This window comes from Diaphorobacter sp. JS3050, from assembly GCF_013154915.1.
In the GTDB taxonomy this organism is placed as follows: domain Bacteria; phylum Pseudomonadota; class Gammaproteobacteria; order Burkholderiales; family Burkholderiaceae_C; genus Diaphorobacter; species Diaphorobacter nitroreducens.
This window is the reverse complement of the sequence record NZ_CP053553.1, coordinates 113,096-170,222: the sequence shown is the minus strand read 5'-3', so window position 1 is coordinate 170,222 and position 57,127 is coordinate 113,096. Positions and strand designations below refer to the sequence as shown.

51 protein-coding genes (2 of these 51 cut by a window edge) are annotated in these 57,127 nt (G+C 67.3%); 30 read left to right on the top strand and 21 right to left on the bottom strand.

From position 1 onward, the window contains the following. Nucleotides 1-181, bottom strand: the beginning of a protein-coding gene (locus HND92_RS00735; RefSeq protein WP_005801445.1) for an IS630 family transposase. 899 nt of this gene lie to the left of the window's left edge; the window shows 181 of its 1,080 coding nt (coding positions 1-181); its start codon is at nt 179-181; its stop codon lies off the left edge, out of view. 377 nt (nt 182-558) lie between these two features. Here HND92_RS00735 and HND92_RS00730 point away from each other — a divergent pair, with 377 nt between their 5' ends. The 5 genes from HND92_RS00730 (at nt 559) to HND92_RS00710 (ending at nt 5,681) form a co-directional block, all read left to right on the top strand. Continuing rightward, nucleotides 559-1,923 carry an MmgE/PrpD family protein gene (locus tag HND92_RS00730; protein WP_172205225.1) on the top strand — a complete coding sequence of 455 codons (1,365 nt, stop codon included), beginning with the start codon at nt 559-561 and terminating at the stop codon, nt 1,921-1,923. 88 nt (nt 1,924-2,011) lie between these two features. After that, nucleotides 2,012-3,019, top strand: a complete 1,008-nt coding sequence (locus HND92_RS00725; protein ID WP_172205222.1) for a tripartite tricarboxylate transporter substrate-binding protein — start codon at nt 2,012-2,014, stop codon at nt 3,017-3,019. Nucleotides 3,020-3,082: 63 nt separating this feature from the next. Next, nucleotides 3,083-3,460, top strand: a complete 378-nt coding sequence (locus tag HND92_RS00720; protein ID WP_172205219.1) for a VOC family protein — start codon at nt 3,083-3,085, stop codon at nt 3,458-3,460. Between the two features lie 45 nt (nt 3,461-3,505). After that, the gene (locus HND92_RS00715; protein WP_172205214.1) at nt 3,506-4,375 is read left to right on the top strand and encodes a CoA ester lyase; all 870 of its coding nucleotides are present in this window, start codon (nt 3,506-3,508) and stop codon (nt 4,373-4,375) included. Nucleotides 4,376-4,457: 82 nt separating this feature from the next. After that, on the top strand, nt 4,458-5,681 hold the full coding sequence (locus HND92_RS00710; RefSeq protein WP_172205211.1) for an MFS transporter: 1,224 nt from the start codon (nt 4,458-4,460) through the stop codon (nt 5,679-5,681). Nucleotides 5,682-5,717: 36 nt separating this feature from the next. On the opposite strand, the gene HND92_RS00705 is transcribed toward HND92_RS00710, so the two are convergent. The 8 genes from HND92_RS00705 to HND92_RS00670 form a co-directional block, all read right to left on the bottom strand. Next, nucleotides 5,718-6,830 carry a CaiB/BaiF CoA-transferase family protein gene (locus HND92_RS00705; protein WP_172205208.1) on the bottom strand — a complete coding sequence of 371 codons (1,113 nt, stop codon included), beginning with the start codon at nt 6,828-6,830 and terminating at the stop codon, nt 5,718-5,720. Nucleotides 6,831-6,873: 43 nt separating this feature from the next. Continuing rightward, on the bottom strand, nt 6,874-7,662 hold the full coding sequence (locus tag HND92_RS00700; protein WP_371814828.1) for an IclR family transcriptional regulator: 789 nt from the start codon (nt 7,660-7,662) through the stop codon (nt 6,874-6,876). A gap of 40 nt (nt 7,663-7,702) precedes the next feature. Next, entirely contained in the window at nt 7,703-8,497 is a 795-nt protein-coding gene (locus tag HND92_RS00695) for an enoyl-CoA hydratase/isomerase family protein (protein ID WP_172205202.1), read from the bottom strand. Further along, the gene (locus HND92_RS00690; RefSeq protein ID WP_011803578.1) at nt 8,494-9,300 is read right to left on the bottom strand and encodes an SDR family oxidoreductase; all 807 of its coding nucleotides are present in this window, start codon (nt 9,298-9,300) and stop codon (nt 8,494-8,496) included. The genes HND92_RS00695 and HND92_RS00690 overlap by 4 nt, the downstream gene beginning before the upstream one ends. A 12-nt stretch (nt 9,301-9,312) precedes the next feature. Then, a complete protein-coding gene (locus HND92_RS00685; RefSeq protein WP_172205199.1) occupies nt 9,313-10,311 on the bottom strand; it encodes a tripartite tricarboxylate transporter substrate binding protein in 999 nt (332 codons plus the stop codon). A gap of 99 nt (nt 10,312-10,410) precedes the next feature. Further along, complete coding sequence (locus HND92_RS00680) at nt 10,411-11,175, bottom strand: crotonase/enoyl-CoA hydratase family protein (RefSeq protein WP_172205196.1); 765 nt, start codon at nt 11,173-11,175, stop codon at nt 10,411-10,413. Nucleotides 11,176-11,361: 186 nt separating this feature from the next. Then, nucleotides 11,362-12,129, bottom strand: coding sequence for an SDR family NAD(P)-dependent oxidoreductase (locus HND92_RS00675; protein WP_172205193.1), 768 nt, complete (start codon nt 12,127-12,129; stop codon nt 11,362-11,364). 65 nt (nt 12,130-12,194) lie between these two features. After that, a complete protein-coding gene (locus HND92_RS00670) occupies nt 12,195-13,373 on the bottom strand; it encodes a thiolase family protein (RefSeq protein ID WP_172205190.1) in 1,179 nt (392 codons plus the stop codon). 209 nt (nt 13,374-13,582) lie between these two features. On the opposite strand from HND92_RS00670, the gene HND92_RS00665 reads away from it, so the two are divergent. The 4 genes from HND92_RS00665 (at nt 13,583) to HND92_RS00650 (ending at nt 18,668) form a co-directional block, all read left to right on the top strand. Continuing rightward, nucleotides 13,583-15,157 carry an AMP-binding protein gene (locus HND92_RS00665; RefSeq protein ID WP_172209114.1) on the top strand — a complete coding sequence of 525 codons (1,575 nt, stop codon included), beginning with the start codon at nt 13,583-13,585 and terminating at the stop codon, nt 15,155-15,157. A gap of 72 nt (nt 15,158-15,229) precedes the next feature. Then, nucleotides 15,230-16,384, top strand: coding sequence for an acyl-CoA dehydrogenase family protein (locus HND92_RS00660; RefSeq protein ID WP_172205187.1), 1,155 nt, complete (start codon nt 15,230-15,232; stop codon nt 16,382-16,384). A 44-nt stretch (nt 16,385-16,428) separates the two neighbouring features. After that, a complete protein-coding gene (locus HND92_RS00655) occupies nt 16,429-17,415 on the top strand; it encodes a tripartite tricarboxylate transporter substrate binding protein (protein WP_012655225.1) in 987 nt (328 codons plus the stop codon). A 233-nt stretch (nt 17,416-17,648) separates the two neighbouring features. Continuing rightward, a complete protein-coding gene (locus HND92_RS00650) occupies nt 17,649-18,668 on the top strand; it encodes a tripartite tricarboxylate transporter substrate binding protein (RefSeq protein ID WP_172205184.1) in 1,020 nt (339 codons plus the stop codon). A 16-nt stretch (nt 18,669-18,684) separates the two neighbouring features. Here HND92_RS00650 and HND92_RS00645 read toward each other — a convergent pair whose 3' ends face one another. Continuing rightward, complete coding sequence (locus HND92_RS00645; RefSeq protein ID WP_172205181.1) at nt 18,685-19,149, bottom strand: PaaI family thioesterase; 465 nt, start codon at nt 19,147-19,149, stop codon at nt 18,685-18,687. A 439-nt stretch (nt 19,150-19,588) separates the two neighbouring features. On the opposite strand from HND92_RS00645, the gene HND92_RS00640 reads away from it, so the two are divergent. The 7 genes from HND92_RS00640 to HND92_RS00610 all read left to right on the top strand — a co-directional run bounded on the left by HND92_RS00640 (nt 19,589) and on the right by HND92_RS00610 (nt 24,409). Then, entirely contained in the window at nt 19,589-20,278 is a 690-nt protein-coding gene (locus HND92_RS00640; RefSeq protein WP_172205178.1) for a 3-oxoacid CoA-transferase subunit A, read from the top strand. Next, on the top strand, nt 20,275-20,943 hold the full coding sequence (locus HND92_RS00635; protein ID WP_172205175.1) for a 3-oxoacid CoA-transferase subunit B: 669 nt from the start codon (nt 20,275-20,277) through the stop codon (nt 20,941-20,943). Before HND92_RS00640 ends, HND92_RS00635 begins: the two co-directional genes overlap by 4 nt. Before the next feature lie 23 nt (nt 20,944-20,966). Beyond that, nucleotides 20,967-21,953, top strand: coding sequence for a tripartite tricarboxylate transporter substrate binding protein (locus HND92_RS00630; RefSeq protein WP_172205172.1), 987 nt, complete (start codon nt 20,967-20,969; stop codon nt 21,951-21,953). A gap of 247 nt (nt 21,954-22,200) precedes the next feature. Continuing rightward, nucleotides 22,201-22,338, top strand: a complete 138-nt coding sequence (locus HND92_RS00625; protein WP_172205169.1) for a hypothetical protein — start codon at nt 22,201-22,203, stop codon at nt 22,336-22,338. Next, complete coding sequence (locus HND92_RS00620) at nt 22,325-23,185, top strand: alpha/beta fold hydrolase (RefSeq protein WP_172205166.1); 861 nt, start codon at nt 22,325-22,327, stop codon at nt 23,183-23,185. Before HND92_RS00625 ends, HND92_RS00620 begins: the two co-directional genes overlap by 14 nt. A 39-nt stretch (nt 23,186-23,224) precedes the next feature. Next, on the top strand, nt 23,225-23,503 hold the full coding sequence (gene catC, locus HND92_RS00615) for a muconolactone Delta-isomerase (RefSeq protein ID WP_172209112.1): 279 nt from the start codon (nt 23,225-23,227) through the stop codon (nt 23,501-23,503). A gap of 18 nt (nt 23,504-23,521) precedes the next feature. Beyond that, nucleotides 23,522-24,409: an MBL fold metallo-hydrolase gene (locus HND92_RS00610; RefSeq protein WP_172205163.1), complete on the top strand. Its 888-nt coding sequence runs from the start codon at nt 23,522-23,524 to the stop codon at nt 24,407-24,409. A 13-nt stretch (nt 24,410-24,422) separates the two neighbouring features. On the opposite strand, the gene HND92_RS00605 is transcribed toward HND92_RS00610, so the two are convergent. The 9 genes from HND92_RS00605 to norR all read right to left on the bottom strand — a co-directional run bounded on the left by HND92_RS00605 (nt 24,423) and on the right by norR (nt 35,133). Beyond that, nucleotides 24,423-25,316, bottom strand: a complete 894-nt coding sequence (locus HND92_RS00605; protein ID WP_172205160.1) for a LysR family transcriptional regulator — start codon at nt 25,314-25,316, stop codon at nt 24,423-24,425. Nucleotides 25,317-25,830: 514 nt separating this feature from the next. Beyond that, nucleotides 25,831-26,826: a tripartite tricarboxylate transporter substrate binding protein gene (locus HND92_RS00600; RefSeq protein WP_172205157.1), complete on the bottom strand. Its 996-nt coding sequence runs from the start codon at nt 26,824-26,826 to the stop codon at nt 25,831-25,833. 27 nt (nt 26,827-26,853) lie between these two features. Then, nucleotides 26,854-28,422, bottom strand: a complete 1,569-nt coding sequence (locus HND92_RS00595) for a class I adenylate-forming enzyme family protein (RefSeq protein WP_172205154.1) — start codon at nt 28,420-28,422, stop codon at nt 26,854-26,856. Between the two features lie 46 nt (nt 28,423-28,468). Beyond that, entirely contained in the window at nt 28,469-29,419 is a 951-nt protein-coding gene (locus HND92_RS00590; protein WP_172205151.1) for a tripartite tricarboxylate transporter substrate binding protein, read from the bottom strand. A 179-nt stretch (nt 29,420-29,598) separates the two neighbouring features. After that, complete coding sequence (locus tag HND92_RS00585) at nt 29,599-30,807, bottom strand: pyridoxal phosphate-dependent aminotransferase (RefSeq protein WP_012655219.1); 1,209 nt, start codon at nt 30,805-30,807, stop codon at nt 29,599-29,601. Between the two features lie 60 nt (nt 30,808-30,867). Then, nucleotides 30,868-32,256, bottom strand: coding sequence for an L-serine ammonia-lyase (locus HND92_RS00580; RefSeq protein WP_172205148.1), 1,389 nt, complete (start codon nt 32,254-32,256; stop codon nt 30,868-30,870). A gap of 82 nt (nt 32,257-32,338) precedes the next feature. Next, nucleotides 32,339-33,184, bottom strand: a complete 846-nt coding sequence (locus HND92_RS00575; RefSeq protein ID WP_253940079.1) for a hypothetical protein — start codon at nt 33,182-33,184, stop codon at nt 32,339-32,341. Continuing rightward, nucleotides 33,151-33,387, bottom strand: a complete 237-nt coding sequence (locus HND92_RS19220; protein ID WP_253940078.1) for a hypothetical protein — start codon at nt 33,385-33,387, stop codon at nt 33,151-33,153. The genes HND92_RS00575 and HND92_RS19220 overlap by 34 nt, the downstream gene beginning before the upstream one ends. Nucleotides 33,388-33,531: 144 nt before the next feature. Next, a complete protein-coding gene (gene norR / locus HND92_RS00570; RefSeq protein ID WP_253940077.1) occupies nt 33,532-35,133 on the bottom strand; it encodes a nitric oxide reductase transcriptional regulator NorR in 1,602 nt (533 codons plus the stop codon). Nucleotides 35,134-35,291: 158 nt separating this feature from the next. On the opposite strand from norR, the gene HND92_RS00565 reads away from it, so the two are divergent. The 6 genes from HND92_RS00565 (at nt 35,292) to HND92_RS00540 (ending at nt 44,982) form a co-directional block, all read left to right on the top strand. After that, nucleotides 35,292-37,598: a nitric-oxide reductase large subunit gene (locus tag HND92_RS00565; protein ID WP_172205123.1), complete on the top strand. Its 2,307-nt coding sequence runs from the start codon at nt 35,292-35,294 to the stop codon at nt 37,596-37,598. A gap of 74 nt (nt 37,599-37,672) precedes the next feature. Further along, on the top strand, nt 37,673-38,098 hold the full coding sequence (locus HND92_RS00560; RefSeq protein ID WP_011803560.1) for a hemerythrin domain-containing protein: 426 nt from the start codon (nt 37,673-37,675) through the stop codon (nt 38,096-38,098). A gap of 275 nt (nt 38,099-38,373) precedes the next feature. Continuing rightward, complete coding sequence (locus HND92_RS00555) at nt 38,374-41,703, top strand: EAL domain-containing protein (protein WP_172205120.1); 3,330 nt, start codon at nt 38,374-38,376, stop codon at nt 41,701-41,703. Nucleotides 41,704-41,996: 293 nt separating this feature from the next. Next, nucleotides 41,997-44,024 (top strand): ribonucleoside triphosphate reductase, encoded by a 2,028-nt coding sequence (locus HND92_RS00550; protein ID WP_123675377.1) that lies wholly within the window; start codon nt 41,997-41,999, stop codon nt 44,022-44,024. A 90-nt stretch (nt 44,025-44,114) separates the two neighbouring features. Beyond that, nucleotides 44,115-44,306, top strand: coding sequence for an anaerobic ribonucleoside-triphosphate reductase (nrdD, locus tag HND92_RS00545; RefSeq protein ID WP_172205117.1), 192 nt, complete (start codon nt 44,115-44,117; stop codon nt 44,304-44,306). Next, nucleotides 44,296-44,982 carry an anaerobic ribonucleoside-triphosphate reductase activating protein gene (locus HND92_RS00540; protein ID WP_172205114.1) on the top strand — a complete coding sequence of 229 codons (687 nt, stop codon included), beginning with the start codon at nt 44,296-44,298 and terminating at the stop codon, nt 44,980-44,982. The genes nrdD and HND92_RS00540 overlap by 11 nt, the downstream gene beginning before the upstream one ends. Here the strand turns inward: HND92_RS00540 and recQ are convergent, their stop codons facing one another. Then, nucleotides 44,983-46,854, bottom strand: coding sequence for a DNA helicase RecQ (gene recQ / locus HND92_RS00535; RefSeq protein WP_172205111.1), 1,872 nt, complete (start codon nt 46,852-46,854; stop codon nt 44,983-44,985). Nucleotides 46,855-47,188: 334 nt separating this feature from the next. Here recQ and HND92_RS00530 point away from each other — a divergent pair, with 334 nt between their 5' ends. From HND92_RS00530 to HND92_RS00500, 7 genes are all read left to right on the top strand, one after another. After that, entirely contained in the window at nt 47,189-48,442 is a 1,254-nt protein-coding gene (locus HND92_RS00530) for a hypothetical protein (RefSeq protein ID WP_172205108.1), read from the top strand. A gap of 45 nt (nt 48,443-48,487) precedes the next feature. Continuing rightward, on the top strand, nt 48,488-49,522 hold the full coding sequence (locus HND92_RS00525; RefSeq protein ID WP_172205105.1) for a homocysteine S-methyltransferase family protein: 1,035 nt from the start codon (nt 48,488-48,490) through the stop codon (nt 49,520-49,522). A 47-nt stretch (nt 49,523-49,569) separates the two neighbouring features. After that, nucleotides 49,570-50,232: a glycine zipper family protein gene (locus tag HND92_RS00520; RefSeq protein WP_172205083.1), complete on the top strand. Its 663-nt coding sequence runs from the start codon at nt 49,570-49,572 to the stop codon at nt 50,230-50,232. 152 nt (nt 50,233-50,384) lie between these two features. Beyond that, on the top strand, nt 50,385-52,040 hold the full coding sequence (locus HND92_RS00515) for an isovaleryl-CoA dehydrogenase (RefSeq protein ID WP_172205080.1): 1,656 nt from the start codon (nt 50,385-50,387) through the stop codon (nt 52,038-52,040). Between the two features lie 111 nt (nt 52,041-52,151). Next, nucleotides 52,152-53,351: a threonine ammonia-lyase gene (locus HND92_RS00510; RefSeq protein WP_011803550.1), complete on the top strand. Its 1,200-nt coding sequence runs from the start codon at nt 52,152-52,154 to the stop codon at nt 53,349-53,351. A 107-nt stretch (nt 53,352-53,458) separates the two neighbouring features. Continuing rightward, nucleotides 53,459-53,620: a hypothetical protein gene (locus HND92_RS00505; protein ID WP_012655207.1), complete on the top strand. Its 162-nt coding sequence runs from the start codon at nt 53,459-53,461 to the stop codon at nt 53,618-53,620. A gap of 335 nt (nt 53,621-53,955) precedes the next feature. Beyond that, nucleotides 53,956-55,827 (top strand): phosphoenolpyruvate carboxykinase (GTP), encoded by a 1,872-nt coding sequence (locus HND92_RS00500; RefSeq protein ID WP_011803548.1) that lies wholly within the window; start codon nt 53,956-53,958, stop codon nt 55,825-55,827. A gap of 177 nt (nt 55,828-56,004) precedes the next feature. Here the strand turns inward: HND92_RS00500 and HND92_RS00495 are convergent, their stop codons facing one another. Beyond that, entirely contained in the window at nt 56,005-56,445 is a 441-nt protein-coding gene (locus HND92_RS00495) for a hypothetical protein (RefSeq protein WP_088887960.1), read from the bottom strand. 123 nt (nt 56,446-56,568) lie between these two features. On the opposite strand from HND92_RS00495, the gene HND92_RS00490 reads away from it, so the two are divergent. Further along, a protein-coding gene (locus HND92_RS00490) for a LysR family transcriptional regulator (RefSeq protein WP_172205077.1) crosses the window boundary here: on the top strand, nt 56,569-57,127 show its 5' portion. 413 nt of this gene lie beyond the right edge of the window; 559 of the gene's 972 nt are visible here — the first part of the coding sequence; its start codon is at nt 56,569-56,571; its stop codon lies beyond the right edge, outside the window.

Sequence of the window (57,127 nt, the reverse complement as noted above, 5' to 3'; positions counted from 1 at the left end):
CCGTCGTGCCCAAGCGTTGGGCAATCATGGTGCCCGACTCCCCATCTGCGCAGCCCAGCACGATTCGCATGCGCAGCTTCTCGTCCTCGGGCGCTTTGCGTACGCGCAGTCGCGCATGCAGCTCTGCGCGCTCGGCATCGGTGATCTGCAGCTTCGTGGCGGGGCGTCCAGGGTGGGCCATCAGCGTAGTCTCCTATAAGGAAGCTGATTCGACCAACACCGGTCAAAATAGTTCTATCTATTTTTGAGACACCACACTAGGGCCTGTTCACACTATTTTTGCCAGATGCGTTGCGATCAAAAAGGGCCAGGCGCAAGGCGCCAAACGAAGCTGGGGTGCTACCCCAGCGAGGCTTGGCAACGCCGCGAATGGCCCTTTTTGATCGCAACCCGGAGGGAACGGAGTGAAAACCGCGCCATTCGTCGTTGCCCTCCTAGCCAAGGCCCCGGCCTTGGCGTCGTCACGCGCCTAGATTGGCGCGGTTTTCACGCCATTCGCACTGGCAAAAATAGTGTGAACAGGCCCTAGCGCTTGATACGCCTGCCCGGGAGCCCGAAATGAAGCAAGAAACCCAAGTCACCATCCATCCCCTGGCCCAGTTTGCCGCCACGCTGCAGTGGAGCGACGTGCCCGCACCCGTGCAGCGCCGCACCGAAGACCTGTGGGTGGACTGGTTCGGCTCCGTGCTGGCCGGCTGCCGCGCCCGGCCCGTGGCCAGCATCACGCGCTTTGCCCTGTCGCAAGGCCCTGCCAGCGGCCCGGCCGAGGTTGTCGGCCACGGCGCCACCAGCAGCCCCATGATGGCCGCGCTGGCCAATGCCGCGGCCAGCCATGTGGCCGAGCAGGACGATGTGCACAACGGCTCGGTGTTCCACCCGGCGGCCGTGGTCTTTCCGCCCGCGCTGGCCGTGGCGCAAAGCATCGGCGCCAGCGGCGCGCAGCTCATGGCGGCCTGCGTGGCGGGCTATGAGGTCGGCATCCGCGTGGGCGAATTCTTGGGCCGCAGCCATTACAAGGTGTTCCACACCACGGCCACGGCCGGCACGCTGGCGGCAGCCGCTGCCGTGGGGCGCCTGCTGGAGCTCACGCCCGCGCAGATGCAGCACGCCTTTGGCTCGGCCGGCACGCAGTCGGCGGGGCTGTGGGAATTTTTGCGCACCGCGGCCGACAGCAAGCAGCTGCACACGGCCCACGCCGCCGCGGCCGGCCTGATGGCCGCCTACCTGGCCCAGGACGGCTTCACCGGCGCGCAGGACATCTTCACCGGGCCGCAGGGCCTGGCCGCGGGCATGTCCAGCGATGCCAACCCGGCCAAGCTCACCGAGGGCCTGGGCACCCGCTGGGCCACGGCCGAGACATCGTTCAAGTGGCATGCCTCGTGCCGCCATACGCACCCTGCCGCCGACGCGCTGCAGCAGGTGATGCGCGAGCACGGCCTGGCGCCCGCCGACATCGCACAGGTGACCTGCCATGTGCACCAGGGTGCCATCGACGTGCTGGGGCCGGTGGTCTCGCCCACCACGGTGCACCAGTCCAAGTTCTCCATGGGCACGGTGCTGGCACTGGCCGCACGCTTTGGCCATGCGGGTTTGACCGAATTCGACGAGCAGTTCCTGGCCCCGGACACTGTGACCTTGCGCGAGAAGGTGCGCATGGTGCTGGACCCGGAGGTGGACGCTGCTTACCCGCAGCGCTGGATCGGCAAGGTCACCGTGCAGACGACCGACGGCCGCACGCTGGCCGGGCGCGTGGAAGAGCCCAAGGGCGACCCCGGCAACACCCTCTCGCGCGAGGAACTCACGGCCAAGGCCCTGCGCCTGGCCGCCTACGGCGGCGCGGTGTCCGATGCGCAGGCTCGGGCGGCCGTGCAGCGCCTGTGGCAAGTACAGGAGTGGCCGCGCACGCAGCATCTGCTGGGCTGACCGGCGGTCCCGCCTGCGCCGCGGCCCATGATCCCCCCAGGGGCGCAGAAGACGCCCCCTTCACCACCACCGACAAGGAGACACACGCATGACCGCACGCTTCATCCCGATTTCCCGGCGCACCCCCTTCGGCGCCATCGCCGCGGCCTGCGCGGCGATGGCCTTGGGCGGCCCTGCCGCCGCCAACACCTGGCCTGAAAAGAGTGTCACCCTGGTCGTGCCCTACAGCGCAGGCGGGCCCACCGACGTGGTGGCGCGCCTGCTGGCCGTACCCATGGGCCAGTCGCTGGGCCAGACGGTGGTGGTGGAGAACACCGTGGGCGCGGGCGGCACGCTGGCGCCCGCGCGCATCGTGCGCTCCAAGCCCGACGGCTACACCATCCTGATCCATCACATGGGCATGGCCACGGCCCCGGCGCTGTACAAGAAGCTGCCCTATGACCCCCTCAAGGACTTCGAGTACATCGGCCAGGTGCTGGACGTGCCCATGACGCTGCTGTCGCGCAAGGACTTCCCCGCCAACACCTTCCCCGAGCTGCTGGACTACGTGAAGAAGAACCAGGACAAGGTGTCGCTGGCAAACGCAGGCGTGGGTGCCGTGTCGCAGCTGTGCGGCATGCTGTTCATGCACCAGGTGGGCGTGAAGCTGACCACCGTGCCCTACAAGGGCGCCGGCCCGGCCATGAACGACCTGATGGGCGGCCAGGTGGACCTGCTGTGCGACCAGACCACGCAGACCGCCCCGGTGATCCAGGATGGCAAGCGCGCCAAGGTGTTCGGCGTGACCACGCCGCAGCGCCTGGCATCCATGCCCAACATTCCCACGCTGGACGAGCAGGGCCTCAAGGGCTTCGACGTGAAGGTGTGGCACGGCATGTACGCCCCCAAGGGCACGCCCAAGGACGTGATCGAGAAGCTCAACAAGGCGCTGAACGTGGCGATCAAGGACGAGAACGTGAAAAAGCGCATCGCCGAGTTGAGCTCCGACCTGGTCTCGCCCGACAAGGCCACGCCCGAAGGCCTGCGCAAGCACCTGGCGGCCGAGGTGGCGCGCTGGGACAAGGTCATCAAGGCCGCCGGCGTGAGCGCCGAGTAATCTCGCCCGTTTTGCCCCGGCTGGCTCGCTGCCGGCCGGGGCGCTTGCACCACAAGGCACCCCATGATCGACCGGCTGGACCACCTCGTGCTCACCACCGCCCATGAGGCGCAGTGCGTGCACTTCTACAGCACCGTGCTGGGCATGGCGCTGCAGACCTTTGGCGAAGGCCGCAAGGCCTTTGTGTTCAACGGGCAGAAGATCAACCTGCACATCCAGGGCCGCGAGTTCGAGCCCAAGGCCCAGCACCCCCTGCCGGGCGCGCTGGACCTGTGCTTCATTGCGTCCATCCCGCTGGCGCAGGTGCAGCAGCGCCTGGCCGAGCACGGCATTGCCATCGAGTGCGGCCCGGTGCAGCGCACCGGCGCGCGCGGCCCCATCCGCTCGGTCTACGTGCGCGACCCGGACCACAACCTGATCGAAATCTCCGAATACGCCTGACCCGCGCTGTTCCCGCCTTCCTGCTTCCCTGCTTCCCTGCTTCCCATGACCGACTCCGTGCGCCACGCCTGCTCCTTCCTCTTCGTTCCCGCCACCCAGCCCGAGCGGCTGCCCAAGGCCCTGGCCAGCGGCGCCGACCTGGTGATTGCCGACTGGGAGGACGCCGTGGCCCCCGCAGACAAGGAACGCGCCCGCACCGCCCTGGCCGATGCGCTGACCGCCCTGCCGGCCCCGCAGCGCGCACGGCTGCTGGTGCGCATCAACAGCGAGGCAACCCCCTGGTTTGCGGCCGATCTGCAGGCGTTGGCACGACTCACCGCCCAGGGCCTGGCCGGCGCCGTGGTGCCCAAGGCCGAGCGCGCGCAGACCCTGCAGGCCGTGGCCCGGGCCGCCGGGCCGCAGGCTGCGCTGGTGCCGCTGGTGGAAAGCGTGGCGGGCCTGGCGGCCGCCGACGCGCTGGCTGCCGCGCCCCAGGTAGCGCGGCTGGCCTTCGGGCATCTCGACTTCCAGGTGGACGCAGGCATGGCCTGCGCCGAAGACGAGCAGGAGTTGCTGCCCGTGCGCATGGCCCTGGTGCTGGCCTCGCGCCGCGCGGGGCTGGCCGCGCCCATCGACGGCGTGACGGTGGACACGCGCAATCCCGAGCGCATGGGCCGCGATGCCGAGCGCGCGCGGCGCATGGGCTTTGGCGGCAAGCTGTGCATCCACCCGGCGCAGGTGCCAGTGCTGCATGCCGCGTTCGACCCCGATGAGGCCGCCGTGACCCATGCGCAGCGCGTGCGGCAGGCGCTGGAGCAGGCGGGCGGCGGCGTGTGCGTGCTGGACGGCCGCATGGTCGATGCACCGGTGCTGGCGCAGGCCGAGCAGACCTTGCTGCGCCACGCGCGGGCGCTGCAGCGCCTGGCGAGGGTCTGAAGGCCCGCTCCGGTTTCGTGCCTGCAGCTGTGCCGCGCGCCGGCACAATCACCGGCGTGCCCCTACCGTCATTCCTCCCTCGATGAGACTCTCCCGTACACAACCGCTGTGGGTCATGCTGCTCACGCTGCTGTCGGGCTTTGCGCTGAGCCAGGCTTACCGCACCACCACCGCCATCGTGGCCCAGGGCCTGCAGGCAGATTTCGGCCTGCAGGCTTCCTCGTTGGGGGCGTTTGCCGGACTGTTTGGTTTGTCGTTCGGCATTGCGCAACTGCTGATGGGCATCGCACTGGACCGCTACGGCCTGCGCCGCACGGTGCTGGTGGCTGCGCCCCTGGGCATCGCTGGTGCGGCCCTGTCTGCGCTGGCGCCCAGCTATGGCTGGCTGATGGTCGGTCAGGTGCTGATCGGGGTGGGCTATTCACCCGCCTTCGTGGCCTGCACGCTGTTCATTGCGCGCTATTTCGCGGCCGACCGGTTTGCCTTTTTCTCGGGCCTGAGCATGGGCCTGGGCGGGCTGGGGTTGCTGTTCACCGGCACACCGCTGGCCTGGGTGGTGCAGCACTGGGGCTGGCGTGCCGGCTTTGGCCTGCTGGCAGGCCTGAGCCTGCTGTCGTGGCTGTTGATTTATGCGCTGGTGCATGAACCGGCACGTGCCGATACCGCACACCGTCCAGCCAGCAGCTGGGGGGAAGCGCTGACGGGCATGGGACGGCTCTTTACCGTGCCACACACCTGGGGCATCGTGATCCTCGGCATGTCGTGCTATGCGGCCTTTTTGTCGCTGCGCGGTCTGTGGCTGGGGCCTCTGCTGATCGACCGCTACGGTTTTTCGCTGGTGGACAGTGGCAACGTGGCGCTGGTGTTGTCGCTGATTGCGCTGTTCACCCCCGCCGCTTTCGGCCGCATGGACCCGGGCCCCGCCCGGCGCCGCACCTGGGTGGGCCGCGCTTCGCTGTCGATGGCCGGCCTGTTCGCCATCATGGCCTGGGTCAACAACGCCCAGGCCACGGTGGCGCTGATGATCGCGATGGGACTGCTGTCAGGCTACAGCATCTTGCAATATGCCGACGTGCGCTCGTCCTACCCCAACGAACAGACGGGGCGCGCCCTGTCTCTCTACACCATGGCCATGTTTCTGGGGGTGGCGCTGATGCAATCGCTGACCGGCGCCGTGGCCGCCTGGGCCACCAGCGCCGGGCTGGAGCCCTACCGCGCGGTGTTGCTGTGCATCGCCGCCTGGCTGGCGCTGGCTTCGCTGGCCTTCAGGCTGCTGCCAGCGTCCGCGCTGCTCCAGCAACGGTAACCAGGGCCGCGCGGGAGACTGCCCCGCGCAACGTGCTCAGCGCTGGCGCCACACGGCCCGCGCGCCGGACTGGCCCAGTCCTTCCATGACCGACTGCGTATGCGCGCCGGGCGCGCAGGCCTCGCCCGGCTCGTAGGCTGCGCCATCAAAGCGGGGCGCGGGTGCCGCCTGTAGCACCCCCTGGCGTTCGGAATACACACCCCGCGCACGCATGTGCGGGTGCTGCGCCGCCTCGACGGGGCTGAGCACGACGCCAAAACAGGCGTCGGTGGGCTCCAGCAGCGCCTGCCAGTGCGCACGCGGCCGCGCCAGGAACAGCGCGGCCAGCCGCGCGCGGCGCACCGGCCAGGCGGCCTTGTCCCATTGCGACCCGGTGAAATCGGGGTCCTCGGCCAGCCCCAGCACCTGCAGCAGCAGGGTGTAGAACTGCGGCTCGATAGCGCCCACGGTGACGTAATGGCCGTCGGCGCAGACATAGGTGTCGTAGAAGGGCGCGCTGTCGTGGATGCTCTGGCCGCGCACATCGGCCACCAGGCCGCTCTGGCGCGCACTCAGCATCAGGTTCAGCATATGGGCCGAGCCGTCCACGATGGCTGCGTCCACCACCGTGCCGCGGCCCGTGGCGCGCGCCTGCACGATGCCCGACAGCAGCCCCGTCATCAGGTACATGGCACCGCCGCCGATGTCGCCAAGCACGGCGAAAGGCGAGACGGGCCGCGCGCCCGCCGGACTGCAGCCCCACAGCGCGCCGCTGACGGCGGCATAGTTCGTGTCGTGCCCCGCACGCGGTGCCAACGGTCCGCTCTGGCCCCAGCCCGTCATGCGCCCGTACACCAGGCGCGGGTTGACCGCCATGCACTCCTCGGGGCCCAGACCCAGGCGCTCCATCACGCCAGGGCGCATGCCCTCGATGAGCGCATCGGCCTCGGCCACCAGGGCCAGCACCAGCTGGCGCCCCTCCTCGGTCTTGAGGTCGGCAAACACCGAGCGCTTGCCGCGATTGAGCAAGGCGCCGGTCGTCTCGCGGCCCTTCGTCTCGCGCACTACGGAAATGACGTCCGCACCCAGGTCGGCCAGGTGCATCGCACAAAACGGCCCCGGCCCCAGGCCGCCAATCTCCAGTACGCGCACGCTGTCCAGAACCTTCACGATGTCTCCTTGGTAGATGTTGTATGGGTGGCGGGCGCGGGTATCAGGTGAGGCCGGAGGCCCCGAGCACGCTCTCCACCGAGCGCACCAGCGTGCGCAGGCGCGGGCCCAGGTCTGTCTCCAGCCGGGCGTACATGGGGCTGAACACCGGGACCGAGACGGCGAACACCCAGAGTTCCCCGTCCTGCGGCTGCGACATGGGCACGGCGATGGATTCGATCTCGCGGTGCAGGTCGCCGTGGCTGCGGCAAAAACCGTGGCGCGCAAAGTCGTCGCGCGCGTCCGTCAGGCGCTGCTCCAGCCACGCGGCGCGCTGCGGGTCGTTGCGCTGCAGGTCCTGCAGGTAGGCCTTGCGCTCATCCTCGGCCATGCCCAACAGATAGGCGCGGCCCGTGGCCGTGCGCGACAGCGAGATGGGCACGCCGATTTCCTGGCGGAACACGGTGTTGCCCATGCCGTTGGCCAGCTCCACCATGCACAACCGGCGCTTGTGGCCCACGGCCAGCTGCACCTGCCCCTCGGTCAGGTCGGCCAGCGCCTGCATGTGCGGCCGGGCGAACTGGCGCAGGGCCATGCGCGTGAGCACGGGCGAGGACAACTGCAGCAGGCCCAGGCCGGGCACGTATTTGGACAGCCGCTCCGAATAGCGCAGCAGGCCCAGCTCGCACAGCGTGTCCGTCAGGCGAAACAGCGTGGGCTTGGGCAGGCGGGTCAGGTCCATCAGCTCCTTGGCGCTGAGTTCCTGGCACTTGCTGGAGAAGCACCGCAATATGGAAACGCCACGCACCAGGGCGCTGACCAGTTTGCCGTCCGGATCTGCGTTCACGTTCACATTGACCTCAAAAAGCTTGAGATTTTCACCTGTTTCAAAGTCAGGTCTGCGGCCACTGGAAGGGCATCGGCCTTTTCTCCAGGAAGCAGCGCACGGCCTCGCGGTGCTCGGGCGTGCCCATGGCCAGGGCCTGGGCGTTGGCCTCCTGCTCCAGCAACGACGGCAGGTCGCTCGCGGCCAGCGCGAGCGAGCGTTTGATCAGGCTCAGCGCCACGGGCGACGCGCCCACGAAGCTGCGCGCAATCGCCTGGGCGCGGACCTGCAGCGCATCGGGCTCTACCAGTTCGGTGGCAATGCCCAGGCGCAGCGCCTCGTCGGCCTGCACCTCGCGGCCCGATAGCATGAACTCTCGCGCACGCTGCACGCCCACCACGCGCGGCAGGGTGTAGAACGCCGCGCAGTCCGGCACCACGCCCACGCGGATGAACGACATGGCAAAGCGCGCGCGGGTGCTGGCGATGATGAAGTCCGCCGCCAGCGCCAGGCTGAAGCCCGCGCCATAGGCCGCGCCATCGACGGCAGCAATCACCGGCTTGTCCAGCAGCATCAGGTCCTTGAGCCAGTCGTGCAGGCAGCTCAGGCGCTGGCGCCAGCCGCCGTTGTCCAGCCCGCTGGCGGCGATGTTGGAGAGGTCGCCGCCCGAGCAGAAATGCGCGCCCGCGCCCGTCAGCACCAGCGCGCGGATGGCCGGGTCGGCCTGCACCTGGCGCACCACCGCGGCCATCTCCACGCGCATGGCGGGGTCGAAGGCGTTGCGCTTGGTGGGGTTGCTCAGGGTCAGCGTGGCCACGCCGTCCTGCACCTCGAAAACGATGCGCTCGTATACCTGGCTCATGCCGCGCTCCGCGGCACGTACGACGCGCGCATGTCGCGCCCGCCGCGCAGCGACGATCCGCCGTCCACCGGGATGACGGCGCCCGTCACGTAGCCCGCCTGCGGCGACGAGAGGAACAGCGCCATGTTCGCAATGTCATCGAGCGTGCCCATGCGCTGCAGCGGCACGGTGGCCACGGCATTCGCCAGCGCCTCGGGCGTGGGCGCCAGGCGCCGCATGCCCTCGGTGTCACCGATCGGACCGGGCGCGATGGCGTTCACGCGCACGCCCACCTCGCCCCATTCCATGGCCAGCACGCGCGTCATCATGTCGATGCCGGCCTTGGCGGCGCAGGCGTGCACCTGGTACATGGTGGGGTTCACGCCCTGCGGCGCCGAGATGTTGATGACGCTGGCGCCCGGTTTCTTGAGCATCGGGTACGCCAGGCGCAGCACGTGGAAGCTGCCGTTCAGGTCGATGTCGATCACGGTCTTGAAGCCGTTGGGCGACAGGTCGGCCGCGGGCGCGATGAAGTTGCCCGCTGCGCCGGAGATCAGCACGTCGATGTCACCGAACTGCGCATGCGCCTGGCGCAGCGCGGCGTCCACCGCAGCGGGGTCGCGCACGTCGGCACTGATGCCCAGCGCCTGCGCCCCCAGCGCGCGCAGGCCTTCGGCCGCCTGCTGCACCTTGTCGGGCGAGCGGCTCATGACCACCACGTGGGCGCCCGCGCGTGCAAACGCCTGGGCGATGCCGAGGTTGATGCCGCTGGTGCCGCCGGCCACGAAGACGTGGCGGCCAGCGAAGGAGGAGGACTCAGCCATGGCGCCCTCCTTTCAGTCCAGCTGCAGCTTCTGGCTGCGGATCAAGTCGCCCCAGTCCTGCCGGTCGCGCTCCACGATCTTCGAGAACTGCTCGCTCGCCATGCCCCCGGGGCGGCCGCCCAGCTCGCGGTAGCGTTGGACCACGGCCGGGTCCTGCAGCACGGCGACGAGGTTGTCGGTGAGCTTCTTCACGACGGCCGGCGGCGTCTTGGCGGGCACGAAGAAGCCCATCCAGCCCACCTTGTCGAAGTCCTTCATGCCCAGCTCGGTCATGGTGGGCACGTCGGGCAGCTCGGGCTCGCGCGTGGAGCCGGTCACGGCCAGCGCGCGCAGCTTGCCATCCTTCACATGGCCCAGCGACCCCGTGAGGTTGTCGAACATGAACTGGGTCTCGCCGGCCACGATGGCCATGGTGGCAGGCGCCGACCCCTTGTAGGGCACATGCACCACGTCCACCCCCGCACTCTGGCGCAGCAGCTCGCCCATCAGGTGCGTGGTCTGGCCCACGCCCGCTGACGAAAAGGCCAGCTTGCCCGGCTCGCGCTTGGCAGTAGCGACAAGCTCCTTCAGGCTCTTGATGGGCGACTTCACCGGCACGACCAGCACGTTGGCGAACGAGATCATGTCGGTCAGCGCCACGAAGTCCTCGGCCTTGTAGGGGAGCTTCTGATAGGCGGTGTAGTTGATGGCGTTGGAGCCGGTGTTGCCCACCAGCACGGTGTAACCGTCGGCCGGCGCGCGCGCCACGAGGCTGCTGCCCAGCGAGCCGCCCGCGCCGGGCTTGTTGTCCACCACGATGGGCTGGCCCAACCGCTCGCTGAGCTTTTGCGCCATGAAGCGCACGGGCGTGTCGGTGGTGCCGCCGGCCGCGCCGGGCACGACGAAGGTGATAGGGCGTGTGGGCCAGGCGGCGTCGGCCCGCGCGGGGTGCGACGCCGTCAGGGCGGCCAGGCCCAGCAGGGCGCTGGCGCCCGCCAGGCGCAGCGCTTGGCGGTGATGGTGGAAAGGCATGTTTTGTCTCCTTCGGTCCTGGTAGTGTTGGGCTGTCAATTGCTATTTAATAGATAGCGCATTGCGCTTTATGGACGGGCGTTTGAGCCTCTTATTTCATCAAACACCTTGCCAGACAGGTGGGCGCTTTTCGGCAAAGGCCGTGGCCCCTTCGCGTGCGTCTTGCGAGGCGAATACCGGCGCGGTGATGACGGCCTGACGCTCGAACATCTCGGCCTGCGACCAGTCGGCCGACTCCTGCGCCACGCGCTTGCTGGCGATCAGCGCCAGCGGGCCATTGGCCGCCACGGCCTGGGCCAGTTCCAGCGCTGTTTCCAGTGCCTGGCCGGGCTCGACCAGGCGATTGACCAGGCCGTGGGCATGGGCGCGTTCCGCGCCGAACATGTCGCCAGTGAGGATGCATTCCATGGCGATGTGGTAGGGCAGCCGCTTTGGCAGGCGCAGCAGGCCGCCGGCAGAGGCCGCCAGGCCGCGCTTGACCTCGGGCAGGCCGAACTTGGCTGTGCGGGCGGCCACGATCAGGTCGCAGGCCAGCACCAGCTCAAAGCCGCCGGCAAGCGCGTAGCCCTCGACGGCGGCGATCAGCGGCTTGTGCGGCGGCTTTTGCGTGAGGCCGCAAAAACCCCGCCCAGCGATGCTGGGGCGCTTGCCCTGCAAGAAGCCCTTGAGATCCATGCCCGCGCAGAAGGTGCCGCCAGCTCCGGTGACGATGCCGACTTGCAGGGCCGGGTTGCTGTCCAGCTCATCCAGCGCGGCGGCCATGGCCTCGGCCATCTCCAGCGTGGCGGCGTTGCGCGCCTCGGGGTTGCTCAGCGTCATGATTTGCACGTTGCCGCGCACTTCGACCAATACCGTGGATGTCATCAAAAAATCCTTTCAACTCTTCGCGGCGTTGTTCACCGCATTGCGTAGCCCCGACCTCTGAAACTGGCGCTGCCCAGACCAAGGCAGCCGCGCAAGGGCCGCCCCGCCGCGCTGGCTGCGTCCCCCTTCCCGGAGCGCGAAGCGCGCAGAGAGAAGGGGGAAGGCGCGTAGCGCCTCAGGGGGTTGTCACCTCGGCGCCATGCGAATGGCCCCATCGAGGCGGATGGTCTCGCCGTTGAGCATGGGGTTCTCCAGGATGTGCAGGGCGGTCAGCGCGTATTCCGAGGGGTGGCCCAGGCGTGCCGGGTGGGGCACCGACGCGCCCAGCGACTGGCGCACGGCCTCGGGCAGCTTGGCCAGGATGGGCGTATCGAACAGGCCCGGTGCGATGGTGCACACGCGGATGAACTTGGAGGCCAGGTCGCGCGCCGCCACGATGGTCATGCCAATCACGCCGGCCTTGGACGAGGCATAGGGAATCTGGCCGATCTGCCCCTCGTAACCCGCCACCGAGGCGGTGAGCACGCACACGCCGCGCTCGCCGTCGATCGGCTCGTTCTTGGCCATGGCAACGGCCGCCAGGCGCAGCGTGTTGAAGGTGCCGATCTGGTTCACGCGGATGATGTTGATGTACTTCTCCAGCGAGCCGGGGCTGCCGTCCTTTTCGATCAGGCGCACCGGGCCGCCGATGCCCGCGCAATGCACCAGCGCGCGGAAGTTGCCGAACGCCTCGGCCGCGGCGATGGCCTGCTGCATCTGGCCTTCGTCGGACACATCGGCCTTCACATAGCGCAGGCGGCCGGCGTATTGCTGTTCCATGGCCTGGCCGCGCTCGTCGTTCAGGTCCACGGCCACCACGTTCAGGCCACGCTCCAGCAGCGCGATGGCCGAGGCCTCGCCCAGGCCCGAGACCCCGCCCGTGACGAGGGCGGTCATTCCTTGTTGCAGCTTCATGCTTCTTTCCTCATTATGGCTTGCGACGCCCGTCCATCAAGCGCCAGCAGCTATCAAATCAATAGTTACAGACGTTCGATGATGGTGGCGTTGGCCATGCCGCCGGCCTCGCACATGGACTGCAGGCCGTAGCGCTGGCCGCTGTCTTCCAGGGCGTGCAGCATGGTGGTCATCAGGCGCAGGCCCGAGGCGCCCAGCGGGTGGCCCAGGGCAATGGCACCGCCGCGCGGGTTCAGGCGCTCGCCGTCGGCCTTCAACTCCTTCTGCCAGGCCAGGGGCACGGAGGCGAAGGCCTCGTTGATCTCGTAGTGGTGGATGTCGTCCAGCTTCATCTTGGCCTTGGCCAGCACGCGCTGCGTGGCCGGGATGGGCGCGGTGAGCATGTACAGCGGGTCGTCGCCCACCACGTCGAAGGCCACGAAACGCGCACGGGGACGCAGGCCCAGTTGCTGGGCACGCTGCTCGCTCATGATGAGCATGGCGCTGGCGCCGTCGGTCATCTGCGAGGCGTTGCCGGCCGTGGTGGCCCACTGGATCTGCGGGAACCGCGCGGACAGCTCCTCGTTCTCGAACACGGCCTTCAGGCCGGCGAGCTTTTCCACCGTGGTGCCGGCGCGGATGGTCTCGTCTGCCGTCACGCGGCCGGCGGGGGTGTCGATGCCCACGATCTCGCGCGCAAAGCCTCCGCTGGACTGCGCCGCGTGGGCACGCTGGTGCGAGCGCGCGGCATAGGTGTCCAGCGCGGTGCGGTCCAGGCCCCATTGGGCAGCCACCAGGTCGGCCGAGACACCCTGCCCCACCAGGCCGGGGGCGTAGCGGGCGTCAAAGCGCGGGCCGGTGGTGTTCTTGCCCATGCGCGAGCTGCCCATGGGCACGCGGCTCATGGACTCCACGCCGCAGGCGATCACGATGTCCTGCGTGCCCGCCATGATGGCCTGCGCCGCGAAGTGCACGGCCTGCTGGCTGGAGCCGCACTTGCGGTCGATGGTGGTGGAGGGCACGTGCGCAGGCAGGCCCGCGGCCAGCCAGGCCAGGCGCCCGGGCGTGCCCGCCTGCTCGCCGGCTTGGCTCACGCAGCCGCAGATCACGTCGTCCACCGTGCCGGGATCCAACTGGTTACGCGCGACCAGTTGCTCCAGCACCTGCGAGAGCAGGTCCACAGGATGCACCTCGGCCAGTGCGCCATCGGGCTTGGCCCGGGCCATGGGGCTGCGGATGGCATCGACGATGACGGGAATATTCATGATGACTCCATGTGTTTATGAGACAAATGATCCATTAAAAATGATTTTCAGCCGGTTTGAATGTGCTGAAGACCGTGTTTACCCGATGTGTTTTGGTCTGTACGCCTGAAAAAATCGTTTCACACAACATTTTTGTGAGACATGCATTTCGCATTTTTGGGTGACTCCAGTCCCCATGGCGGCGCACCGAGGAGCAACGGGTGACAGGTATGCAGGACTTCTTTGGCCGCGCGGCGGCATCTCCCGACCGGGTGGTACTGGTCATGGCCGAGACAGGCGCGCGCTTCACCGCCGGCGAAGTGGCGCAACGCGCCCTGGCGATGGCACAGTGGCTCCACACCCAGGGTCTGCAGGCGGGCGAACGCTTCGCGGTGGTGCTGGAAAACCGCGTCGAGATCCTGGCGCTGGCGCTGGCGGCCCGGCAGGCCGGCCTGTATGCCGCCGTGCTCAGCACGCACCTGACACCGGCCGAGGTGGCCTACATCGTGCAGGACTGTGGCGCGCGGCTGGTGGTGGCGTCCGCCAAGACCCTGCCCCAGCTGGCCGAGTTGCAGGCCCACCATCCCCTGCCCTGTTGGACGGTGGACGAGGCCCCTGCGCAAGCCGCGTCGGTGCAGGCCCCATCGCTACAGGCCGCGCTCGACGCCCTGCAGGGGCCGCCTGCGGACTTCGCCGACCGACCGCTGGGGCGCGATCTGCTGTATTCCTCGGGCACCACGGGCCGGCCCAAGGGCGTGCTCAAGCCCCTGTGGTCCGCCCACCTGCGCGGCCAGACCGACCCCGAGGCACTGGGCACGGCGCGCATCATGGGCATGGGCGAAGACACTGTGTACCTCTCGCCCGCGCCGCTGTACCACGCCGCGCCGCTGCGCTACACGCTGCGCGTGCTGGAGCTGGGCGGGCAGGCCGTGATCATGGAGCGCTTTGACGCCGAGACCGCCCTGGCCCTCATCGAGCGCTACCGCGTCACCCACAGCCAGTGGGTGCCCACCATGTTTGGCCGCATGCTCAAGCTGCCCGAGGCCGTGCGTCGGCGCTACGACCTGTCCAGCCACCGCGTGGCCATCCACGCCGCCGCGCCCTGCCCCGTGGATGTGAAGCACGCCATGCTCGACTGGTGGGGCGACATCCTCATGGAGTACTACGCGGGCTCCGAGGGCTGCGGCACGACGATGATCAACTCGGCCGAGTGGCGCCGGCGCCCCGGCTCGGTGGGCCGCCCCACCACGGGCCGGCTGCACATCGTGGGTGACGACGGGCAGGAGCTGCCCGCGGGCGAGATCGGACAGGTGTACTTCTCGGGCGGCGGACAGTTCAGCTACCTCAACGACGAGGAGAAGACGCGCCAGGCCATCAACGAGCGTGGCTGGATCACCTATGGCGACATCGGCCATGTGGATGCCGAGGGCTACCTTTACTTAAGCGACCGGCGCGCAGACCTGATCCTCTCGGGGGGCGTCAACCTGTACCCGCAGGAGATCGAGAACGCCCTGATGCGCCACCCCGACGTGTACGAGGTGGCCGTGGTGGGCGTACCCCACCCCGACTTTGGCGAGCAGCCCCTGGCAGCCGTGGTGCTGCGCCACGGCGCGCAGGCCTCGCTGGACACGGCACGCGCCATTGCCGCCCAGGCGGCCGAAGTGCTGGCGCGCATGAAGCTGCCCCAGCGCGTGGTGTTCGTCGATGCGCTGCCGCGCCTGGAGACCGGCAAGCTGCTGCGCCGCAAGCTGAAGGAGCGCTTTCGTGACGAGCCGCAGGCGGGTTTTGCCCTGCGAGACTCCTGAAACCATAGCTACTAGCGCTTACCAGATAAGCGCTAAAGCCCATTTAGACATTCAGACCCTGAGACACCGACCATGCAAGACCTGATCCAGCGCACCGTTTTCCGTGAAGACCATGAACAGTTCCGTGACGCCGTGCGCCACTTCTTCGACAAGGAAATCGTGCCGCACCTGGCCGACTGGGAGCGCAACGGCATCGTGCCCAAGGAAGTGTGGCGCAAGGCCGGCCGCGAAGGGCTGCTCAACACCATGCTGCCCGAGCCCTACGGCAGCGGCGGTGACTTCGGCCACGCGGCCGTGCTGATCGAGGAAGTGGGCCGCACCAACGCCACGGCGCTGGGCTTTCCGCTGCACTCGGACATCGTGGCACCCTACATCTACGCCTACGGCAACCAGGAGCAGCACGACCGCTGGCTGCCCAAGATGGCCGCCGGCGAAATGATCGGCGCCATTGCCATGACCGAGCCCGGCGCGGGCAGCGACCTGAAGTCCGTGCGCACCACCGCCAAACTGGTCAAGAGCAGCGAAGGCGACCACTACCTCATCAACGGTGCCAAGACCTTCATCACCAACGGCATCAATTCCGAGATCGTGATCGTGGTCTGCAAGACCGCGCCCGACCTGGGTGCCAAGGGCGTGTCGCTGATCGTGGTGGAAGAGGGCACGCCGGGTTTCAGCAAGGGCCGCAAGCTGGAAAAGATCGGCCTGATGGGGCAGGACACCTCCGAGCTGTTCTTTGACAACGTGAAGGTGCCCGTGGGCAACCTGCTGGGCGAAGAGAACATGGGCTTCAAGTACCTGATGCAGGAGCTGGCCCAGGAGCGCCTGGTGGTGGCGGTGCGCGCGGCCCGCTGCATCGAGTCCTTCCTGCAAAAGACCATCGACTACACGCGCGAGCGCAAGGCCTTCGGCCAGACCGTGTTCGAGTTCCAGAACACGCGCTTCAAGCTGGCCGAGGCCAAGGCGCAGGCCACCATGCTGCGCACGTTCGTCGACGAATGCATGAGGCTGCACATGCAGCGCAAGCTGACGCCCGAGCGCGCCGCCATGGTCAAGCTCAACGCCACGGCGCTGCAGAACAAGCTGCTCGACGAGTTCCTGCAACTGCACGGCGGCTACGGCTACATGACCGAATACCAGGTGGGCCGCGCCTGGACCGATGCCCGCATCGGCCGCATCTACGGCGGCAGCGACGAGATCATGAAGGAAATCATCGCCCGCACGCTGTAGCACGAGCCATTCCCTTTCCACATAAAACCCAAGGAGACAACACCATGGCATTCACCCGGCGCAAGACCCTGGGCCAATGGCTGCCCCTGATCGCCCTGGCCGCCACGTGCGGCGTGGGCGCCGCACAGGCGCAGGACCATTACCCGAGCAAACCCATCCGCGTCATCGTGCCCTATCCGGCCGGCGGCGGCACGGACATCATTGCCCGCCTGATCGGCACGCAGCTGTCCCAGCGCCTGGGCCAGGCCGTGGTGGTGGAAAACAAGCCCGGGGCCAGCGGCATCCTGGGCAACGACACCGTGGCCAAGGCGCCCGGCGACGGCTACACGGTGCTCATGGGCATCACCACCGTGGTGCAGATCCCGGCGCTGTACAAGAAGGTGCCCTACAAGCTGAGCGACCTGGCCCCGGTGTCGCAGGTGGCCAAGTCGGCCGACCTGCTGATGGTGCCGCGCAGCTCGGGCGTGACCACGCTGCAGCAGTTCGTGGACAAGGCCAAGGCAGCCCCCGGCACGCTCAACTTCGGCAGCTACGGCAACGCCACCTCGTCGCACATGAACGGCGAGCGCTTCAAGCAAAAGGCCGGCATCGACATCACGCACATTCCCTACCAGGGCTCGGGCCCCGAGATGGCGGCCATGCTGGGCGGGCAACTGTCGCTGGCCTTCGTGGACGCCACGGCCGCCTACCCGCACATCAAGTCGGACAAGATCAACATCCTGGCCATCACCGGCGCACAGCGCCACCCGGCCCTGCCCCAGGTGCCCACCATGACCGAAGCCGGCTACCCCGGCCTGGAAGCCAACGGCTGGTTCGGCATGTTCGTGCCCGCCACCACGCCCAAGGCCATCGTGGACAAGCTGGGCAGCGAAGTGAGTTCCATCGTCAAGTCGCCCGAGCTGAACAAGCGCCTGACCGAGATGGGCCTGATCCCCGTGGGGTCCCTGCCCGACGACTTCAAGGCCCAGATCGACAAGGACGCTGCCCACTGGAAGGCCGTGGCCGAGGCCGCCAAGATCTCGATGGACTGAGATGAAACGACGCCCCCCGAGTCGCTTCGCGCCTGCCCCCGCTCTCGCATTGCTGCCATGCGGGCAGGGGACGCAGCCCTCGCTGCGGGGCGGCTCGGCGCGGCGCGGGCCTAGGCCGGCATAGGCCCTTGCTTGGTGGCGGCCCTGGCTTGGGGTGCGCCGGTTGCATGGGCTGCGGGCGGTGCGTAGCGCTATGGATAACTGAGATGCCATACAGGCAAAGGAGACGCGCGATGAAACACGAAGCCCACCCCCTTGGATGGAACCGGCGCCACCTGCTGGCCCTGGCCGCCGCAACCGCGGCGGCAGGCCCGCTGGGCGCACGGGCGCAGGCCGCGCCCGCCGGCTTCGCCACCCGCCCCGTGCGGGTGGTGGTGCCCTTTGCCGCCGGCGGCGCCACCGACGTGATCGCCCGGATACTGGGCGAGCGCATGGCGCAGCGCTTTGGCCAGTCGGTGGTGGTGGACAACAAGCCCGGCGCGGCCGGCCTGATCGTCGGCGAGATGGTCGCCAAGGCGCCGCCCGACGGCATGACGGCGCTGCTGGGCACCACCTCGTCGATGCTGACCAACAAGTACCTGTACAAGAAAACGCCCTACGACCCGCTGACCGAGCTGACCCCGCTGGTGCGCGTGTGCCTCGCGCCGATCGCCCTGGTGGTCACCGCCGACACGCCGGCGCAGAACCTGCAGGACTTCATGGCCTGGATCCGCTCCCAGAAGGGCAAGCTGACCTATGGCTCCTACGGCATCGGATCGCACGGCCAACTGGCCTGCACCACGCTCAGCGAGGTGGCCGGCGCCGACATGACGCATGTGGCCTACAAAGGTGAGGCGCCGATGGTGCAGGACCTGCTGGGCGGACAGATCAAGATCGGCATGGGCAGCCTGCTGTCGCTCAAGGCGCACGTCGACGCGGGCAAGCTGCGCGCGCTGGCCGTGACCGGCCCGCGTCGCGTGCCGCTGCTACCCGAGGTGCCCACCTTCACCGAGGCCGGCTACCCACAGGATGCGCTGTCGATTGTGGGTTGGTTGGCGATTGCCGGCCCCAAAGCCATGCCGGCCGACGTGGCGCGGCAGTGGGCCCAGGCTGCCAACCACGCCGTGGCCAGCCGCGAGGGCCTGGCGCGCATCATCGCCGCCGGCTTCGTACCGGTGGACGACGACACGCCCGAGAAGTTCGCCCGCCTGTGGGCCCAGGAAGCCCCTGTCTGGGGCCGCCTGCTGCAAGCTGCAGGCGTCCAACCCAGCTGAGCAGCCCCGCTGGCGCCTAGGCGCTGGCGGATGCAGTGGAGCGGGCGATCAGCTTGAAGCTGCCCGTCGCCATGGCCACCAGCGTGCCGTCCTCGGCGCGCACTTCGCCGCGCACGAAGCTGATGGAGCGGCCGCGCCGCTCGCAGCGCGCGGTGGCAATCAGATCGCCCGTGCCCGCGGCGACGTAATGCAGCGTCAGGTCGATGGTGGCCACGCCATAGGCAGCCGGGTCGTGCGCGCGCGCGGCCGCAGCCAGCGTGCAGTCCAGCAGCGTAGCGATCGATCCGCCGTGGACCTCGCCGCGGCTGTTGGCCTGGTCCGCCTGGAAACGCATGCGCACCTGGGCCATGTCGTGGCCGATGCGCTCACCGCGCAGCGCCATGGCGCGGGCCATGGCCATGGGCAGGCCAAAGAACATGTCGGGGGCTTCGCCGGCGAAAGGATTGGTGGGATGGGATGGGGTGTGAGACAGGTTTTGCATGGGGTAAGCCTAATGGATGGTGGGACACACAACGGAACATACATCGCCGGTTTTGCCCGACTGGTGCGGTTCCAAATCATTGCAATGCCTCGGGACATCGCTGCGGTAAGTGTTTCGTCGGAAAAAGGCGCTCATCATCTTGTTACTACAGTCTGAGATATCGGCAACAGAGAAAGATGTTCAAAAAATGATCGAAACCAACGCCGGGTCATCGGCAACCAGAAAGCTCCTTGCCGTTGACGCTGAGGCCGCTACCACTGCTTGATGCGGGGCTGCAAGTGTTAAATCCGCCGTTGCCCTTGCAGGAAGCGAACATCAACGACGTCGTTCTTGAAACCAAACATCGACTTTCGAAGTTCGAAATTGACCACCTCCCGCCAAGCCGCCATTCTTCGCTCCCGAAGGACACCATAGAAGGTGCCCACCCACGAAGGAAGAAATGATCAACAAGCTAATGGCGGACGCCGCATCGGCCCTCGCGGATGTCCCTGACGGCGCCGTCATCGGCATTGGGGGTTTCGGCAACTCCGGCGTTCCGGACGAACTAATCAACGCGCTGGTAGACCGTGGTGCACGCAACTTAACCCTTGTCAGTAACAACGCGGGAGGCGGCGAAGTGGGCGTCGCCCGCCTATTGAAAGCCGGGCTGGTTTCGAAGATCGTCTGCTCTTTTCCGCGTGCGGCCGACTCGTATGTATTTGACGAGCTCTACCGCGGCGGACATCTCGAGCTCGAACTGGTTCCGCAAGGCAGCCTTGCAGAACGACTGCGCGCCGCCGGTGCGGGCATTGGCGGGTTCCTCACGCCCACGGCGTTCGGCACTGCATTGGCCGATGGCAAGGAGACGCGCCGGATGAACGGAAGGGACTATGTTCTTGAGCTGCCGCTGTACCTGGACTACGCGCTGGTCAAGGCAGAGCAGGCGGACCGGTGGGGCAACTTGGTCTATCGCAAATTGGCTCGCAATTTCGGTCCGGTGATGGCCACGGCAGCACGCTGCACGGTCGCCTCCATCGCTGAACTTTTGCCACTGGGGGCGATCGATCCAGAAAGCGTTGTCACTCCGAACATCTTCGTTCATCGCATGGTTCTGAGGGGTAACACCCAAACGCAGGAGTTGGCAGCATGACGCCGGACGCCAGAAACCGAATCGCCAGGCGCGTAGCCCAGGACATTCCCGAAGGCGCCTATGTCAATCTGGGCATCGGGCTTCCAACGCTCGTAGCTAACCATATCCCCACGGACCGCGAGGTGATCCTTCACAGCGAGAACGGGCTTCTGGGCCGCTGGCTCCGACCAAGCCTCCAAGAGGTAGATCCCGACCTGATCAACGCGGGCAAGGAACCCATCAAGCTGCTGTCTGGCGCAGCCCTGTTCCACCACGCCGATTCGTTCGCAATGATGCGCGGAGGACACCTCGACATCTGTGTGCTCGGAGCCTTCCAAGTCTCCTCGCATGGCGACCTGGCCAACTGGCATACCGGCGACCCGAACGCGATTCCAGCGGTCGGTGGAGCGATGGATCTCGCCATTGGCGCGAAACGTGTCTTCGTCATCATGGAACATGCTGGTAAGGGTGGCGTGCACAAGATCGTGCATGAATGCAGCTATCCATTGACCGGCGTGCGTTGCGTTTCACGCATCTACACCGATCTGGCTGTGTTGGACGTTCGGGAGCACGGGTTGACGGTGATAGAAATTGCCCCGGGCGTTTCGCCGGCGCAGTTGCAGGTTGCTACCGGTGCGCAATTGCACTTTGAGACGGAGGCGCTTGCCGATCCGTCGCATCATTGAAAACTACCAAGGAGACAATCAAAATGTTGAAATCAGTTCGCGCGTCTATGGCGCTAGTGGCCGGAGCGCTGGCCCTATCGTCGCTATCGTTGGTTCATGCATCCGACTACCCATCAAAGCCGGTCACTGTGGTGGTCAGCTTCTCCGCCGGTGGGCCGGTCGACTCACTGATGCGAGCGCTCGGGCAGCGCCTGACAGAAGAGTGGAAGCAGCCGGTGGTGATCGACAACAAGCCCGGAGCGAACGAGGCCATCGGGGCGCAGGTTGTGGCGAGGGCTCCAGCGGATGGCTACACGCTTTTCGCTTCCACCGAAGGCCCTTTGACGCAAAACCAATACCTTTACAAAAAACTTCCGTACAACCCCAACAAGGACTTCACCGCTGTAACGCAGTTGGTGCAGGTACCAATGGTGCTGGTTACACCAATCAATTTTCCCGCAAACACCCTGAAGGAATTTCTGGACTTGGCGCGCTCCCGTGCGAGCAATCCCATCAGCTACGGCTCCACCTGCATGGGCGGCGTGACCCACCTGCCGATGTCAATGCTCGCCAAAGACACAAACATTGCGTTCGTTCACGTGCCATACAAGGGCGCCGCTCCTTTGCTGCCCGAGCTCGCTAGTGGTCAGATCGACTCTGCGTTCCTGGCGGTGTCGGCTGCCGCACCGTTCATTGCCGACAAGAAGCTAAAAGCGCTCGTGATCTCGGCCCCGCAACGCATTCCAACACTGCCTCAAGTTCCGACCTTCAAGGAGCTGGGGGTCAAGGACGTCCAGGCAACCTTCATCATGGCCATGACTGCACCCGCCGGCACGCCGCAAGCCATCGTGGACAAGATCGCCGCTTCCGTGCAAACGGTCATGAACGATCCAAAGTTCCGTGAGAAGTACACCGAGCCCTTTGCCTACCTGCCAGTGGCCTCAAGCCCCAAGGACTTTGCCGCCTACCTCGCCAAGGACCGAGCCTACCAAGCAGAACGCGTCAAGATTTCCGGTGCGGTTCTCGATTAGCGTGCCACTATGGGCATGAGAGCAGTTCGCTGCGCGGTGCTGTACGACTATCAGCAAGCCGCGCCTCGCATGGCCGAATGGTCACGATTGGGATCCTGTTTCGAGGTCACTTTCTTCCGCGATCCGTCGGGCACCATCGCCGCCGCAGAGACCCTCTCTACCCTCGATGTCGTGGTAGACGGACAACCTGGGCGCCACAAGGCGTCTCAGCTACGAGACCGAGAGTTGTTGCCGTTTGATGTTCGGCATGGTGCTCGAGGACGTAGTGGCATGGCGCCGTGGTGCGCATACCCGCGATATGCTGAAACACCACGTTGCCATGGCATTGACGCGCGGCGAGACAACGGCAATTCAATGTTATGATCAGCAATATGAACTGGATTGAGGTCAATGGAGTCGGCCTGCGCTACTGCCACCGGTTGGGCACAGGCCGACGCATGGTGCTTATTCATGAGATGGGCGGAAGCATCGAAAGCTGGTTACGTGTGATCGAGCACCTTCCAGGCGATGCCAACCTCATCTGCCACGATATGCGCGGGGCTGGACTTTCGGAAAAAATCGTCGAGACTTGCAACATAGACAACCATGTCGATGACTTGCGCGAACTGCTCAAGGCAGTGAATTTTGGCGGTCCCGTGGTTCTTGCGGGGATCGCCGTAGGCGCTGCGGTGGCGATCCGCTTCGCCTCGAGGTTCCCGTCTGACGTCAGTCACCTGATAGCGATGGCGCCAGCCTGCGGCGTGCCCGCCCAGACCCGCGCGGCGACGCGCCAGCGTGCGCGCAACATTGCTTCGCAAGGCATGCGCGGTGACGGTGCGGCGCTGTTCGAACGCGCGTTTCCGCAGGTATTGCGCACCGACACGGAACTGTATGCCGCATATCGCAGCCGCTGGCTTGCCACGGACTCTCGCAGCCTGGGCGCGCTGTACGGGATGCTTGCGGAAGTCGATCTCACCGCTGACCTGCCGCAGCTGCCAAACCGCACCGTTTTTGTGGCCGGGGAACATGATCCGTTGCGCACTCCCGCCGAGATCGACCGGCTAGCTGCACTTGCACCACAGATTGAAGCGCTGCATATTTCGTCTGGCCACTTCATGTCCATCCACAGCCCGCGTTTCGTAGCGAGGTTGTTGGACGCCTATCCCATGGACGCAGCATCAGCGGCGTCCATCTACGAATCATTTTTCGCACAGCCCGACAACCGAGTTGGTGATTCAGGCCACGCTGCCTGACAAGTGCAAATTCCCATAACCTCAAGAAAGAAAGAAGCCATGCTGTATTGCGTAATGATGGAAGTCAGCCTGCCTCGCGACCTGAGCGCCGAGGAGATCCAGCAACTGAAGGAGCGTGAAAAGGCCCGCGCCGTTGAACTGCAAAAGCAGGGGAAATTCGTCCATTTGTGGCGTGTGGCCGGCAAATTTGCCAACATCAGTATTTTCGACTGCGACAGCAACGACGAACTGCACGACTTGCTGAGTTCCTTACCCATGTTTCCCTATTTCAAGATGGAAGTGGTGCCACTCGCCAAGCATCCCTCCTCGATCAAGTGAACACAAGAGGGCGATGAAATGATCGACACCCGCATGATTGGTGACGTGCGCGTCACCCGCATCCACGAGTATTCTGGGCCGACCCACGATCCGAAATTCTTACTTCCCGACCTCTCGCAGGAATTACTGGAGTCCAATCGCGAGTGGATGTCTCCGCATCACTGGATTCCCCTCATGAACAAGCTGATCCTGACGGTGCAGCTGTGGGTAGTGCACGCGGGCAGCAACATCATCGTCGTGGATACCGGGGTTGGAAACCGCAAGCCGCGCGAGGGCATGGCACGCATGCACAACCTCAACTCCCTGGTGCTGGAGTGGCTCGAAGCGGCGGGTGCACCACCCGACAAGGTGACGCATGTAGCCTTGACTCATCTGCACATGGACCACGTGGGATGGAATACCCGCTGGCTGGACGGGCGCTGGACCCCCACCTTTCCAAACGCGCGCTACTACTTGCCGCAGGATGACTTCCTTTTTTGTGAATCCGGTCGCAACAAGCAAGAAGGCCTGGATGTTTTCGGTGCTTCCTTTGAGGACAGCGTGATGCCGATTGTCGATGCAGGCATGTCTGTCATGTTGAAACCGGGCATGGAGATCGGCGACTGCTTGCAGGTGGAAGACGCTCGCGGGCACAGCCCGGGCCAAGTCGCTTTCCGTATCCGATCGCGCGGTGAGGAGGCAATTTTCAGCGGCGATATCTGTCACAACCCGATCCAGATCGTACATCCTGAAATAAATTCAGGCTACTGCATCTGGCCAGACCAGGCGCGGAAGACGCGCATGGAGTTCCTCGCAAGTTCCGCGGATCGCGAAACGCTGGTATTGCCGGTGCATTTCGGCAACCCCTACGCCGGGTTCGTTCGGCGGGAGGGGGCAGGCTTTCGGTTCGAGCCCCTGCTCTGGTGAGTTGTACGGCAATTTAAAGTCGATAGTGCCGCAGGATTGTCTCGACGAACTCGCGGGCGAAGAGCGGCAAGTTTGCGAACGATTTTGCGCACAGCTGGTATTCGCGAATTGCCCAAGCGTCCTTCAGCGCGCACACGCCAACCGTTTCATTGACGTTGAGGCGTTGTAGCACTACCTCCGGCATGATGCCGATACCCGCACCGGCTTCAACCATACGGAAGACCGCATCAAAGCCGGCCGCCTGAACTCGGACTTTCAGCGCGCGGTGCAGCTTTAGTGCGTGCTGGCGCAGGAACTCCTGCGTTGCGCTTCCGTCAAGCAAGGCGACGAATTCCTCGTCCAAAAGTTCGCTGAATAGCACCGACTCCTGTTGCAGTACACGGTGGCCGGCAGGTGCGATGACCACTAGGCGCGAATGGGCGAAGCTTTGGACCTCTAAGTCTTCGGTCGGTACGCTTCCCGAGATAATTCCCAGGTCTGCCGCGCCCTCCCGCACGGCGCGAACCGCCTCGTCGCTCAGCCTCTCACGCAAGTCGATTTTGACCTGGGGGTGCTGACCCAAGTAATCGCTCATCACTGTAGGCAGGAACTCAGTGATTGCCGTCGTATTGGCCAGCACCTTCAAGAGTCCGGTCGCGCCTGAGCCGAGGGCCTGCAGATCGCTGGTCAGCAACTCCAGTTGGCCGAGTATCTGCCGAGCGTGCGACAGGTACATCTTGCCTGCTTCCGTGATTGCCACACCTTGTGTAGTGCGCTGCAGCAACTTCACACCAAGCACGTCTTCCAGATTCTTGATGCGCTGGCTGGTGGCTGGTACCGACAGAAACGACTTGGCCGCACCTCGGGTCAGATTCGACTCCTCGGCAATATTGGCGAATACCCTGAAATCTGTCAGGTCATATTGCATTTATCCCCCGTGCTATTTCCACGCATCGTACTCAATGGAATGCGTGTCTTCACCCGTAGCGGTATTACTCACAAGTCAGAAATATAGGCAACAGATGGATGCCTGAAGAATGATCGAACCAAGGCCGGGTCATCGGCCACCGATTGCAATTGGGCATACACGCGCTCGCTCAGAATTTCGCCCGTTGAGGCAACGGATTGTGTGCCACGCCGGTGCGCGTGACTGGTCTTTCACGCTCGGTCTCTATGTTCTTGAGTAATTGCATAAACAACTCCCCACTGAGTGCGCCCTCTTAGATTTCGAACCGGAAGGCCCCCGTGGAGTTGACGGCCGAGGCCGCAACCACTGCCAGGCACTCGCCTTCGTGCATGCGCTGCACCGCTGGCACTCGCATTACTTTCAGCACATTGTGGGCCAGGGCGAGCCCGGCTCGCTTCATGTATTCATCGAAGCCGACGAACCATCTTCGGACTTATGAGCAAGTTCTTCACAGCAGTGAGACTGCACTGATCGCTTAATCCACCTTGGCGCCCGTGGACTTGACCACGGCGGCCCAGCGCGTGATCTCGCGCTCGATGTGCGTTTGCAGCGCCTCGGGCGTGGAGCCCACGGGCTCGTAGCCGCCGGCGGCCAACTGCGCCTGCAGCTGGGGCTGGCGCAGCGCGGTGGCGATTTCCCGGCTCAGGCGCTGGGTGATCTCGGGTGGCGTGCCGGCCGGCGCGATCAGCGCATACCAGCCGGTCACGTCAAAGCCGGCCATGCCCTGCTCCTGCACCGTCGGCACCTCGGGCGCCAGGGCCGAGCGCTGGGGGCTGGTGACGGCCAGCGCATGCATGCGCCCGCCGCGGATGTGCGGCATGGAGGTGGAGATGCTGTCGAACGTGAGGTCGATGTCACCCGCCAGCATGGCATTGACCACGCCGGCGCTGCCCTTGTAGGGAACGTGCGTCATCTTGACCCCGGCGATGCTGCTGAAGTATTCCGCCGCGAGGTGCCCGGTGTTGCCGTTGCCGGCAGAGCCAAAGGTGAGCTTGCCCGGCGCCGCCTTGGCGGCCTGGATCAGCTCATGGATGTTTTTTGCAGGCAGCTTGCCGCTGGCCGCCACCACCATGGGCAGGTTGGCCACCAGCGACACGGGGGCGAAGTCCTTGCGCGTGTCGTAGGGCAGCTTGGGATAAAGGCTGTCGTTGATGGCATGCGCGGCCAGCACCATGAACACGGTGTAGCCATCGGGCTTGGCCCGCGCCACATACTGCGAGGCCAGCGTGCCGCCCGCCCCGGGTTTGTACTCCAGCACCACGGGCTGGCCCAGCTGCTGCTGCAACTGCATCGCCAAGGGGCGCCCCAGCAGGTCGGCGCTGCCACCAGGCGGGTAGGGAATCACGAGCTGGATCGGCTTGGCGGGCCAGGCGTCCGCGGCGTAGGCAACGGGCGCCAGCAGGGCGCTGGCGGTCAGGGCCATGCTGGCGAGCAAGGCGCGGCGCAGCCGCGAGGGACGAGGCAGTGACATGGCAGTCTCCGGGTGGTGAGAGGAAAGTCAGCCGGCGATGGGCGCCGCTTGCAGGTACTGCTCGCGCAGCGTGCGCTTGAGCACCTTGCCGATCTCGCTGCGCGGCAGGCGCTCGACCAGCCGCAGGTCGGCCACGCGCTGGGTCTTGCCCACGCGGGTGTTGAGCCATTCGCGCAATTCTTCTGCGGTGGGCTGTGAGCCCGAGCGCCCCACCACATAGGCCACGGGTGTCTCGCCCCACTGCTCGGAGGGCACGCCGACCACGGCGCACTCGGCCACCTGCGGGTGCTGGCACAGCACAGCCTCGATGTCGCTCGGGTAGACGTTGAAGCCGCCCGTGATGATCATGTCCTTCTTGCGGTCGCCCAGCACGATGAAGCCGTCCGCGTCCAGCCGGCCCACGTCGCCGCTGCGGATGTAGCGCCGGCCTTCCGCATCGAACCACTCGGCCTCGCGCGTCTTGTCCGGCAGGCGGTAGTAGCCGCTCATCATCCCAGCCGAGCGGCCGACGATCTCGCCCTGCTCGCCCGCAGGCAGTTCGCGCCCCTGCTCGTCGATGAACCGGATGTCGGCGCCCTCGCCCGGGCGGCCCACGGTGTGCAGCTTGTGCGGAAAGTCATGGCAGTGCAGTTCGCAGCGCACGCCGCCTTCGGTCATGCCGTAGTACTCGATGAGCCGGCCCGGCCAGCGCCGCAGCACCTCGGCCTTGAGCGCGGCACTGAAGGGCGCGCTGGTACAGAACTTGTGTTGCAGCCAGCTCAAGTCCGTGCGGTCGAAATCCGGGCAGGCCATCAGGCGCTGGTACTGCACGGGCACCAGCATGGTGTGGGTGGCGCCGTGCTGCTGGGCCAGCGCCAGATAGCGCTTGGCATCGAACTTGCGCATCAGCACCAGCGTGCCGCCCAGCGCCAGCGTGGGCAGCGCCGCCACCAGCGTGGTGTTGGAATACAGCGGCGTGGCGCACAGCGAGACGGCATCGGGCCCGTAGCCGTTGGTGACTGCGCGCCGCACATGCGCCCAGCGCATGGCCCAGGACTGCACGATGCCCTTGGGCACGCCCGTGGTGCCCGAGGAATAGATCACGTTGAACGGCCAGTCGGGCGCGGGCATGATCGGTGCCGGTGCGCCGTCGCCCTGGACCAGCCATTGCGACCAGGGCTCGCCCGCTTCGGGCGCATCGTCCAGGGCCACGCAACGCAGCGCAGCGCCGGCATGCAGCGGCCATTGCGCGGCCACCTCGCGGTCGCGCAGCACCAGGCGCGCGCCGCAGTTGTCCAGCATGGCGCTCAGGTGCTCGGCCGTGGCCGAAGGCGCCAGCGGCGCCACGGCCACGCCGGCGCGCAGAGCGCCCAGGTAGGCCAGCACATATTCGACCGAGGTGCCTGCGCAGATGGCCACCACATCGCCGGGTTGCATGCCGTCACGCTGCAGGCTGCGCGCCACGCGGTCCATGCCGGCGTGCAGCGCGGCGTAGTCCAGGCGCCGGTCCTCCAGGACCAGGGCAGTGTGGCCGGGGCGGTGCGCGGCCTGGCGTTCTATCAGTTCGGGCAGCGAGCCGAAGGGCTGGGCCAGCAGGTGTTCGATGTCTGGATGCATGGAATCGGGAGAGCAGTGAAAAGACGGGGCGCGCGCCCCGCCCGGGTTATTCGAGGGACAGGCCCGCCGCCTTGACGATCTGTGCCCAGCTCTTGCGTTCCTGGGCGATGAAGGCGTCGTACTCGGCCGGCGTCTCGCCACCGGGCACGCCACCCAGTTCGGCAAAGCGCTGGCGCACCTCGGGCGTCTGCATGGCCTTGCGCGCCGATTGCTGCAGGCGCTCGACCACCGCATCGGGCGTGCCGGTCGGCGCCAGCAGGCCGAACCAGGCCGTGACCTGCATGGGCACGCCGGCCTCGGCCATGGTCGGCACATCAGGCAGTTGCCCCGAGCGCTCGGCGCTGGTGATGGCCAGCGCGCGGAACTTGCCGGCCTTGATGTGCGGCATGGAGCTGGGCAGGTTGTCGATCATGAAATCCACCTGCTGCCCCAGCAGCGCCGTGACGGCAGGCGCCGCGCCGGGATAAGGCACCAGGGTCACTTCGATACCGGACTTCTGACGGAACATCTCCGAGGACATGTGGGGGGACTGCCCCACGCCCGAGGTGGACACATTGAGGCGGCGCGTCTTCGCCAGGCTGACCAGCTCCTGCGCACTGCGCACGGGGGAGTCGGCATGGACCACGAGGATGTTGGGCACGGAGATCACGTTGGTGATGCCGCGCAGGTCGCTTTCCTTGTAGCTGAGCTGCTTGTAGAGGCTGAAGTTGATCGCCACCGGGCCGATGTTGCCCATGAGCAGCGTGTAGCCGTCGGGCTTGGCGCGCGCCACCTGCGCAGTGCCGATGCTGCCGCCGCCGCCACCCTTGTTCTCCACGACGATGGAAGTGCCCAGGTCCTTGGTCATCTTTTCGGCCAGCACGCGCGCCGCGATGTCGGTGGTGCCGCCCGCAGCGGCTGGCACGACGATGGTGATGGGACGCTCGGGCCAGGCAGCCCAGGTGGCCAGCGGAAGGGCGGTCAGGCAGAGGGCAAGCAGATGGCTGCGCAGGGGCATGTCGTGTCCTTGTCGTGTGCAATGGGGTTCACCACACGATAAGGGCAGGCTGACGGCGACGGCTCAGGGTTTCATGGGAGACACGCTTCGTGATTCAGCAACCCATGCTTAGGCAGGTTGAAAGGACGGCGGGGACGCGTGTACACGTGGTGACTGCGGCCGCCGGCCGCACACGCCTGTCAAGCCGTGGCACGCTGCACGAATCGAGCAAGACGCTCCACGCCCTCACGCAGTCTGGCCCCGTCGGACACCGCGTGGCACCAGCGCAGCCAGCCTTCACCCTCGGGGCCGAAGGCCGCGCCCGGCGCCAGGCCCAAGCCGACCTCGCTCACCAGATGTTTGGCAAGCGCCAGGGAGTCGTCAAAGCCCGCCAGGCGGAAGAACACGTACATCGCCCCGCCGGCATCGGGCACTTCCACACCCGGCACGGCACGCAGCGCTTGCACCAGCAGCCGGCGGCTTTCCACGAGGCCCGCGCGCAGCTGCGCCACATGCGCCTCGCCCTGCTGCAAAGCCACCGTTGCGGCGCGCTGCACGGGCTCGAAGATGCAGGAGAAGTTGTATTCAATGACCTTGCCCAGGTCGGCCTCCAGCGCCTCGGGCACCACCATCCAACCCGCGCGCCAACCCGTCATGCACCACGCCTTGGAACAACTGTTGACCGAGATGATGCGGTCGCCCGGTGCGTAGTGGCGCAGGAAAGAAGGTGCGCTGGCCAGCTGCGGGTCGTATACCAGACGCTCGTACACGTCGTCGCTCAGAATCCAAATGCCATGGCGGCGGCAGTGCGCGAGGATCGCCACCAGGCTTTCCTCATCGATGGTCCAGCCCGTGGGGTTGTTGGGTGAATTGAGGATGAGCATGCGCGTGCCCGGCGTGAGCGCATCCAGCAGCCGATCCAGCGCAAGCGTCCAGCGCCCGCCCCGCACCGCCAGTGGCACGCGTTCAACCTGCGCGCCCAGGATGCGCGGCATCTCCAGCAGGTTGGGCCACAGCGGCGTGACGGCCACCACGCGGTCGCCCGGCGACAGCAGCATCTGGCAGGTAAGCATCAGCCCGGCATCGCCCGAGGCCACAGCGCCGATGCGCTGGGCGGACACCTCGCGTCCGTGCAGGTCCGACAGATATTGCGCGATGGCCTCGCGCAGGTAGGGCCGGCCCAGATTCTGCGAATAGAAGGTCTCGCCCGAGCCGAGCGACTGCGCCGCCGCATCCCGGATGAACTGCGGCGTGGGCTGGTCGGACTCGCCGAACCAGAAGGGCAGCACGTCCGCGCGCCCCATGCCGGTGTTGGCGACTTCGCGGATCAGCGATCCGCCCAGGCTCTGGATGGCGGGCCGCGCCAGGGCGGGCAGGAGGGTATCGGTGGGCGAAGCGGGGTTGTGCATGCGGGCCAGGGATGGAAAGCGAAAAGGTATGGGAAACAGGGCGCTACGGGTCGTAGCGCGTCAGCACTCCACGATGTTCACCGCGAGGCCGCCGCGCGAAGTCTCCTTGTACTTGGTCATCATGTCCGCGCCGGTCTCGCGCATGGTCTTGATGACCTGGTCCAGGCTCACATGGTGCGTCCCGTCGCCATGCAGCGCCATGCGCGCGGCGTTGATGGCCTTCACCGAAGCCAGGGCGTTGCGCTCGATGCACGGGATCTGCACCAGCCCGCCCACCGGGTCGCAGGTCAGGCCCAGGTGGTGCTCCATGCCGATCTCGGCGGCGTTCTCCACCTGCGCGGGCGTGCCGCCCAGCACGGCGCACAGGCCCGCCGCGGCCATGGAGCAGGCCACGCCCACCTCGCCCTGGCAGCCCACCTCGGCGCCCGAGATGGAGGCGTTCTCCTTGTACAGGATGCCGATGGCGCCAGCCGTGAGCAGGAAGTCGACCACGCCAGCCTCGGTAGCGCCGGGAATGAAGCGCCAGTAGTAATGCAGCACCGCCGGCACGATGCCCGCCGCGCCATTGGTGGGGGCCGTGACCACGCGCCCGCCGGCGGCGTTCTCCTCGTTCACGGCCAGGGCGAACAGGTTCACCCAGTCGATCACCTGCAGCGGGTCCTGCTGGGTGTCGGGCGCGTTCTGCAGCGCCTGGTGCAGCGCGGGCGCACGCCGGCGCACCTGGAAGCCGCCGGGCAGCACGCCGCCCACGCTGCAGCCGCGCGCCACGCAGTCCTGCATGGCGCGCCAGATGGCGAGCAGGCCGGCGTCGATCTCGGCGTCGGTGCGCCAGTGGCGTTCGTTCACGCGCATCACCTGCGCGATCGATCCGCCCTGCGCCGCGGCCTGCGCCAGCAGCTGTTCGCCACTGTGAAAGGGCAGCGGCAGCACCTCGGTGTCGGGTGCGATGGCGGCCTGGCGCTGTGCGTCGGCGGCCGCCTCCTCGCTCACGATGAAGCCGCCGCCCACCGAGTAGTACACCTGTGCGGCCAGCGTGCCGCCCGCCGCATCGAAAGCCTCGAAACGCATGCCGTTGGCGTGCAGTGGCAGCGTGACGTCGGGCACCAGCAGCAGGTCGGCCGCCTCGTCGAATGCCACTTCGGGGCCGTCGGCCAGCGGCAGGCGGCGCCGGCTTCGGATGCGGGCGATGAGCGGCTCGATGGCGTCCACCTCCACGGTGTCCGGCGCATGGCCGGCCAGGCCCAGCAGCACGGCGCGGTCGCTCGCGTGCCCGCGCCCCGTGGCGCCCAGCGAGCCGTAGAGCGTGCTGCGCACGCGCGCCACCTGCGCCAGCACCCCCTCGCGCGCCAGCCGCTGCGCGAACAGCCGCGCAGCGCGCATGGGCCCCACGGTGTGCGAACTGGACGGCCCGATGCCGATCTTGAACAAGTCGAAAACGCTGACGGCCATGGGCAAGACTCCAGAGGGCAAGGGTTACGGTCGTGCGCCATGCTGGCGCGGTCGCGATGGCAAGGGAATCGGGTGTTTCGCCCTAGCCAGGCCCCGTCGGTGCCGCAAGCGGCGCCGGCTGCACGCGCAGCGCCAGGCAGAAGGGCTGCACGCAGGGTGCGCGGCCTTCGTAGGGGCAGCCGGGCGCGCTGCAGGGGGGCTCGGCCGCACGGTCGTGTTCTTGCACACGCGACTGGCCGCTGGCCTGCAGCGCGGCCAGGGCCAGCCAGGGGTCGGTGCGCGCCTGCAGCAGGTCGCGCCCGTACACCACGGCGGCCGCACCGGGTGCCGGCGCCAGGTCCAGCGACATCCACCCGCTGGTGCGCTGGCCCGCGGCGCCCGGGCCTTGCAGCACCAGCGCGAACAGGCCGGGCGCCAGCGCCTGTGGCGGTCCGGCAAAGCCCACCGGCAGGGCCGCTGGCGCGGTGGGCGCAGACGGCAGCGCAGGCATTGCGGCAGCAGGCAGGCGCAGCGTGAGCGTGAAGCCGCGCGCACCGTCGGGCGTGTACACCATGCCTTGCGCCACGCGCGCAATCTGCAAAGCCGGCAGTCCGGTGCCGCCGGCCGCCGGGTCGGTGCCGGCGGGCCACGGCTGGGCCGCCAGCACACGCGGCGCCGCGCCGCCTGCCGGGCCGAGTTGCTGCACCAGCGTATTCAACAGCCGCAGCAGCGGCGCCCCCACACCCTGGGCAGGCCACGGCGCAGGGATGGCCGCGGCGCGCGCAAAAGCGCCCTCGTCCGCCACGGCATCGGCGGAAAGAGCCGCAGGCCCGTGGGATGCGGCCGCTGCCCTGGACGGTGCAACCGCGCCGCCAGCCATCGCCTGCAGGCCCTGGCGTGCCTGATCGGAAAGGCTTACCCGCTCACGGCCTGCCGGCACGGCAGGCATGGGGGCAGCGCCGTCGGCAGCAGGTTTGGCGAGAACGGCACAGGGGGAGCGTCGGTCGGCGCGGAGCCTGCTGGCGCGGCGCCCGCCGGGGTGGGCGCTGCCGGCGCGGCCAGCAGCCAGTTCTGCCGCTGCAGCGCAGCCTCGGCCAGCACGCGCACGGCGGGTGCCAGCGGCGGACGGGGCGGGTCGATGGAGGAGGCCATGGCGCCCCAGTGTCGCAGAGCGCGAGCCCCGCGCCAACGGTGGCGGCCTCCCGAGGGGAGGCTTCTTGCTACTCAATTAATAGCTTCTACCGCTTGCTGGATAAGCGCTAGAGGCGATTTTGTTTCAAAACCCTGCGCGGAGCCTCATCCCTTGAGGCCCAGCCGCCGCGCGAGCTTGTGCAGGTTGCTGGGGTCCACGTCCAGCGTGCGCGCGGCCTGCGCCCAGTTGCCGCCATGCGCCACCAGAGCGGCATTCAGGACCTGGCGCTGGCAGGCATCCACCGCGTCGCGCAGCGTGCCCGTGGGCGCGGCCAACGACAAGGCGCCGCCTGCCGCGGGTGCCATGGGGGCATCGCCGCGGGGCGTGGCCACGGGTTCGTCCAGCGCGTCCAGGTCCAGCAGGCCGGCCTCCAGCGTGACGATCTCGTTGCGGTCCACGCCGCGGCTCAGGGCCTTGAGCGCGGCGCGGCTGATCACGTGTTCCAACTCGCGCACGTTGCCCGGCCAGCGGTAGCGGCGCAACGCGGCCTGCGCGTCAGGCGACAGGCGCAGGCTGCGCAGCCCCAGGCGGGCGCGGTTGAGCTCCAAAAAGCGGCCGGCCAGCACCAGCACGTCGTTGCCCCGCTCGCGCAGCGGGGGAATGGGCACCGGGTAGACCGAGAGGCGGTGGTACAGGTCGGCGCGGAAGGCCCCGCTGGCCACCTGCTCGCGCAGGTTGCGGTTGGTCGCCGCAATCACGCGCACGTGCACGCTGCGCGGGCGGTCGGCGCCCAGGCGCTGGATCTCGCCGTTTTGCAGCGTGCGCAACAGCTTGGCCTGCACGGACAGGGGCAGCTCCCCCACCTCGTCCAGAAACAGCGTGCCGCCCTCGGCGGCCTCGAAGCGGCCCGCGCGGTCACTCACCGCGCCCGAGAACGCGCCGCGCACGTGGCCAAACAGCTCGCTCTCGGCCAGCGACTCGGGCAGCGCCGCGCAGTTCACATGCACCAGCGGGCGGGCGCGCCGCGGCGACTGGTGGTGCAGCAGCCGCGCGAACAGCTCCTTGCCCACGCCGGTCTCGCCCAGCAGCAGCACGGGCAGCTCGGACGCGGCCACCACGCTCAGCTCATGCAGCAGCCGCTTGAGGGCCGGGCTTTCGCCCACGATCTCCAGCTCGCCGGCGCCGCCGCGCTCGGGCGTCGCCAGCGCCAGGTCGCCTTCGGCCGGGCCGGTCGCGGCCATGCGCAGGGTGCGCAGTTCCTGCTCCAGCCGCGCCACGCGCACCACGGCCTCCACCAGCGGCACCCACTGGCCCAGCCGCTGGCGCGCGGCGGGTCCGAAAGTGCCGGTGGCCAGGGCATCCAGCGTGAGCACGCCCCAGGGCCGCCCCTCCACGTGCAGGGCCACGCCCATGCAGTCGTGCACGGGCAGCGGCTCGCCCACCAGGGTGTCGAGCAGGCCGTCGTAGGGGTCGGGCAACTGGCTGTCGTGCTCGAAGCAGGTCACCTCGCGCCGCGTGAGGATGGCCGCCAGCCGTGGGTGCTGGCCTACGGCAAAACGCCGGCCCAGGGCGTCGCTCACCAGCCCGGTGACGGCCACGGGGCGCAGACGCTCCTCCTCCAGCCGCAGCAGGGCCACGGCCCCGCAGCCGAACTGCGTGCGCAGCAGGTCCACCAGGCGCTGCAGGCGCACGGCCTGGGGCAGTTCGGCGGCCATGTCGGCGCACAGGGGCAGCAAACCCTCGGGCGCGGAGCTCAATGCAAGCATGTTTATGGTCATAACTACCATTTAAAGGTAATTTTTACCTTATTCGCATACGGTTCATTTTACCCATGCACGTATAAACCCTTGATTTGACGCAATGCAGCATCTGGCCCGGCTCTTGCGTCAGGGCTGGCGTTACATCACAACGACGGAGGCCCTTCATGGGTAAGTACGCCAAGCATTGGTACACGCTGATAGGCGTGTTGATCGTCACCTTCAGCCTATTGGGCTATTACGGTGCCGAGGTTTACCGCACCGCCCCCCCGATTCCGGGCAAGGTGCTGGTGCAGGGCAGCGACAAGCCGCTCTATACCAAGGACAGCATCCTGGACGGCCAGACCGCCTGGCAGTCCGTGGGCGGCATGCAGCTGGGCTCCATCCTGGGCCACGGCGCCTACCAGGCGCCGGACTGGACGGCCGACTGGCTGCACCGCGAGCTGACCGCCTGGCTGGATCTGGCCGCGCAAAAGGACTACGGCAAGGCCTTTGCCGACCTGGACGTGGGCCAGAAGGCCGTGCTGCGCGACCGCCTGAAGACCGAGTACCGCGCCAACACCTATGACAAGGCGGCGGATACGGTCACCATCACGCCGCTGCGCGCCCAGGCCATTGCCGGTACCGCCGCGTACTACGACAAGCTGTTCAGCGACGACCCGTCGCTGCACCAGTCGCGCGAGCATTTCGCGATGAAGGAAAACACCCTACCCAGCGCCGAGCGCCGCGCGCAGATGGCGGGCTTTTTCTTCTGGACCGCCTGGGTTGCCGCCACCGAGCGCCCGGCCGATGCCGGCGGCCATGGCGCCACCTACAGCAACAACTGGCCGCACGAGCCGCTGGTCGGCAACCAGCCGACGGGCGAGAACATGGTCTGGTCCATCGTCAGCGTGGTGGTGATGATGGCCGGCGTGAGCTTTCTGGTGTGGGGCTGGGCCTTCCTGCGCAAGCATGACGAGCAGGACCCCGTGCCGCCCCAGCACGACCCCCTGAGCCGCGTGGCGCTGACACCCTCGCAGCACGCCCTGGGCAAGTACCTGTTCCTGGTGGTGGCGCTGTTCTGCGCCCAGGTGTTCCTGGGCGGCTTCACGGCTCACTACACGGTGGAGGGGCAGACCTTCTACGGCATCGACGTCTCGCGCTGGTTCCCCTATGCGCTGGTGCGCACCTGGCACCTGCAGGCGGCACTGTTCTGGATTGCCACGGGCTTCCTGGCGATGGGCCTGTTCCTTGCGCCCGTGATCAACGGCGGCAAGGATCCCAAGTACCAGAAGCTGGGCGTGGACGTGCTGTTCTGGGCACTGGTGGTGGTCTGCGTGGGCTCGTTCATCGGCAACTACTTCGCCATCGCGCAGATCATGCCGCCCGAATGGAACTTCTGGCTGGGCCACCAGGGCTATGAGTACGTGGACCTGGGCCGCCTGTGGCAGATCGGCAAGTTTGCCGGCCTCGCCTTCTGGCTGGTGCTGATGGCACGCGCCATCTTCCCCGCCCTGCTGGCCCCCAACGGCCAGGACAAGAACCTGCTGGCCCTGCTGACCTGCTCGGTGGTGTGTATCGGCCTGTTCTACGGGTCCGGCCTGTTCTACGGCGAGCGCACCCACATCTCGGTGATGGAGTACTGGCGCTGGTGGGTGGTGCACCTGTGGGTGGAGGGCTTCTTCGAGGTCTTCGCCACCACCGCCCTGGCCTTCCTCTTCTCCACCCTGGGCCTGGTGTCCTACCGCATGGCCACGGCCGCCAGCCTGGCCTCGGCGTCGCTCTTCATGCTGGGCGGCGTGCCCGGCACCTTCCACCACATGTACTTCGCCGGCACCACCACGCCCGTGATGGCCGTGGGCGCATCGTTCAGCGCGCTGGAAGTCGTGCCCCTGGTGGTGCTGGGCCACGAGGCCTGGGAGCACTGGAGCATGCAGCACAAGGCCGAGTGGATGAAGAGGCTGCGCTGGCCCATCATGTGCTTCGTGGCCGTGGCCTTCTGGAACATGCTGGGGGCGGGCGTCTTCGGCTTCATGGTCAACACGCCGATCTCGCTGTACTACATCCAGGGTCTGAACACCACGCCGGTGCACGCCCACGCCGCACTGTTCGGGGTGTATGGCTTCCTGGCCCTGGGCTTCATACTGCTGGTGCTGCGCTACGTGCGTCCCCAGATGGTGTTCAACGAGCGCCTGATGAAGACCGGCTTCTGGTGGCTCAACGCCGGCCTGGTGCTGATGATCGCGACCAGCCTGCTGCCGATCGGCCTGTTCCAGTTCCACGCCAGCGTGACCGAGGGCATGTGGTACGCCCGCGGCGAGGAATTCCTGCAGCAGCCGCTGCTGCAGACCCTGCGCTGGGTGCGCACCTTTGGCGACCTGGTGTTCATCACCGGCGCCCTGTGCGTGACCTGGCAGGTGGTGAGCGGCGTGCTGTTCGCCCCCCGCGCCCCGGCCGCCCCGAGCACCGGAGCCCTGGCAGGCGCCAACCGCTGACGCACCGCGGATACCGGGTGCGCCGCCCCGCGCGGCGCGCCCGGTCCCGCCCTCGGACCTTTTGAAGAACCGCCATGAACATCGACCGCTTCAAGCACGAGCACCGGGACATCCTGGGCCAGATCGCCACCCTGCGCCAGCTGGCACACAGCGGCGGGGAGCACAACGCGACGGCGATTGCACAGGGCATCGTGGCCATGAGTTCCACCATCAAGCTGCACCTGGCCGTCGAGGACCGCCTGCTGTACCCCGCGCTGCGCCAGGGCGCCGACGCGGAACTGGCACGCCTGGGCGAACAGTTCCAGCGCGAGATGGGGGCGATTGCCGCGGCGTACATGGACTTCGCACGGCGCTGGAACACGCCGGAGCGCGTGCGCACCGACGCCGAGGGTTTCCGTGCAGATGCCAACACCGTGCTGCGCCATGTGTACGAACGCATGCAGCGCGAAAACCGCGACTTCTACCCGCGCATCGAGGCCGAGGAGACCCTGGCGCATTAAGGCCCACTCTATTTTTCATAGCTGTAAGCGCTTACCTGTAGAGCGCTGCAGCTCGAAAACGTTTCCATCGGCAAGGCCTTAGGGGCACCTTGCTTTTCAGCCGGCCTTGTGCCGGCTTTTTTTGCGTCGCGCGGGCCCCTCCGCGGCTGCCGGCGGGCTTGTCGTTTTTGTGGGGCGATCGCCCGCACAATCACTGCCGTGATGTAACGTCTGCCTACATTTGCACGGGTACCGCGTCCACGCGCCCCTGGCATCGACCCACCACCACGCCGCACATGATGCACCCCGCCCACCGCCAGGAGTTCCGCCAGTCCCTCATCTGGTTCGCCGTGCTGCTGGTCAGCCTGTGGATGTTGAAGACCCTGCCCGCGCCGGATGCCGCGCGCGGCATGGCGGGCTACTTGCCGCTGCACACCGCGATGGAGGTCGTGTCCATCGGCGTGGCAGCAATGGTGTTCAGCATCAGTTGGGCCACGCAAAAGTACCGACCCAACGGGCGGGTGCTGGTCCTCGGCCTGGGGCTGCTGGGCGTGGCGGTGCTGGACCTGACCCACAGCCTGTCCTACGCCGGCATGCCGGACTTCGTGACCCCCAGCGACCCGGAAAAGGCCATCAACTTCTGGCTGGCCGCGCGCGCGCTGGCGGCGCTGGCCCTGCTGTGGGCCGCGTTATGGCCCCACCGCTGGAATGAATGGCTGGGCCGCCGCTCGCGCTACGCGGGGCTGTTGTGGGTGGCGCTGCTGGTGGGCGCGGTGCACTACGTGCTGCTGGGGCATCCGCAGTGGCTGCCCCGCACCTTCACGCCCGAGGCAGGGCTCACGCCCTTCAAGGTCCGTTTCGAATACGCGCTGGCAACCGCGTACGTGCTGGCGGGGGTGGGCTTCCTCACGCACCTGCGCCATGCGCGCGAGTTCGGTCTGTCGCACCTGGCGCTGGCATCGTTCACCATGGCCATGAGCGAGATCTTCTTCACGCTCTACGCCAACGTGACCGATGTGTACAACGTCGCCGGCCACTTCTACAAGATCCTGGCCTATGGCTTCCTGTACCGCGGCCTGTTCGTGGAAACGGTGCAGATCCCGTACCTGGACCTGCGCGCCGCCGAGGCCCGGCAGCGGGCCACGCTGAACACGCTGCCCGACCTGCTGTTCGAGGTGGACCGCAAGGGGGTGTACCTCGCGGTGCACGCCAACGAGACCAGCAAGCTCCTGACCCCGCTGCCCCAGTTGCTGGGAAAAACGCTGGACGAGGCGCTGCCGCCGGCGGCGGCCGCGCAGTGTTTCGAGGCACTGGCGGAGGCTGAACGCACGGGCATGAGCCGCGGCCAGCGCATCACGTTGCCGCTGCCCCTGGGCGAGCGGCATTTCGAGCTGTCCGTCTCCCGCAAATCCGCGGTCGCGGGCCAGCCCGACACCTTCCTGATGCTGTCGCGCGACATCACGCCCACCGTGGAGAACGAGGAGCGCATTCGCTCCGAGGCCGGCCTGAACGCCGTCCTGCTGGACCTGCAGCAGCACGACATCCACCAGCCCGAGGCAGACCTGCTGCGGCGCGGCCTGGCGCATGCCCAGACCCTGACCGGCAGCGCGCTGGCCGTGCTGTACTTCGTGCACGACGACGCTCGCGGCACCTCACTGGCCGCCTGCTTGCACGAAAACGCCCCGCCCGACATGCCGCCGTGGGAAACCGCCCTGCGCGAACGCCGCGCCGTGGTGACGAACGCGCCGCACGATGCGGCGGCTGGGCGCGCACCGGGCGGCGCGACGGCCCGCTGGGCTTGCGTGCCCGTGGTGGAAGGCGGCAGGCCGCGCCTGCTGCTGGGCGTGGCCGGCAAGGCGCGGGACTATCACCCACGCGACGCACAGGCGCTGCAGACCGTGGCCGACGCCCTCTGGAAGCACACGGCCCAGCGCCGCCAGGAGGCCGTCATCCACCGCCTGTCGGAGGCGCTGGACCAGAGCCCCAGTCCGGTGGTCATCACCGACATCGACGCCAGCATCGTCTACGTCAACAAGGCCTTCAGCGAAGTCAGCGGCTACGGCGCACAAGAGGTGCTGGGCCGCAACCCGCGCGTGCTGCAGTCGGGACTGACGCCGCGGACCACCTATGCCGATATGTGGACCAAGCTGCCGCGCGGCCTGCCCTGGCAGGGGGAACTCATCAACCGCCGCAAGAACGGACAGGTCTACACGGAAAACGCCTCGCTTTACCCCGTTCGCGACGTGTTCGGCGAAGTGACGCATTACGTCGCGCACATGGAGGACATCACGCAGCGGCGCGAGGCGGAGGAGCGCATCCGCGCCCTCTCCAACTACGACACGCTGACCGGCCTGCTCAACAAGAAAGCCTTCGACGAACAGTTGACGCAAGCCATCGACCGCGCCGACGCAAGCCACGAACGGGTGTCGGTGCTGTGGTTCGACCTGGACAACTTCAAGCTGGTGAACGAAACCCTGGGCCACGCGGCCGGTGACGAACTGCTGTTGGAGATGGGCAACCGGCTGCGCGCCTGCCTGGCGCCGCACATTCCCGTGGCGCGCTATTCGGGCGACGCGTTCACGGCCATCGTGCCCCTGGCGGACCAGGCGGCGGTGGCGCTGCTGGCGCAGGATGCGCTGGCGCAGCTGCAGACCACACTGCAGATCCACGGCCATGCCGTATCCGTCAGCGCGTCGGCCGGCATCGCCGTCTACCCCGACGACGCGCGCACCGCCAGCACCTTGGCGTCCGCCGCGGAAGTGGCGATGTACCGCGTCAAGCAGGACGGGCGCAACGGGCTGCGCTTCTTCGCACCCGAGATGCAGGCGCACACGCAACGTTCGCTGGAGCTGGCCGCCGGCCTCAAGGACGCGGCGCACCGCGGCGAGCTGTTCCTGGTGTTCCAGCCCCAGCGCACGCTGGGCAGCGGCGCACTGGCGGGCGCCGAGGCGCTGCTGCGCTGGCGGCATCCGCGCTGGGGGCTGGTGTCTCCGGCCGAGTTCATCCCGATCGCCGAGCAAAGCGGCTCCATCGTGGCCATCGATTTCTGGGTGGTGGAGCAGGTGGCGCAGCAGTTGCGCGCCTGGGATGCCGCGGGCCTGCCGCCGCTGGTGGTGGCGGTGAACGTATCGGCTGCGCAGTTCGCGCGGCCGCACTTCGTCGAGGAGCTGGTGCGCATCCTGCAGCGCATGGACGTTTCGCCCCAGCGCATCGAGGTGGAGTTGACCGAGGCCGTCGCGCTGAAGAACCCGGAACAGGCCGAGACCACCATCCGCCGCCTGCATGAGGTGGGCTTTCGCGTGGCGCTGGACGACTTCGGCACAGGCTATTCCTCCATGAGCTACCTCAAGCGCTACGCCATCGACAAGCTCAAGATCGACCAGTCCTTCGTGCGCGAACTCGCCCACCAGGCCAGCGACCAGGCCATCGTGACGGCCATCATCAAGATGGCCCACAGCCTGCGCATGGCCACCATTGCCGAAGGCGTGGAGACGGCCGAGCAGGCCGCGTTGCTGCAGGCCTGCGGCTGCGACGAAATGCAAGGCTACTGGTACAGCCGGCCGCTGGAGCCCGCCGCGTTCGAGGCCTTTGTGCGCAATGCGCAGGCCGGCGTCGAGTTGGCCTGACACGCGTCGCGCCGCACGCAACCCGGTTGCTACTGTTTTAATAGCTTCCAGCGCTTACCCCTCCAGCGCCAGAAGGCCAAAAGGCGTCAACCCCCCACGGCGCCCCGATCCCCCGCCCAGCCTCTCGGGCGCGGGCCTGCTGCGGCCCCACCCCGTGGCGCTCGGGCCACAAGCCGCGCACCGCAGCCCCCTCTGCACAGGCCCTTTTCTGCCCTGCGGTTTGTGCCTGATCAAACTACCTATAGTGTTTGATAGGTATGGTGAACACTATATGTAGTGTTTTAAGGGTTGCCATGACACCACCATCTCCGATCGTCGCCAGCCTGCCGCGCGACGTCATCCAACGCAACGGCGAGCGCACACCTTTCGATGCTGTGCGCATCCAGTCGGCCATCGCACGGGCCGGCCAGGCCACGGGCGAGTTCGGCGAGGACGAGGCCCGTCTGCTCACGGCGCAGGCCACCAAGGTGCTGATCCACCGCTTCCATGGCGAGGCACCGGCCATCGAGCAGATCCAGGACGTGGTGGAGCAGACGCTGATCGCCGCCAACCATCTGCAGACCGCGCGCGCCTACATGGCCTACCGCCAGCGCCACGCCACCCTGCGCGCCGACCGGCAGACGCTGGTGCATGTGGAAAGCTCCATCAACGAGTACCTCACGCGCGCCGATTGGCGTGTGAACGCCAACGCCAACCAGGGCTACTCGCTGGGCGGGCTGATCCTGAACGTGGCAGGCAAGGTGACGGCGAACTACTGGCTCTCGCACGTCTACGCGCCCGAGATCGGCGAGGCGCACCGCAATGGCGACATCCACATCCACGACCTCGACATGCTCAGCGGCTACTGCGCGGGCTGGTCGCTGCGCACGCTGCTGCACGAGGGGCTGAACGGCGTGCCGGGCAAGGTGGAGGCGGGGCCCCCGAAGCACATGAGCTCCGCCGTGGGGCAGATCGTGAACTTCCTCGGCACGCTGCAGAACGAATGGGCCGGCGCGCAGGCGTTTTCGTCCTTCGACACCTACATGGCGCCCTTCGTGCGCAAGGACGGCATGGACTACGCCGCCGTGCGCCAGTGCATCCAGGAGCTGGTCTACAACCTCAACGTGCCCTCGCGCTGGGGCACGCAGACGCCGTTCACCAACCTCACCTTCGACTGGACCTGCCCCGAGGACCTGCGCGAGCAGGTGCCGGTGATCGGCGGCGTGGAGATGCCGTTTTGCTACGGCGAGCTGCAGGCCGAGATGGACGTCATCAACCGCGCCTACATCGACGTGATGACCACGGGCGATGCCAAGGGCCGCGTGTTCACCTTCCCCATCCCCACCTACAACATCACGCCCGATTTTCCGTGGGAGAGCGAGAACGCCGTCGCCCTGTTCGACATGACGGCCAAGTACGGCCTGCCGTACTTCCAGAACTTCATCAATTCCGAGCTGTCGCCCAACATGGTGCGCTCCATGTGCTGCCGGCTGCAGCTGGACCTGCGCGAGCTGCTCAAGCGCGGCAACGGCCTGTTCGGCAGCGCCGAGCAGACCGGCAGCCTGGGCGTGGTCACCGTCAACTGCGCACGCCTGGGCTATCTGCACGCGGGCGACGAGGCGGCCCTGCTGGCGGCGCTGGACCGCCTGCTGGAACTGGGCAAGCAGAGCCTGGAGGTCAAGCGCAAGCTCATCCAGCGCCTGATGGACCAGGGCCTGTTCCCGTACACCAAGCGCTACCTGGGCACGCTGCGCAACCACTTCAGCACGCTGGGCGTGAACGGCATCAACGAGATGGTGCGCAACTTCACCGGCGGCGCGCACGACATCACCAGCGACTGGGGTCACCAGTTCGCCCTGCGCCTGCTGGACCATGTGCGCGCGCGCATCGTGCAGTTCCAGGAAGAGACCGGCCACCTCTACAACCTGGAAGCCACGCCCGCCGAAGGCACCACCTACCGCTTTGCCAAGGAAGACAAGAAGCGCTGGCCCGCCATCCTGCAAGCCGGCACCGAGGCGCAGCCGTACTACACCAACTCGTCGCAGCTGCCCGTGGGCTTCACCGACGACCCGTTCGAGGCGCTGCAGCGGCAAGAGGCGCTGCAGGGCAAGTACACCGGCGGCACGGTGCTGCACCTGTACATGGGCGAGCGCATCTCCAGCGGCGCGGCCTGCCGCGAGCTGGTGAAACGGGCGCTCACCCACTTCCGCCTGCCCTACATCACCGTCACGCCCACCTTCTCCATCTGCCCCACGCACGGCTACCTCGCGGGCGAACACCCGTTCTGCCCGCGCTGCGACGAGGAGCGCCTGGCCGCCAAGCGCGCGCGGCTGGCGGCGTGATTTGAACGAAATTTGCCTCTAGCGCTTATGTAGCAAGCGTCAACAGCTATTGTTTTTGAAGTTCTTCCACCACCAACCCAGGAGTTTGTCATGACCCACTTTTCCGCCACCGAGAACACCGCCCTGGCCACCGCCATGCAGCTGACCGACGCCGAGCGCCAGCCCTGCGAGGTCTGGACGCGCGTCATGGGCTACCACCGCCCCGTAGCCAGCTTCAACACCGGCAAGCAGGGCGAACACAACGAACGCCAGTTCTTCGCCGAGCCGGGCCGTGCCTGCTAGGACCAGCCACACCGCCGCCCAGGCGCTGCGCATCGGCGGCATCACGCCGCTGACCACCATCGACTTTCCCGGCAGGCTGGCCGCCGTGGTGTTCTGCCAGGGCTGCCCCTGGCGCTGCGACTATTGCCACAACGCCGGGCTGCTGGACGCGGCCGCGCCCGCGCCGCACCGCTGGAGCGAAGTGGAGCAACTGCTGCACACGCGCCGCGGCCTGCTGGACGGCGTGGTGTTCTCGGGCGGCGAGCCCACACTGCAGGCCGCCCTGCCCGACGCCCTCGCGCGCGTACGCGCCCTGGGCTTTGCCACCGGCCTGCATACGGCGGGCATGTACCCCGAGCGGCTGCAGGCCCTGTTGCCGCTGCTGGACTGGGTGGGCCTGGACATCAAGGGGCCCTTGGCGCACTACGACGCCATCACCCGCACGCCGGGCAGTGGCGACCGCGCCTGGGAGTCGCTGCGCTGCGTGCACGCCAGCGGTGTGGATTACGAGTGCCGCACCACCTGGCACGCGGGACTGTTCGACACGGCGGCCCTGCAGGCGCTGGCCGAAGACCTGGCCGCACAAGGCGTGCGCCAATGGGTGCTGCAGGAATGCAGCACGCCCGCCAGCGTGCCCTGGGCCCGGACGGCGCCGCCCACGCAGTGGCCGCTGCCCACCAGCCTGCGGTGCGCCTGATCAGCCGGCCGCGGCCCCGGCGCCGCACACCCGCAGCACTTCGGCGCCGTACGCCTCCAGCTTTTTCGCACCCATGCCGCTGATGCCCTGCAGATCCTCCAGCGTGGCCGGGTTGCGCTCGGCAATGGCGGCCAGCGTGGCGTCGTGGAAGATCACATAGGCCGGCAGGTTGTGCTCGCGCGCCACCTCGGCGCGCCAGGCCTTGAGGTTGATGAAGCGCACCTGGGCGTCCTGTCCCAGGTTGGCCGCTGCCACCGGCGGGGCGCTGGCGCGGCGCGGCTTCTTCGGCCCGGCTGCGGCCGTGGTTTCGCGCAGCAGCACGCTCTGTTCGCCGCGCAGCACGGGGCGCGATCCCTCGGTCAGCGCCAGCGTGTCAAAGCTGTGGCCGCCCTCGGTCGTGACCTTGTGCAGCCCCACGGCGCCGGCGGCCAGCAACTGGCGCAGCACGCCGCGCAGCTGCGCCTCGGAATACTGTGCGCCCAGGCCGAAGGTGGAGAGTTTTTCATGGCCGAACTGCTGGACCTTGTCCGTCGCCTTGCCGCGCAGGATGTCCATGATGTGGCCCGTGCCGAAGGTCAGGCCGCTGGCCTCGTGCACACGGTAGATGGTGGACAGGAGCTTGCGCGCGGCATCCGTGCCGTCCCACACGGCCGGCGGATTCAGGCAGTTGTCGCAATTGCCGCAGGGTTCGGACGCCTCTCCGAAGTAGCCCAGCAGTCGCACGCGCCGGCAGTCCGTGGCCTCGGCCAGGGCCAGCAGCGCATCCAGCTTGCCGCGCATCACGGCCTTGAACTCTTCTCCCGCGGGGCTCTCGTCGATCATGCGGCGCTGGTTCACCACGTCCTGCAGGCCGTAGGCCATCCACGCGTCGGCGGGCAGACCGTCGCGGCCCGCGCGGCCCGTCTCCTGGTAGTAGCCTTCAATGTTCTTGGGCATGTCCACATGGGCCACAAAGCGCACGTCGGGCTTGTCGATGCCCATGCCAAACGCAATCGTCGCCACCATCACGATGCCTTCTTCGCGCAGAAAGCGGTCCTGGTGGTTCTGGCGCACCTTGGTATCGAGCCCTGCGTGGTAGGGCAGGGCGTTGATGCCCGCATCCTGCAGCGTGGCCGCCAGTTCCTCCACGCGCTTGCGCGACTGGCAATACACCACGCCCGCCTCGCCCGAATGCTCGCGCTCGATGAAGCGCAGCAGCTGCGTGGTGGCATCCTTCTTCTCGACGATGGTGTAGCGGATGTTGGGCCGGTCAAAGCTGCTGATGAACAGGCGCGCGTCCTGCAACTGCAGCCGCTCGATGATGTCTTCGCGCGTGAGGGCATCGGCCGTGGCCGTCAGCGCAATGCGCGGCACCTGCGGATAGCGCTCGTGCAGCAGCGTCAGCGCCCGGTACTCGGGGCGGAAGTCATGGCCCCACTGGCTCACGCAATGCGCTTCGTCGATGGCGAACAGCCCCAACTGCCCGCGCGCATGCAGACCGTCCAGCAGCGTGAGAAAGCGGTCGGTGGTCACGCGCTCGGGCGCGGCGTACAGCAGCGTGATCTCGCCGCGCGCCAGGCGCCGCTCCACGTCCTGCGTCTGCTGCCAGTCCAGCGTGGAGTTGAGGAAGGCCGCCTCCACCCCCGCCTCGTGCAGCGCGCCCACCTGGTCGTGCATCAACGCAATGAGCGGCGAGACCACCACCGTCACGCCCAGCCCCGCATCGCGCCGCACGATGGCCGGCACCTGGTAGCACAGGCTCTTGCCGCCGCCCGTGGGCATCAGCACCAGCGCGTCGCCGCCCGCGATGACGTGCTCCACGATCGCCTCCTGCGGGCCGCGGAACTGCGCGTAGCCAAAGACATCGTGGAGGACGGAATGCGCTGGAGACACTGGAATGCTCTATCTTTGATAGCTGGTAGCGCTTGCTAGGTAAGCGCTGGAGGCCGATTTGGCTTGTAAGAGTTGCACCCCGCAGCGGTGGGACGGGGCACAAAGGTCGCTATTGTGCCCTCGCGCCCCAGGGTGGTTCCGTCCCGGGCGTGTCGCTGGTGCCGATCGTCGGCCTACAATTCGGCCCGGTGCCCACCCTGCTTGCACACGAGCAAAAACAGGCTGTTTTCCCAATCTTCACTATGTCATGCGACCTCTGTTCACAGAGCGTGCGGCTGGGTTTAAACGTGTGCACTTTCCCGGCTGATACGCGCTCGCTGAAGAAAGGGTTCACATGAACAACATCTCCTCGTTTGCGCACCAGGCGCAAGCTCGCCTGCAGGCGGTTACAGGTGCCAACGGCACCGTCGTCAAACGTTCCCATATCTACGAACTGATGGCCGCCGCCTTGGGGCTCGGCTCCCATGCCGCCTTGAAAGCCCAGGGCCTGCTGTGCCCACTGCCGTCGCAGCCGCTGCTGGCGCACTATGGCACCCTGCATCCCGGACTTTGCGCAGCGCGGGCCGAGGCACTGGGCATGGCCCGCCAATGGTGCGAGCCGCTGGCTGCGGCGCTGTGCGCAGACATGGCGGCGCAGGCACTGGGTTTGGTTCCATGGGAGGATATCCTGACGGCCCTGCTGTCGGGCAGCCGGGAGCTGTACCGCGAAGCGCTGCGCGACGATGCCTACTACGAGGCGTTGGAGGCCGCGCTGGACAACGACCCCAACGCCTGGCCGGACGACCCGGAGCCCTTGCGCCTTGACAGCCCGTTTGTATTGCACGCCTTGAAAACGGCGACCGGGCACGGCGAAGGGCGCGCCCACCTGGCGCTTGGTCTTTTGATCGAGCGCGGAATCCACATGAATGGCGATCACCATGAAGACGAAGATGCCGACGAAGACATGGACGATTTGCCCGATTCGCGTGCCGGTCTGTACTGGTATGAGCGCCAGCAAAAGGGCGAGGTTCTGAAGGGCGTTGAACTGGAATGGGCACAGGGTTATGTCGAGCGCGTCAAGCAACGCGCTGCGGCATCGCGCGAGCAGGCCCAGCGCTGCAGTTCCGCCCGCGACCACTTCAACGCCGCTGCCGCATTGGGCCAGCACGATGCGCTGCTGGTCCTCGCGGACCGGTATGGCGACAGCCGCTTCTTTGACCTTCAAGCGCCCAGAGTGCTGGCCGATCCGGTGTGGATTGCTGACCTGGCCCAGCGCGTCGGCCGTTATGAATGGACTCCCGCTTGGCTGACGGTAGCCGCCGAGCGCGGTGATATGCGGGCGCTGCGGGAACTCATAGAAACGTGGCATGCGGATGACCCGCTCAAGGCATGGACCTGGTTCCATTTCGCCAAGCTGCTTGGCAAGGATCTCACCCAAGACGACTACCGGGCCATTCACGAGGATGGCTCCAGCTACGACGACGATGTAGGCGGCCCCATGTTCGTGGACGGTGTGGATGGAGTTGAACTCCCCGCAGTGGAAGAGTCCGTTCGCCAGCAAGCTCTGCAAGCTGCGCAAATCTTGGCCGCACGTTTGCAGGCTGAGTAACCTAGGCCGGGCCATGCAAGGCCCGGCTTCCTAAAATAGTGCCCCATGCAAGCCCCCCACTACACCCGTGCCCAGCAGCTCCCCGCCATCCTGCGTGAGCGCATCGCCATCCTTGACGGTGCCATGGGCACGATGATCCAGCGCTTCAAGCTCACCGAGGAACAATACCGGGGCACGCGCTTTGCCGACTTTCCGCGCGATGTGAAGGGCAACAACGAGCTGCTGTCGCTCACGCGCCCCGACGTGATCCGCGACATCCACGAGGGCTACCTGGCAGCCGGCGCCGACCTGATCGAGACCAACACCTTCGGCGCCACCTCCATCGCGCAGGAGGACTACGGCATGGCCCACCTGGCGCGCGAGATGAACCTGGAAAGCGCCAAGCTGGCGCGCGCCGCTTGCGACAAGTTCTCCACGCCCGACAAGCCGCGCTTCGTCGCCGGCGCCCTCGGCCCCACGCCCAAGACCGCCAGCATCAGTCCCGACGTGAACGACCCCGGCGCGCGCAACGTCACCTTCGAGCAGTTGCGCGCAGCCTACCTGGAGCAGACCCTGGCGCTCATCGAGGGCGGTGCCGACGTGATCCTGGTCGAGACCATTTTCGACACCCTCAACGCCAAGGCCGCGCTGTTCGCCGTGGACGAGGCCTTCGAGCAGACCGGCCAGGTGCTGCCGATCATGATCAGCGGCACCGTCACCGACGCCTCGGGCCGCATCCTGAGCGGGCAGACCGTGACCGCCTTCTGGCACAGCGTGCGCCATGCGCACCCGCTGTCGGTGGGCCTGAACTGCGCACTGGGCGCCACGCTGATGCGCCCCTACATCCAGGAACTGGCCAAGGCCGCGCCGGACACCTTCATCAGCTGCTACCCCAACGCGGGCCTGCCCAACCCGATGAGCGACACGGGTTTCGACGAGACGCCCGAGGTCACCAGCCGCCTGGTGCACGAGTTCGCCGCCGAGGGGCTGGTCAACATCGTCGGCGGCTGCTGCGGCACCACGCCGGACCACATCGGCGCCATTGCGCGCGCCGTGGCGCCGGTGGGCACGCGCCGACTGTTCCAGACCGAAGCCGCCTAGAGCGCACGCCGCATGCGCCCAGCCACCGACTGAGAGGATCCGGCGACATGCAACGCACCCCCCGCACTTCTTTCCCCGCAACTCCCCGCCGGGCCACCGCCACGCTGGCCCTGTGCGTGGCCGCGTGCCTTGCCGTCACCGGCTGCGCCACGCCACCCTCGCCCCCGGTGGCGCCCGACCCCGCCCTCGATGCGCGCGCCCGTTACGACGCCGACCTGCAGGACTGCCGCGACCGCGCGCAGCAGGTGGGCGTGCTCAGCGAGACGCTGGACGCCGTGGTCCAGGGCGCGCTGGTGGCGGCGTTTCTCGCCTGGGGACTCGGGCGCAGCGACACGGGCGTGCGCGACTGGGCTCTCACGGGCGGCGCACTTGCGGGCGGCTCGCAGGGACTGCAGGCGATGGAGCGGCGGCGCCAGCTGGTCGCGCACTGCATGGCCGTGCGGGGCCACCGCATCAGCCCGCTGGCCGTGGCCGGGCCGCAGCCGGGCGCGGCGCCGTCCGTGCCCGTGGCACCGGCGGCGCCGCCGCGCCCCTCGGGCGCCGATGCCTACAGCGCCGAGCGCCTGGCACGCGAGCAAGCCTGCCATGCCCAGCCCGTGGCCGCGCTCGCCGCCAAGGGGCCGGGCTTTGAGACCTACAGCGTGCCGTGCAGCAACGGCGACGCGCTGGCGATCCGCTGCGAGTTCGGCAACTGCCGCGTGCTGCGCTGAGAGAACTCCTGTTTTCATAGCTGTTCGCGCTTGCCAGTTGGGCGCTATGGGCCTATTTGGCTTTGAACGTCGCCCTCTTCCGCGCTCACCCTCTTACCCGGACGGCGCAAGGCTCCTAGACTGGTCCCACGACAACACGGAGGCCACGCACCATGGACTGGACCACCCACCAGGTCTTCAACCAATACCCCGAGCTGAACGACTACCACCCGCTGGCCACCGACGCAGCGCTGTGCGAGGCGCTGGAGCGTGCGGGCGCCGGCTGGGCGCACCCGGCGCTCGACGCCTACGCCGCACGGCTGGGCATGGCCGAGACCTACGCCCTGGCCGAGCAGGCCAACCGCCACACGCCGCAGTTGCAGCGCTTTGACACGCGCGGGCAGCGCATCGACGCGCTGGAGTTCCACCCCGCGTGGCACCAGCTCATGGCGCTGTACCGCGGCGAGGGGCTGATCTCCCGGCCCTTCCAGGACGAGCGACCGGGCCGCTGGGCCGCATGGGCGGCGGGCTTTTACCTGCACGGCCAGGTGGAACAGGGCACGCTGTGCCCCGCCACGATGACGCAGGCCGCCATCCCGCTGCTGCGCAAGGAGCCCGCGCTGTGGCAGTCGCTGCAGTCCCGGCTCTACAGCACCGCCTACGACCCGCGCGACCTGCCCGTGGCGGACAAGGCCAGCATCTGGCTGGGCATGGGCATGACCGAGAAGCAGGGCGGATCGGACGTGCGCGCCAACACCACCGTGGCGACACCCATCGGCACGGGCGGGCGCGGCGGCGAATACCGGCTGCGCGGACACAAGTGGTTCTTCTCGGCGCCGCAGTGCGACGCGCACCTGGTGGTGGCGCGCACCGGCGAGGGCGGCCCGTTCGCCTGCTTCTACGTGCCGCGCTGGCGCCTGGACGGCAGCCGCAACGCCGTGCGCGTGCAGCGCCTGAAGGACAAGGTGGGCAACCGCAGCAACGCCAGCAGCGAGGTGGAGTTCGAGGACGCCTGGGGCCTGCTCATGGGCGAGGAAGGCCGGGGCATCCCCACCATCATCGAGATGGCCAGCTACACGCGCCTGAACTGCGTGGTGGGCAGCGCCGCCATCCTGCGCCAGGCCACCGTGCAGGCCATCCATTACGCGCGCCGGCGCCACGCCTTCGGCAAGGCCCTGGCCGAGCAGCCGTTGATGCGCGCGGTGCTGGCCGACCTGGCGCTGGAGAGCGAGGCCGCGCTGCACCTGGCCATGCGCCTGGCCCAGGCGTACGAGGACGACAGCACGCCCGCCCAGCGCGCATGGAAGCGCGTGATGACGCCGGCTGCCAAGTTCTGGGTCTGCAAGCGTGCGGTGGAGCTGACCGGCGAGGCCATGGAGGTGCTGGGCGGTAATGGCTATGTGGAGGACGGCGTGATGGCGCGCCTGTTCCGCGAGGCGCCCGTCAACTCCATCTGGGAAGGCTCGGGCAACGTGATGTGCCTGGACGTGCTGCGCGCCCTGCAGCGCGAGCCCGAAGCAGCACACGCTTTGCTGACCGAGCTGCACGCCGCGGCGCAGGGCGAGCCGCGCATTGCCGCTGCCGCGCGCGAGCTGCAGGCCCTGTTGGCCGCACCGGCTGAGCAGTTGGAAGGCCTGGGCCGCGTGCTGACCCAGCGCCTGGTGCTGCTGGCCCAGGCCTGCCTGCTGCGCCAGCAGGCCCCCGCCGCCGTGGCCGATGCGTTCGTCGCCACGCGGCTGGCGGACAGCGGGGCCGGCCGCGTGGCGGGCGCCATCGACCCGCGCGGTCTGGATGCGGCGGCGGTTCTGGCGCGCGCATTTCCGGGATAGTGGACGGGGCCTTCAGAGCAAAACGGCTTCTAGCGCTTGTCCACCAAGCGCGACCAGCTATTTTTACAATAGCAAAACTGCTTCACCTGGCGCGCTGCGCCACAATGCACCATGCTGACCTTCCAAGACATCCAGCACGCCGCTGAGCGCCTGCGCGGCCAGGTGCTGGAAACCCCCTGCGTCGAATCGCGCACGCTCTCGCAGATCGTGGGCGCGCAGGTGTTCCTCAAGTTCGAGAACCTGCAGTTCACCGCCTCGTTCAAGGAACGCGGCGCCTGCAACAAGCTGAGCCAGCTCACTCCCCAAGAACGCGAGCGCGGCGTGGTGGCCATGAGCGCGGGCAACCATGCCCAGGGCGTGGCCTACCACGCGCAGCGCCTGGGCCTGCGCGCCGTGATCGTCATGCCGCGCTTCACCCCCGGTGTGAAAGTGGAGCGCACGCGCGGCTTTGGTGCCGAGGTGGTGCTGCACGGCGACACGCTGGAGGAAGCCCGCCAGCACGCCTACCAGTTGGCGGAGCAGCAGGGCCTGACCTTCGTGCACCCCTATGACGACGAGGCCGTGGCCGCCGGCCAGGGCACGCTGGTGCTGGAGATGCTGGCCGCCCAGCCCGACCTGGATGCGCTGGTGGTCTCGGTGGGCGGCGGCGGGCTGCTGGCCGGCATGGCAACGGCAGCGCGGGCCATCAAGCCGAACCTGGAGATCATCGGCGTGCAGACGGCGCGCTTCCCGGCCATGGTGAATGCCATCAAGGGCACGCACCACGCGCAGGGCGCGTCAACCATCGCCGAGGGCATCGCCGTGGGCCAGCCCGGGAAGATGACGCAGGAGGTCATTGGCCGGCTGGTGGATGACCTGCTGCTGGTGGACGAAGGCGACATCGAGCAGGCGGTGCTGATGCTGCTGGAGATCGAAAAGACGCTGGTGGAAGGCGCGGGCGCCGCCGGGCTGGCCGCGCTGGTGCGCCACCCCGAGCGCTTTCGCGGCAAGAAGGTGGGGCTGGTGCTCAGCGGCGGCAACATCGACCCGCTGCTGCTGGCGGCCATCATCGAGCGCGGCATGGTGCGCTCCGGCCGGCTGGCGCGCATCATGGTCAGCGCACGCGACGTGCCCGGCGTGCTCGCCCGCATCACTGCCCTCGTGGCCGAAGCGGGCGCTAACATCGAAGAGGTGCACCATCAGCGCGCCTTCACCGTGCTGGCCGCGCAGAACGTGGAGATCGAACTGGTGCTGCAAACGCGCGGCAAGGCCCACATCCAGCAGGTGCTGGACCTGCTGCGCGCCGCGCAGATGGAGGCCGAACTGCGCTGAGAGCGCCGTGCCGCACGCGCGTGCGGGTAAGGCCCGTGCACGCGCGGGGGCGTTGTGGCTACACTTGTCCCCCATCAAGGCACCAGACCCCACAGGAGACCGAACCCATGGCCCATGACCACCCCATCGCCCCCAACGCCGCCGACGTCGAGGCCGCCACGGCCACCGATGCCGCCGAGTCCGTGGTGCATCTGATTCCCGTCGTGATCCCTGCGGTGGGTGCGGCCATGATCTTCCTGCTGGCCTTCATTGCGGTGTACATGGCCTGAACGCACCGCCCGCTCGCCACCCAGCCCCGCCTCTGCGGGGCTTTGTTTTTTGGTGATCGCGTTTTGCACCGACGCCATGACACGCATAACGTCATGTGTTTTTTGCATGATTTAACCCCCTGTCCGACAGACAAATCGGGGGCGTCTTCATAAAATCGTCACCCCAGCCGACCTGTGCAGGGGTGCCACCGCGGTACCCCCGTTTCGCCAGCCGACTGAGTCCCAGCGGTTTTTTCAAAGGCAGCGCGCAGATCGGTTCAGCGCGGGCCTGTGCGTCGTGACCCGGTTCGCTTCCTTTGAAAAGACTGTTTTTCAACTTCAAAGAAGCCTTCCCGATGAACGCACCCACCATGCCCGTCCTGGACATTCAGGCGCCCGCATACGTCAAGAACGCCAAGCTGATCGCCTGGGTGGCCGAAATGGCCGCGCTGTGCAAGCCCGCCCGCATCCACTGGTGCGACGGTTCGCAGCAGGAGTACGAGCAGTTGTGTCAGCAACTGGTGGATGCCGGCACGTTCAAGAAGCTGAACCCCGCCAAGCGCCCGGGCAGCTACTTGGCGTGGTCCGACCCGTCGGACGTCGCGCGCGTGGAAGACCGCACCTACATCTGCTCGGAGAAAAAGGAAGACGCCGGCCCGACCAACAACTGGATGGCCCCGGCCGAGATGCGCGCCACGCTGCAGCCGCTGTTTGACGGCTGCATGGCTGGCCGCACCATGTACGTGGTGCCCTTCTCCATGGGCCCTCTGGGCTCGCACATCGCCCACATTGGCATCGAACTGACCGACAGCGCCTACGTGGCCGTGAACCAGAAGCTGATGACCCGCATGGGCAAGGCCGTCTATGACGTGCTCGGCACCGACGGCGAGTTCGTGCCCTGCATGCACACCGTGGGCGCCCCGCTGGCCGCAGGCCAGAAGGACACCACGTCCTGGCCCTGCAACCCCCAGGTCAAGTACATCGTCCACTACCCCGAGACCCGCGAGATCTGGTCGTACGGCTCGGGCTACGGCGGCAACGCACTGCTGGGCAAGAAGTGCCTGGCGCTGCGCATTGCCTCGACCATGGGCCGCGACCAGGGCTGGCTGGCCGAGCACATGCTGATCCTGGGCGTGACCAACCCCGAGGGCAAGAAGTACCACGTGGCCGCCGCTTTCCCCAGCGCCTGCGGCAAGACCAACTTCTCCATGCTGGTGCCGCCGGAAGCCGGCTTCGCCGGCTGGAAGGTCACGACCATCGGTGACGACATTGCCTGGATCAAGCCCCATGCCGACGGCAAGATGTACGCCATCAACCCCGAGGCCGGTTACTTCGGCGTGGCCCCCGGCACCAACATGCACACCAACCCGAACTGCATGCGTTCGCTGGACAAGGACGTGATCTTCACCAACGTCGCCCTCACCGACGATGGCGATGTGTGGTGGGAAGGCATGGAGAAGGACACCGGCAAGCTCCCGGACCACCTCATCGACTGGCAGGGCAAGGACTGGACACCGCAGATCGCCAAGGAAACCGGCGCCAAGGCCGCGCACCCCAATTCGCGCTTCACGGTGGCCGCCACCAACAACCCGGCCCTGGACCCCGAGTGGGACAACCCCGCCGGCGTGGCCATCGACGCCTTCATCTTCGGCGGCCGCCGCTCCACCACCGTGCCGCTGGTGACCGAGGCCCGCAGCTGGATGGAAGGCGTTTACATGGCCGCGACCATGGGCTCCGAGACCACCGCCGCCGCCTTTGGTGCGCAGGGCGTCGTGCGCCGCGACCCGTTCGCCATGCTGCCGTTCTGCGGCTACAACATGAGCGACTACTTCCAGCACTGGCTCGACATGGAACACAAGCTGGAGGAGTCCGGCCACCAGCTGCCCAAGATCTTCTGCGTCAACTGGTTCCGCAAGGGCGAGGACGGCAAGTTCGTCTGGCCCGGCTATGGCGACAACATGCGCGTGCTCAAGTGGATGCTGGACCGCATCGAGGGCACGGCGCAAGGCGAGCCAACCATGTTCGGCATTGCTCCGCAGTACGCCGAGATCAACTGGACCGGCCTGGACTTCAGCACCGAGCAGTTCAAGACGGTGACCAGCATCGACAAGGCTGCCTGGGCCGAAGAACTGAAGCTGCACACCGAGCATTTCGACAAGCTGGCCTACCACCTGCCTCAGGAACTGCTGGCCACCAAGGCCGCGCTGGAGAAGCGTCTGGCGGCCTGACCGCCCTGCCTCGGCTCGGCATGAATTCAGCCGGGCCTACACACACAACCCCGCGACCACATCTGTGGCGCGGGGTTTTTTCATGAATGTGCCCCTTAGGAAGCTGCCGCGCACATAGCAAAAAGGGCACCCGAAGGTGCCCTGTTGTCGGTTGGCGCGGGGTCGCCGCGCGGCCGTTCAGCGGTAACGGCGCAGGTCGTCCACCGCGATGCCGTTCATCGCACGGCTCAGGTCGGCCATGATGCGGGCGTCGCGCAGTGCGGCATTCCAGGTGCGCTCGTCCTCTGCCGCACGCCGGTGCGCATCCGACCAAGCCTTGGCAGCGGCACGCAGGCCCAGCACCGCGCTGCGCGCAGGTGCCGCCAGCAACGCCATTCCCGCGAAAGCGATCACCCACATCACCATCCAGCCGGCCAGCATGTGGCCATCGTTCCAGGTGTCCATGACCTGGTTGGCCACGACAAGCAGCGCGGCGACCAGCGCCGCCAGCAGCAGCGACGTTGCGCCGCGGGTGCCGTCAAAGCGGGCAGCGGTTTGCTTCAGATGGCTTGCGGCCTCTTCAATGCGTGCAATGCCGTGGTGCTGGACAGGAACATCGATGTGTACAAACTTCGTCATGATGCGACTCGTACGCCACTGTTGGCGAAATTGCCGGGCGGTGCAGCAATACTAGGGTTTACCCTGGTTTGTGTCTAATTTATATGTTGAATCACCCATATTCATCCGTGTGATGATTGCGGCATGCAGCCATTGAACTTTCGCACGCTGGATCTCAATCTGCTGCGCGTCTTTGACGAGGTCATGGCCGAGCGCAACCTGACCCGCGCCGCCGAGAAACTGGCCATCACACAGCCCGCCGTGAGCAACGCACTGCGCCGGTTGCGCGAGGTGCTGGGCGACGAGCTGGTCACGCGGCGCGGCCACGGCGTGGAGCCCACGCCGCGGGCACTGGCCCTGTGGCCCGCCGTACGGCACGCATTGGCACAGTTGCAGGAGACACTTTCCCCCGGGCGCTTTGACCCGGCGTCCGCTCAGACGACCTTCGTTCTGGCGATGGCCGACGCCACGGGTGCCACGCTGATCCCGCCACTCATCGAGATCGTGGAACGCGAGGCCCCCGGCGTCTCGCTGCGCGTGGTGCCGCTGACCACGCGCGACCCGCGCCGCCTGTTGGACGAGGAGAGCGCCGACATGGCCGTGGGTTACTTCCCCGCCGTGCTGGCCGACCTCACGGCGCGGGCGCAGTCGGACAACGTGGTGGCGCACGAAAGCACCCGCCTCTATGATGGCCAGTACGTGT

Excerpts from the sequence above, each read along its gene's own strand:
- HND92_RS00730 (WP_172205225.1), top strand. The coding sequence starts at position 559 with ATGAAGCAAGAAACCCAAGTCACCATCCATCCCCTGGCCCAGTTTGCC.
- HND92_RS00725 (WP_172205222.1), top strand. The coding sequence starts at position 2,012 with ATGACCGCACGCTTCATCCCGATTTCCCGGCGCACCCCCTTCGGCGCC.
- HND92_RS00720 (WP_172205219.1), top strand. The coding sequence starts at position 3,083 with ATGATCGACCGGCTGGACCACCTCGTGCTCACCACCGCCCATGAGGCG.
- HND92_RS00715 (WP_172205214.1), top strand. The coding sequence starts at position 3,506 with ATGACCGACTCCGTGCGCCACGCCTGCTCCTTCCTCTTCGTTCCCGCC.
- HND92_RS00710 (WP_172205211.1), top strand. The coding sequence starts at position 4,458 with ATGAGACTCTCCCGTACACAACCGCTGTGGGTCATGCTGCTCACGCTG.
- HND92_RS00695 (WP_172205202.1), bottom strand. The coding sequence starts at position 8,497 with ATGAGCCAGGTATACGAGCGCATCGTTTTCGAGGTGCAGGACGGCGTG.
- HND92_RS00690 (WP_011803578.1), bottom strand. The coding sequence starts at position 9,300 with ATGGCTGAGTCCTCCTCCTTCGCTGGCCGCCACGTCTTCGTGGCCGGC.
- HND92_RS00685 (WP_172205199.1), bottom strand. The coding sequence starts at position 10,311 with ATGCCTTTCCACCATCACCGCCAAGCGCTGCGCCTGGCGGGCGCCAGC.
- HND92_RS00680 (WP_172205196.1), bottom strand. The coding sequence starts at position 11,175 with ATGACATCCACGGTATTGGTCGAAGTGCGCGGCAACGTGCAAATCATG.
- HND92_RS00675 (WP_172205193.1), bottom strand. The coding sequence starts at position 12,129 with ATGAAGCTGCAACAAGGAATGACCGCCCTCGTCACGGGCGGGGTCTCG.
- HND92_RS00670 (WP_172205190.1), bottom strand. The coding sequence starts at position 13,373 with ATGAATATTCCCGTCATCGTCGATGCCATCCGCAGCCCCATGGCCCGG.
- HND92_RS00665 (WP_172209114.1), top strand. The coding sequence starts at position 13,583 with ATGCAGGACTTCTTTGGCCGCGCGGCGGCATCTCCCGACCGGGTGGTA.
- HND92_RS00660 (WP_172205187.1), top strand. The coding sequence starts at position 15,230 with ATGCAAGACCTGATCCAGCGCACCGTTTTCCGTGAAGACCATGAACAG.
- HND92_RS00655 (WP_012655225.1), top strand. The coding sequence starts at position 16,429 with ATGGCATTCACCCGGCGCAAGACCCTGGGCCAATGGCTGCCCCTGATC.
- HND92_RS00650 (WP_172205184.1), top strand. The coding sequence starts at position 17,649 with ATGAAACACGAAGCCCACCCCCTTGGATGGAACCGGCGCCACCTGCTG.
- HND92_RS00645 (WP_172205181.1), bottom strand. The coding sequence starts at position 19,149 with ATGCAAAACCTGTCTCACACCCCATCCCATCCCACCAATCCTTTCGCC.
- HND92_RS00640 (WP_172205178.1), top strand. The coding sequence starts at position 19,589 with ATGATCAACAAGCTAATGGCGGACGCCGCATCGGCCCTCGCGGATGTC.
- HND92_RS00635 (WP_172205175.1), top strand. The coding sequence starts at position 20,275 with ATGACGCCGGACGCCAGAAACCGAATCGCCAGGCGCGTAGCCCAGGAC.
- HND92_RS00630 (WP_172205172.1), top strand. The coding sequence starts at position 20,967 with ATGTTGAAATCAGTTCGCGCGTCTATGGCGCTAGTGGCCGGAGCGCTG.
- HND92_RS00625 (WP_172205169.1), top strand. The coding sequence starts at position 22,201 with ATGGTGCTCGAGGACGTAGTGGCATGGCGCCGTGGTGCGCATACCCGC.
- HND92_RS00620 (WP_172205166.1), top strand. The coding sequence starts at position 22,325 with ATGAACTGGATTGAGGTCAATGGAGTCGGCCTGCGCTACTGCCACCGG.
- catC (WP_172209112.1), top strand. The coding sequence starts at position 23,225 with ATGCTGTATTGCGTAATGATGGAAGTCAGCCTGCCTCGCGACCTGAGC.
- HND92_RS00610 (WP_172205163.1), top strand. The coding sequence starts at position 23,522 with ATGATCGACACCCGCATGATTGGTGACGTGCGCGTCACCCGCATCCAC.
- HND92_RS00605 (WP_172205160.1), bottom strand. The coding sequence starts at position 25,316 with ATGCAATATGACCTGACAGATTTCAGGGTATTCGCCAATATTGCCGAG.
- HND92_RS00600 (WP_172205157.1), bottom strand. The coding sequence starts at position 26,826 with ATGTCACTGCCTCGTCCCTCGCGGCTGCGCCGCGCCTTGCTCGCCAGC.
- HND92_RS00595 (WP_172205154.1), bottom strand. The coding sequence starts at position 28,422 with ATGCATCCAGACATCGAACACCTGCTGGCCCAGCCCTTCGGCTCGCTG.
- HND92_RS00590 (WP_172205151.1), bottom strand. The coding sequence starts at position 29,419 with ATGCCCCTGCGCAGCCATCTGCTTGCCCTCTGCCTGACCGCCCTTCCG.
- HND92_RS00585 (WP_012655219.1), bottom strand. The coding sequence starts at position 30,807 with ATGCACAACCCCGCTTCGCCCACCGATACCCTCCTGCCCGCCCTGGCG.
- HND92_RS00580 (WP_172205148.1), bottom strand. The coding sequence starts at position 32,256 with ATGGCCGTCAGCGTTTTCGACTTGTTCAAGATCGGCATCGGGCCGTCC.
- HND92_RS00575 (WP_253940079.1), bottom strand. The coding sequence starts at position 33,184 with ATGCCTGCCGTGCCGGCAGGCCGTGAGCGGGTAAGCCTTTCCGATCAG.
- HND92_RS19220 (WP_253940078.1), bottom strand. The coding sequence starts at position 33,387 with ATGGCCTCCTCCATCGACCCGCCCCGTCCGCCGCTGGCACCCGCCGTG.
- norR (WP_253940077.1), bottom strand. The coding sequence starts at position 35,133 with ATGCTTGCATTGAGCTCCGCGCCCGAGGGTTTGCTGCCCCTGTGCGCC.
- HND92_RS00565 (WP_172205123.1), top strand. The coding sequence starts at position 35,292 with ATGGGTAAGTACGCCAAGCATTGGTACACGCTGATAGGCGTGTTGATC.
- HND92_RS00560 (WP_011803560.1), top strand. The coding sequence starts at position 37,673 with ATGAACATCGACCGCTTCAAGCACGAGCACCGGGACATCCTGGGCCAG.
- HND92_RS00555 (WP_172205120.1), top strand. The coding sequence starts at position 38,374 with ATGATGCACCCCGCCCACCGCCAGGAGTTCCGCCAGTCCCTCATCTGG.
- HND92_RS00550 (WP_123675377.1), top strand. The coding sequence starts at position 41,997 with ATGACACCACCATCTCCGATCGTCGCCAGCCTGCCGCGCGACGTCATC.
- nrdD (WP_172205117.1), top strand. The coding sequence starts at position 44,115 with ATGACCCACTTTTCCGCCACCGAGAACACCGCCCTGGCCACCGCCATG.
- HND92_RS00530 (WP_172205108.1), top strand. The coding sequence starts at position 47,189 with ATGAACAACATCTCCTCGTTTGCGCACCAGGCGCAAGCTCGCCTGCAG.
- HND92_RS00525 (WP_172205105.1), top strand. The coding sequence starts at position 48,488 with ATGCAAGCCCCCCACTACACCCGTGCCCAGCAGCTCCCCGCCATCCTG.
- HND92_RS00520 (WP_172205083.1), top strand. The coding sequence starts at position 49,570 with ATGCAACGCACCCCCCGCACTTCTTTCCCCGCAACTCCCCGCCGGGCC.
- HND92_RS00515 (WP_172205080.1), top strand. The coding sequence starts at position 50,385 with ATGGACTGGACCACCCACCAGGTCTTCAACCAATACCCCGAGCTGAAC.
- HND92_RS00510 (WP_011803550.1), top strand. The coding sequence starts at position 52,152 with ATGCTGACCTTCCAAGACATCCAGCACGCCGCTGAGCGCCTGCGCGGC.
- HND92_RS00505 (WP_012655207.1), top strand. The coding sequence starts at position 53,459 with ATGGCCCATGACCACCCCATCGCCCCCAACGCCGCCGACGTCGAGGCC.
- HND92_RS00500 (WP_011803548.1), top strand. The coding sequence starts at position 53,956 with ATGAACGCACCCACCATGCCCGTCCTGGACATTCAGGCGCCCGCATAC.
- HND92_RS00495 (WP_088887960.1), bottom strand. The coding sequence starts at position 56,445 with ATGACGAAGTTTGTACACATCGATGTTCCTGTCCAGCACCACGGCATT.